Raw genomic sequence first — 56,225 nt, forward strand, 5'->3', positions numbered from 1 at the left:
CTTTCCGGCTGCCGCACTAGGGTCAGTGCGTGAGCAATCTGACGCGACTGACGGCCGGCGACGCCGAACTGACCATCGACCCGGACCACGGCTGCCGCATCGAGAGCCTGCGCCTCGGGGACACCGAACTGCTGGTGAGCGGCGAGCACTTCGGCTCCTTCGTGATGGTGCCCTGGGCGGGCCGGACCGAGAACGGCCGGTTCCGCGACGGCGCCGCCGTCCACCAGCTGCCCGTCCACGGGCACGCGGCGCCGCACGCCATCCACGGCACCGTCCGCGACCAGCACTGGAAGACGGCGCGGGCGACGGCCACCACGGCCGCCTTCACCACCGAACTCGGGGACCCCTGGCCGTACGCCGGAAAGGTCACCCAGACCGTGGAGCTGACCGAGGACTCGCTCACCCTCCAGCTCGGTGTCGAGGCCGCCGACGACTCCTTCCCGGCGCAGGCCGGCTGGCACCCCTGGTTCCGCCGCTCGCTGGACGGCGGCCCGGACGTCGAGATCGGCTTCCAGCCGGCCTGGCAGGAGGAGCGCGGCACGAACCACCTGCCCACCGGCCGCCGGATCGACCCGCTCCCCGGCCCCTGGGACGACTGCTTCGGCATGCCGGACGGGGTCGACGTCACCCTCACCTGGCCGGAGCGGCTGGAGCTGCGGATCACCAGCCGCGCCGAGTGGGTGGTGGTCTACGACGAGCCCGCCGACTCGGTCTGCGTCGAGCCGCAGTCCGGCCCGCCCAACGGCCTCAACACCCACCCGCGTCTCGTCACCCCGATCGACCCGCTGGAGATCGCGACGACCTGGCGCTGGCGGAGGCTCTGACCGGCTGCCGAGAGGCACGCCGGGCAGGCCCCAGGAGACAGGCCCTAAGCTCGTGAGCATGACTGACGTACGTGCTGAGCTGCTCCAGCAGATCAAGGACAAGGCCGTGGTGCACGGCAAGGTGACCCTCTCCTCGGGTCTTGAGGCCGACTACTACGTGGACCTTCGCCGGATCACGCTCGACGGTGCCGCGGCGCCGCTGGTCGGTCAGGTCATGCGCGAGCTGACCAAGGATCTGGAGTTCGACGCGGTCGGCGGTCTGACCCTGGGCGCCGACCCGGTCGCCACCTCGATGCTGCACGCCGCCGCCGCGCACGGCGAGCGCCTGGACGCCTTCGTGGTCCGCAAGGCCGCCAAGGCGCACGGTATGCAGCGTCAGGTCGAGGGTCCGGACATCAAGGGCCGCCGCGTCCTGGTGGTCGAGGACACCTCGACCACCGGTGGTTCGCCGCTGACCGCCGTCGAGGCGGCCCGCGCGGCGGGCGCCGAGGTCGTCGCCGTCGCCACGATCGTCGACCGCGCGACGGGCGCGGGCGAGAAGATCAGCACCACGGCCGGCGTCCCCTACCTCTACGCGTACGCGCTGGACGAGCTGGGCCTCGCCTGATCGGACCGCATGCCGAGACGCCGGCACATCGGGCCCCAGGGCCCGCAGGCGTCCGGTGAAGCGGGTCTGACCTGCTGTTTTGTCGAGGGGTGGAGTGTTTCACGTGAAACACTCCACCCCTTGGCGTATGCGGGGGCCGTGGGACCCGGTGCGAGAGTCTGCGAGGATAGGGGCGACGATGACGTCGCCCCAGGTCAGGGACAGCAACGCACATACCCGCACATCACAAGGAGCGGACGCATGCCCATCGCAACTCCCGAGGTCTACAACCAGATGCTCGACCGGGCGAAGTCAGGCAAGTTCGCCTACCCGGCCATCAACGTCACCTCGTCCCAGACCCTGCACGCCGCCCTGCGCGGTTTCGCGGAGGCCGAGAGCGACGGCATCATCCAGATCTCGACCGGTGGCGCCGAGTTCCTGGGCGGCCAGCACAAGAAGGACATGGTCACGGGCGCGGTCGCCCTGGCCGAGTTCGCGCACATCGTCGCCGCGAAGTACGACGTCAACATCGCGCTGCACACCGACCACTGCCCCAAGGACAAGCTCGACGGCTACGTCCGCCCGTTGATCGCCCTCTCCGAGGAGCGCGTCAAGGCCGGTGGCAACCCGCTCTTCCAGTCGCACATGTGGGACGGCTCCGCCGAGACCCTCGCCGACAACCTGGCGATCGCCCAGGAGCTGCTGCCCCGCGCCGCCGCCGCCAAGATCATCCTTGAGGTCGAGATCACCCCGACCGGCGGCGAGGAGGACGGCGTCACCCACGAGATCAACGACGAGCTGTACACCTCCGTCGAGGACGCCATCCGCACCGCCGAGGCCCTCGGCCTGGGTGAGAAGGGCCGCTACCTGCTGGCCGCCTCGTTCGGCAACGTCCACGGCGTGTACAAGCCGGGCAACGTCGTGCTCCGTCCCGAGCTGCTCAAGGATCTCCAGGCGGGCGTCGCCGAGAAGTTCGGCACCACCTCCCCGTTCGACTTCGTCTTCCACGGCGGCTCCGGCTCCACCGCCGAGGAGATCGCCATCGCCATCGAGAACGGCGTGGTGAAGATGAACCTCGACACCGACACCCAGTACGCCTTCACGCGTCCGGTGGCGGACCACATGTTCAAGAACTACGACGGTGTCCTGAAGGTCGACGGCGAGGTCGGCAAGAAGTCCACCTACGACCCGCGCACCTGGGGCAAGCTCGCCGAGGCCGGCATGGCCACGCGCGTGACCGAGGCGTGCGTCGCGCTGCGCTCGGCCGGCAACAAGATGAAGTGACGAAGCGGGGGGCGGTTCGCCTCCGCGTCCGAGGGCCCGGCACCATCACGGTGGTGCCGGGCCCTCGGCGTATCCGGGGCGGCCGGGTCATCCTTGAGGTCCGTAACGGGAAGTGAGGCATGGTGGCCGAGTTGTCTGAGTTTGATCTCGACCGGGAGATAGACCGGCGGGGGACCTGGTCCGTCCAGTGGGACGGCACAGCCGACCGCTTCGGCGTCTCCGACCTGCTGCCGTTCACCATCTCCGACATGGACTTCGCGTCCCCGCCCGCCGTCCTCGACGCGCTGCGCGACCGGGTCGGCCACGGCGTCTTCGGCTACACCGACTGGCGGCTCGGGGACTTCCGCACGGCGGTACGGGACTGGTACGCGACCCGGTACGGCGCCGACGTCGACCCCGAGGCCATGGTCTACGCGCCCTCCGTGCTCAACCAGCTGTCCCAGCTTCTGCGCATGTGGACCGAGCCCGGCGACGGCATCGTCGTCCACACCCCCACCTACGACGGCTTCCGCAAGGCCGTCACCGGCCTCGGCCGCGAGCTGCGCGGCGTCCCGGTCGGCGACCCGGAGGCCCTGGAGCGCGAGCTGGCCCGGCCCGGCAGCCGGATGCTGCTGCTCTGCTCCCCGCACAACCCGACCGGCCGGGTGTGGACGAAGGCCGAGCTGACCGGGTTCGCCCGGCTGGCCGAGCGGTACGGCGTCGCCGTCGTCAGCGACGAGATCCACGCCGACATGACCGGTGCCGGTCACCGTCACGTGCCGTGGACCGAGATCGCACCAGCGGGTCCGGGCCGGCGCTGGGCGCTGATCACCTCCGGCACCAAGGCGTTCAACTTCCCCGCGCTCTCCGGCTCGTACGGCTTCCTCGGTGACCCGGCCGACCGCGCCGCGTTCGTCCAGCGGATGGAGACCGGCGAGGGCCTGGCCTCCCCGGCGGTCCTCTCCCTCACCGCCCACATTGCCGCCTACCGGCACGGCGCGCCCTGGCTGGACGCGCTGCGCGCCTACGTCGCCGGGACGATGGAGCTGGTCCGGGGGCGCCTCGCCGACGGGCTGCCCGAGCTGGGCTGGACCCCGCCGCAGGCCGGCTACCTGGCCTGGATCGACCTGCGCCCGCTGGGCATCGACAGCCCCGAGCGGGAGGCCGCGCTCCAGGAGGAGCTGGTGACCCGGGAGAAGGTCGCGATCATGCCGGGCGGCACGTACGGCACCCCGGGCTTCGTCCGTCTGAACCTCGGCTGCCCGCGGGCCAAGGCCGAGCGGGGCGTGGACGCGCTGGTCCGGGCGGCCAACCGGCTGCGGGGCTGACGGCCCCGGCCCCTCCGCGAACGCCCCCGGCCGAGTCCGGGAGGCGGTCGCCCGGCTGCGAATCCGGGCCCGCCAGGGGAGCATGCAGGCATGGCCAACGGCGACGGCGCGGGAGCAGCGGGTACGGGGGCGGTGCCGGGCCCGGGCGGCCGCGGCGGCGCGGGCGGTGTCCGGCTCTCCTCCGGGACCGGGCGGTGGATCGTGGTCACCACGGTCCTCGGCTCGGGCATGGCGATGCTCGACTCCACCGTCGTCAACGTCGCCCTGCCCCACATCGGCGAGTCCCTGGGCGCCGACCTGGCCGCCCTCCAGTGGACCGTCAACGCCTACATGGTCACCCTCGCCGGCCTGATCCTGCTGGGCGGTTCGCTCGGCGACCGCTACGGGCGGCGGCGGGTGTTCGTCATCGGGGTGGTGTGGTTCGCGGCGGCCTCGCTGCTGTGCGGCATCGCCCCGACCTCCGGCATCCTCATCGCGGCCCGCGCCCTGCAGGGCGTCGGCGGGGCGCTGCTCACGCCGGGCTCGCTCGCGCTGATCCAGGCCAGCTTCCACGCGGACGACCGGGCCCGGGCGGTCGGCCTGTGGTCCGGGTTCGGCGGGGTGGCCGGGGCGATCGGGCCGTTCGTCGGCGGCTGGCTGGTCGACGGACCCGGCTGGCGCTGGGTGTTCTTCCTGAACATCCCGCTCGCGCTGATCTGCGTGCCCGTCGCGCTGCGGCACGTCCCCGAGTCCCACGACGGGACCGCGCACGGCCGGTTCGACGTGTCCGGCGCGGTCCTCGGCGCGTCGGCGCTCGCGCTCGTGACGTACGCGCTGATCGCCCGGGTCTGGTGGGCGGGAGCGGCCGGGATCCTGGTCGGCGCCTGGTTCGTGCTGGTGGAGCGGCGGCGCGGCGAGACCGCGATGGTGCCGCCGTCGATCTTCCGCTCCCGGACGTTCACCGCGATCAACCTGGTGACGCTGTGCGTGTACGCGGCGTTCAGCGGCTTCTTCTTCCTGGCCGCGCTCCAGCTCCAGGTCGTGTCCGGCTACTCGGCCCTCGGCGCCGGGACCGCCCTGCTGCCGACGACGGTCCTGATGCTGCTGCTGTCGGCGAAGTCCGGCGAGCTGGGCGAGAAGACCGGGCCCCGGCTGCCGCTGACGATCGGGCCGCTGCTGTGCGCGGCGGGCATGCTGCTGATGCTGCGGGTCGGCCCGAACGCCGCGTATCTGACGGACGTCCTGCCCGCGCTGCTGGTCCTCGGCCTGGGCATGGTCACGCTGGTGGCGCCGCTGACGGCGACCGTCCTCGCCTCCGTGGACGTCTCCCGGGCGGGCCTGGCCAGCGGCATCAACAACGCGGCGGCCCGGGCGGCGGGCCTGATCGCGGTGGCCGCGCTGCCGCTGCTCGCGGGCATGGGCCCGGAGGCGTACCGCTCGGCGGTCCAGTTCGACGCGGCGTTCGGGCGGGCGATGACGATCTGCGCGGGCGTCCTGGTGGCGGGCTCGCTGCTCGCCTGGTTCACCCTGCGCACCCCGTCGAAGACGGAGCTGCGGCCTGAATGCCAGGTGCACTGCGGGGTCGGCGCCCCGCCGCTGGACCCGGGCGAGGTGACGGGGGCGGGAAGGGCCCCGGGCCCGGCCTGAGCGGTGTGCCCGGCCGGACCGGGGCCGTTCCCGGGAGCGCTGGTCGGGAGGGTCCTCAGCCGTGCAGCTCGGTGTACGCCTCGTCGCTGCTGTCCTTCAGGAACTGCCAGCAGCGCTCGTGCTCGTCCGTCTCGCCGATGTCGCCGGCGGCGCGGGCCAGCGCGGCGAGGCAGCGCAGGAAGCCGCGGTTGGGGACGTGGCTCCACGGCACCGGGCCGTGGCCCTTCCAGCCGGAGCGGCGCAGGGCGTCGAGACCGCGGTGGTAGCCGGTACGGGCGTACGCGTACGACTCGATCACGCGTCCGCCCGCGTAGGCGTCGTCGGCCAGCGTGGCCCAGGCGAGCGAGAAGGTGGGGTACCGGGCGGCCACGTCGGCGGCGGTCGCGGAGCCCTCGTTCAGCAGCCGGGTGGCGTCCGTGTACTCGGCGTTCTCCGGCAGCAGGGTGGGGTCCGGGCCGCCGAGCAGGTTCTTGTGCGAAGGGGTCGTCATGGGGGAAGTCTGCCACCGGGCCGAGGGGTCCCGGGCCGGCCACGAGCACGTCACCCCGCCCCTCGTACCCCGCCCGTCTCGCCGTCCGCCGGAACCCTGCACCGCCGGAGCCCGTCCTTCCCCCACAGGGGACGGATGTTCGAGCGTGTTCGAGCGGCGGATAGCATCCCCGGGACCGCGAGTCAGGGGGGAATCCGTCGTGGGAACCAGAGGGCGGGGCCGTCAACCAGGACGGAACGCCACAAATCGCAGAGCCGGAACGGAAGCCAGGGCGGGAGGCAGGGCCGGAGCCAGGGCGGGGAGCGGGGCAGGGCGGCGAGCCGGAGCGCGGGCCGGACGCAAGGGCGGGCGCGTGCGCGTCGGCCGGCTGCTGTCCGTGGTCGGCCTGGCCGTCGTCGCGCTCGGCGGCGGCGTCGGGCTCGCCCACTACCAGTCACAGCGCACGGACACGGCCGCGGCCGCGACGCGGACCACCGCGCCCGAGACCGATGCGCCGACCCCGGAGAAGACCACGGCGAAGCCGACCCCGACGAAGACCGTGAAGCCCACGCCGACGAAGACGGTCAAGCCGCCCCCGAAGAAGACCGAGGTGCCGCTGTCCGGCCCCGGCACCTTCACCACGGCCCAGGCGTCCGGCGCGGTCGTCGGCACCGGGGGCACCCTGCGCCGCTACCGCGTCCAGGTCGAGGACGGCGTCGACGTGTCCGCGCACCAGGCCGCCCAGGAGATCCAGGCGATCCTGGCGCACCCGCGCGGCTGGGCGGCGCACGGCCGCGGCCGGTTCCAGCTGGTCTCCTCGAACGCCGACTTCGTCATCCGGATCGCCACGCCCGCCACCGCCGACAAGCTCTGCCTCGCCAACGGCATGGACACGCACGGCGAGCTGAACTGCGAGACCACCTCGGGTGTCGTGGTCAACCTCAAGCGCTGGATGACCGGCTCGCCGACCTTCGCGGGCCCGCCCTCCGAGTACCGGCACCTGATCATCAACCACGAGGTCGGGCACGAGATCGGCCTGCGGACGCACATGAGCTGCCCGGGTCCGGGCAAGCCCGCGCCGGTCATGATGCAGCAGATCAAGGGGCTGCACGGCTGCGTCTCGAACGCGTATCCGTATACCGAAGGGGGGAGCTACATCACTGGTCCGCTCGTGTCATGATGCGCGTGGGAGCACGTGCGACGACGCACGCCTCCTGAGGGGACCGGGGCTCCCGAGCCGGACGTCACGGACGGTCCGGACGAGGGGAGCGGACCGCTACCCGGTAGTTCGTATCGAGGAGACAGAAATGTCAGCCTTCCCAGGTTCCCCCGATCACTCCGGAGCCGGTGCGGTCGCCGCAGCCGACGCGCCGAACCTCGACTTCGCGGGCACGACGCCCTACGAGGACTACGTCCAGGCCGACGTCCTCACCCACCTCCAGCACCTGCGCTCCGACGACCCGGGCGAGATGGTCTTCCTGGTCACCACCCAGGTCATGGAGCTGTGGTTCACCGTGATCGTGCACGAGTGGGAGACCGCGAGCCGCGCTCTGCGCGGCGACGACGTCCCCGTCGCGATGGACGCGCTGAAGCGCTCCGTACGCGAACTGGAGGCGCTGAACCACTCCTGGCGGCCGCTCGCCCACCTCACCCCCGCCCAGTTCAACTCCTACCGCGGCGCGCTCGGCGAGGGCTCCGGCTTCCAGTCGGCGATGTACCGGCGCATGGAGTTCCTGCTCGGCGAGAAGTCGGCGTCCATGCTGGTGCCGCACCGCGGCGCCCCGCGCGTGCACGCCGAGCTGGAGAAGGCCATCCAGGAACCGAGCCTGTACGACGAGACGCTGCGGCTGCTCGCCCGGCGCGGCCTGCCGGTGCCCGCCGAGGTCCTGGAGCGCGACCCGGCGCAGCGCTACGAGCCGTCCGCCGAGGTCGAGCGGGTCTGGGCCGGCATCTACGCCGACCCCGACCAGAACGCCGAACTCGTCCGCCTCGGCGAGGCGTTGAGCGACGTCGCCGAACTCGTCTGGCGCTGGCGCAACGACCACCTGGTGGCCACCCGGCGTGCCATGGGCGCGAAGACCGGGACCGGCGGCTCGGCGGGCGTAGCCTGGCTCGAAAAGCGGGCGCAGAAGAATGTGTTCCCCGAGTTGTGGACGGCGCGCAGTCATGTCTGAGACCAGGACGACCGAGACCACCGACATCCCCGAGACCGGCGGAACGTCCGGGACTTCGGGGCTCCTCGATTCCCCTTCCTCGCTTGAAGAGAAGGCCGCCGGGCTTGACGCGGCCGACGAACTCGCCAAGCACCGCGAGAAGTTCGTCCTCGACGACACCGTCTACCTCGACGGCAACTCGCTCGGCGCGCTGCCCGCGCACGTCCCCGCCCGGGTGGCCGACGTCGTCGCCCGCCAGTGGGGCGACCTGCGCATCCGTTCCTGGGGCGAGTCGGGCTGGTGGACCGCGCCGGAGCGGATCGGCGACCGGATCGCCCCGATCGTCGGCGCCGGCGAGGGCCGGATCGTGGTCGGCGACTCGACCAGCGTGAACGTCTTCAAGGCCGTCGTCGCGGGCACCCGCCTGGCCGGCGAGGGCCGGGACGAGATCCTGGCCGACGCGACGACGTTCCCGACGGACGGCTACATCGCCGAGTCCGCCGCCCGTCTCACCGGCCACCGGATCACGTTCCTCGACCCGGACGAGATCCCTGCCGCCGTGTCCGAGCGGACCGCCCTCGCGCTGGTCAACCACGTCGACTACCGCAGCGGCCGGCTCCGCGACCTGCCCGGTCTGACCGCCGCGCTGCACGCGGCGGGCGCGCTCGCCGTCTGGGACCTGTGCCACAGCGCGGGCGCGCTGCCGGTCGGCCTCGACGAGCACGGTGTGGACCTCGCGGTCGGCTGCACGTACAAGTACCTGAACGGCGGCCCCGGTTCGCCCGCGTACCTGTACGTCGCCGAGCGCCACCAGGACCGGTTCGACTCGCCGCTGCCGGGCTGGAACTCGCACGCCGACCCGTTCGGCATGACCCCCGCCTACGAGGCGGCCGAGGGCGCGGTGCGTGGCCGCGTCGGCACCCCCGACATCCTGTCCATGCTGGCCCTGGAGGCCGCCCTGGACGTGTGGGACGGGGTGCGGATCGAGGACGTACGGGCCAAGTCCCTGGCCCTGACGGACTTCTTCCTGGAGTGCGTACGGGCCTACGCCCCCGTCGGCCGGGTCGCGTCGGCGACCCCCGAGGCGCACGAGGAGCGCGGCAGCCAGGTCGCGCTGCGCTGCGCCGAGGCGCCCGCCGTCATGGACGAGCTGATCCGGCGCGGGGTGGTGGGCGATCTGCGCCGCCCCGACGTCCTGCGGTTCGGATTCACGCCGCTGTACGTGGGATTCGCGGACGTGGAGCGCGCGGCGCGGGTGCTCGGCGAGGTACTTCGGGATATTCCTGCGGCATAGTCCGATTCCTCGCGCGATCCCCTGATCACGGGGGCGGTACGCCTGATACCGTCCCCGCTGATCGGGCCGATCGGCCCCGCCCGAGGAGAGGTTGGAAGCTGATGGACCCCGCCGCGCGCGACGCAGCCGAAGAGGCTTCCGCCCTCTCCCATCCGGCCGTCGCGCCGGACGCCACCGGCGCGTACGGCCCGCATCCCGACCAGGTCGTCGACTTCTTCGCCCCGCGCGACGGCCGGACCTCCGCACCGCTCGTCGTCGCCCTGCACGGCGGCGTCTGGCGGACCCCGTACGACCGGCACCACCTCACCCCCTTCACCGACTTCCTCGCCCGCCGCGGCTTCGCCGTGGCCAACGTCGAGTACCGGCGCGGCAGCGACCTCCCGCGCCAGGGCGGCGCCGCCCCGGTCGCCGGGCGCTGGCCCGAGACCTTCGACGACATCGCCACCGTGATGGACGCGCTCCCCGAACTCGCCGCCGCCCACCTGCCGCAGGCCGATCCGCGCCGCATCGTGCTGACCGGGCACTCGGCCGGCGGCCACCTCGCCCTGTGGGCCGCCGCCCGGCACGTCCTGCCGGCCGGCTCCGCCTGGCGGCTGCCCGCGCCGCCCGAACTGCGCGGCGTCGTCGCCCTCGCCCCGATCGCCCACTTCGGCCGCGCGGTGGAGCTGGACATCTGCGGCGGCGGAGTGACCGAATTCCTCGGCGGTACGGAGCAGTCGGAGGCCCGCGCGCCCTTCGCCGACCCGGCCGTCCTGCTGCCGACCGGCATCGCCACCACCGTCGTCCAGGGCCGCGAGGACAGCGTCGTCCCGGTCGCCGTCTCCGAGGCGTACGTGACGGCCGCGGCCGCGGCGGGGGAGACGGTCGGCTTCACGCTCCTGGAGGACGTCGGCCACTTCCCGCTGATCGACCCGGCGGCGGACGCGTGCGCGGTGGTCGCGGAGGAGATCGCGCAACTGGCCTGGTAGCCGGCGTGCCCGGTGGTCGCGGGACGGGGGCGCCCGGTGGCCTCGGGACGGGGGCGGGTAGTCCTCAAGGGGGAGGCCGTGGAATCCGTACACAGCCGGACGACCCCGGCGCGCGGCCTCCGTACCGTGGACGTGTGACTTCGACCCGGACCACCCCGTCCCCCACCCTCGTCGACCGCAGCCCCGAGGTGCGGATGACGCTCGACGCGTTCGGCGGTCTGCGCGCCGATCTCTTCCAGAACGCCTTCGCCTACCGGCCGTTGCCCCGCATGAGGCCGGCAGGCGGCGCGGCCCGCCTGCTGTCCGAGCGGACCCGGATACACCTGGGCCTGTTCCCGCATGCCGTCGTCATGGTCCTCGCCGTGATCGTCTTCGGTATCGGGTACGGCGTCGCCGGCAACGCCGGCCCGCTCGCCCTCTTCGTCTCCTGCGCGCCCGCCGGGATCGTGCTGCTCACCCTCGTGCGGCCGGTCATGGCCTTCTGGGCCTCGCTCCTCACCGCGCCGTTCATCGGGTTCTTCACCGGCTGGGACGGCTGGCCCTGGTCGCGGAACGCCTTCGCCGCCCATCTGGTCGTTCTGGCCGTGGTCGCCGCCCGCACCCGGCCCCGGGCGGCCTGGTGGATGTGGGCGGCGACGGCGGTCTGCACGCTGTTCATGGAGATGTTCCTCGGGGTCGGGACCGGCTCCGACTCGGTGCCGTTGCTGTTCGTCTCGGCGCTGGCCCTGCTCGCCGTCTCCGTCATCCAGATCCGCCGCGACGCCAAGCGCCAGGTCACCGCCGAGAAGACCGTCACCGCCGTCGAACGCTCCAAGCGCACCGTCCTCGAAGAGCGCACGACCATCGCCCGCGAGCTGCACGACGTCGTCGCCCACCACATGTCGGTGGTCGCGATCCAGGCCGAGGCCGCCCCGTACCGGGTCGAGAACCCGCCGCCGGAGCTGGAGGCCGCCTTCGTCACCATCCGCGAGAACGCCGTCGCCGCCCTCTCCGAACTGCGCCGCATCCTCGGCGTCGTCCGGGCCGAGGACTACGAGGCCCCCGACGCGCCGCAGCCCACCCTCGCCGACCTCGACGACCTGATCGCCAACGTGCGCGAGGCCGGCCTCGAAGTGACCCGGACGGTGACCGGCGCGCGCCGCGAACTGCCGCAGGGCGTCGAGCTGTCCGCGTACCGGATCGTGCAGGAGGCGCTGTCGAACGTGCTGCGCCACGCGCCCGGCGCCGCCGCCACCGTGGAGGTGTCGTACGTGCTCGGCGGCCTCGGCCTGCGGATCGCCAACGGCCCCGCGCGCGGCCTGACGAAGCCCTCGCCGAGCACGGCCGGCGCGGGCCACGGCATCACCGGGATGCGGGAGCGGGTCGCCATGCTCGGCGGGGAGATGACCGCCGGGGAGTCCGAGGACGGCGGCTACGAGATCGCGGTCTTCGTGCCCGTGGCGCGTGCGGAACAGCGCGACGACGAGGGCGCGCACGAGGCAGAGGAGTCCCGGCCGTGATCCGTGTCCTGATCGTCGACGACCAGATCATGGTCCGCGAGGGTTTCTCCGTCCTGCTCGGCGCCATGCCGGACATCGAGGTGGTCGGCGAGGCCGTCAACGGCCGCGAGGCCGTCGAGCGGGTCACCGCCCTCCACCCCGACATCGTCCTCATGGACATCCGCATGCCGGAGATGAACGGCATCGACGCCACCCGCGAGATCGTCGCCGCCGACGAGGACGCCAAGGTGCTGGTCCTGACGACGTACGACCTGGACGAGTACGTGTACCAGGCGCTGCGCGCCGGCGCCTCCGGCTTCCTGCTCAAGGACGCCTCGGCCCGGCAGCTCGCGGACGGCGTCCGGGTGGTCGCGGCCGGCGAGGCGCTGCTCGCGCCGACCGTCACGAAGCGGCTGATCACCGAGTTCGCCCGGTCGGCGGCGGGCGGGCCGCGCCCGCCCGCGACGGCCCGGATCGGCGAACTGACCGAGCGCGAGACGGAGGTCCTCGTGCTCATCGCGCAGGGCCTGTCGAACGCCGAGATCGCCGACCATCTCGTCGTCGCCGAGTCCACCATCAAGACGCACGTCAGCCGCGTCCTGGTGAAGCTGGGCCTGCGCGACCGGACGCAGGCGGCGGTCTTCGCGTACGAGGCACGGCTGGTGCGCGTGGGGGAGTGACCCGCGCGTTCGCGTCCGTAGAGCCGCAGACGGGCCGGCATCAGTGAAGGCCCGGGCCGGGGGATCTCCACCCCTGGTCCGGGCCTTCACCGGTGCCGGCACCGGATGCCGTAACAGCGCCGGTCCCAGGCTCAGTTCCGGATGTCCCGGCGACGCAGTCCCACCAGGCCCGCCGTGACCAGCGCCGCCGCGAGGGCCGTCAGGGCGAGGACCGGCGTCCAGGCCATCTCCGGGCCCGGCACCTTCGGCAGGTGCCCGTACGGGGAGAGGTCGAGGACCACCTGGGGCAGGTTGAGCGCGGGGCCGACCCAGCCGAGCGCCAGGAACAGCCCGGCGACGCCCCACCCGGCGGCCGCGGCCTTCGGGAACGCTCCCCACAGCAGCACCGCGAGCCCGGCGAGCGTCCAGATCGCCGGCAGCTGGACGAGCGCGGCGCCGAGGATCGGGCCGAAGTCCTTCCCGTACGTCGTGGCGAGGCCGAGCCCGCCGAGCAGCATGATCAGCGCCGAGCCGCCGAACGCGATCACCAGGTGCCCGGCCGCCCAGCGCAGCCGGCCGACGGGCCCGGCGAGCAGGGGTTCGGCCCGCCCGGAGGTCTCCTCGCCGTGCAGCCGCAGGACGGAACCGACCGCGAACAGCGACGCGACCATGCCGAGCATCCCGACCATCGTCGCCAGGAAGGCGTCGGTGAGGGCGCTCTGCCCGCCCATCCGCTCGAAGATCTCGCGGGCCTGCTCGTTGTCGCCGACGATGTCCACGGCGCCGCCGACGATCCCGCCGAAGACCAGTCCGGCGACGAGGAAGCCGGCCGACCAGCCGAAGAGAGTGCCGCGCTGGAGGCGCCAGGCGAGCGCGCCGGTGGTGGCGAGCCTGCCCTCGGCCGGGCCGGGACGGGTGGGCAGGAAGCTCATGCCGACGTCGCGGCGGGCGGTCAGCCCGTACGCCACCGCTGTCTGGACGACGACGGCGGCGGCGATGAGCAGCAGCACCCACCACCGTTCGCCGGCGAACGCGCGGACGTGCTGGGCCCAGCCGATGGGGGAGAGCCAGGTCAGGACGGAGTCGCCGGAGGCGGAGCCGGCGTCGCCGGCCGCGCGGAGCACGAAGGCGAGGCCGAGCAGTCCGCCGGTCGCGCCCTTGGCGAGCCGGGCGCTCTCGGTGAGCTGGGCGACGATCGCGGCCATGCTCGCGAACACCATGCCGGTGCCGCCGATGGCGAGGCCGAGCGCGAGCGCGCCGGCGAGGCCCTGGCCGGCGAGACCGGCGGTGACGAGGAGCGCGACGGCGGCGTTCGCGGTGAGCGCGGTGAGGAGGGCGGCGGTCAGCGGGGCGCGGCGGCCGACGGCGCAGGCCGAGAGCATCTCCTGACGGCCCGACTCCTCCTCGTCGCGGGTGTGCCGGACGACGATGAGCAGGCTCATCACGGCGGCGAGGACGGCGGCGAAGGTGCCGAAGCGCCAGGCGACGAGGCCGCCGAGGGAGTCGTCGAGGACCGGGCCGTAGAGCGAACGCATCGAGCTGTTCGCGGTCATGGAGGCGGAGAGTTCGGCGCGCTGCGCGGCCGTCCCGTACAGACTGCCGAGGGAGCCCGGCCCGCTGGCCACCAGGCCGCCGGTGATCAGGACCCAGAGCGGGATCATCAGCCGGTCGCGGCGGAGCGCGAGCCGGGTGAGGGGGCTGGTGCCGGTGAGGGTCGGGCTGCCGCTGGTGGCGCTCATGACGCGGGCACCTCTTCCCCGTCCGTGTCTGTGTCCGCGTAATGGCGGAGGAAGAGTTCCTCCAGGGTGGGCGGGGTGCTGACGAGGCTGCGGACGCCGGACTCGGTGAGCGAGCGCAGGACGGCGTCGATCTTGTCGGTGTCGACCTGGAGGCGGACGCGGTGGCCCTGGACGTCGAGGTCGTGGACGCCGGGGAGGCGGGTGAGGCCGTTGGGCGGGCCGGCGAGTTCGGCGACGACGCTGGTGCGGGTGAGATGACGCAGCTCGGCCAGCGAACCGGACTCGACGGTGACGCCCTTGCGGATGATGCTGACCCGGTCGCAGAGGGTCTCGACCTCGCTGAGGATGTGGCTGGACAGCAGGACGGTGACGCCGCGCTCGCGCGCCTCGTCGACGCAGTCCTGGAAGACCTCCTCCATGAGGGGGTCGAGGCCGGAGGTGGGTTCGTCGAGGACGAGCAGGTCGACGTCGGCGGCGAAGGCGGCGACGAGGGCGACCTTCTGGCGGTTGCCCTTGGAGTAGGTGCGGCCCTTCTTGGTGGGGTCGAGCTCGAAGCGCTCGATCAGCGCGGCGCGCCGGGCCGGATCGAGGGGGCCGCGCAGCCGGCCGTACAGGTCGATGACCTCGCCGCCGGTGAGGTTGCGCCAGAGGGTGACGTCGCCGGGGACGTAGGCGAGGCGGCGGTGCAGCTCGACGGCGTCGGTCCAGGGGTCCTTGCCGAGGAGGCGGACCGTGCCGGAGTCGGCGCGCAGGAGCCCGAGGAGGACGCGGATGGTGGTGGACTTCCCGGAGCCGTTGGGGCCGAGGAAGCCGTGGACCTCGCCGGTCTCGACGTGGAGATCGAGGCCGTCCAGTGCCTTGGTGCGGCCGAACGCCTTGTGGAGTCCGGCGACGCTGATTGCCTTCGTCATGTTTCTGAACGTACGCTTGTTTCACAAACTTGTGAAGTTAAGGAAGCATAAAAAGTGGGTGAGATAGTGGAAGGCATGACTGACCGCATAGAGGACCGGGACCGGGACCATGACCGCGACGCTGCGCCCCAGGCCGACGCCGAGAGCGCGCGCTTCGTGGAGCGGTTCGCGTCCGAACTGACCCAGGCCGGCATGCAGCGCATGGCGTCCCGCGTCTTCGCGGCCCTGCTCGTCTCCGAGGAGGGGGCGATGACCTCGGCGGAGCTGTCGGAGCGGCTGCGGATCAGCCCGGCCGCCGTCTCCGGGGCGATCCGCTACCTGTCCCAGGTCGACCTGGTCGGCCGGGAGCACGTACCGGGCTCGCGCCGCGACCGGTACGTGCTCCACAACCACATCTGGTACGAGTCGTTCATGCGCCGCGACCAGCTGCTCACCCGCTGGGGGACCATGATGCGGGACGGCGCCCAGATCATCGGCCCGGACACGGCGGCGGGCCGCCGGGTCGCGGAGACGGCGGAGTTCTTCGACTTCCTGCACGACGAGCTGATGAGCATCCTGGACCGCTGGCAGGCCAAGAAGGAAGCGCAGCGGACGGCGGCTACCGGAGCGGAGTGACGGGCGGGACCGGGGAGTCCGGCGGGGTCGGGGAGTCCGGCGGGGCGGACGGGGCCGATGGGGCCGACGGCGGGGCCAGCCGCTCCAGGAGCGCGTTGAATCCGGGCGTGCCCGCTTCGAGATACAGGTCCATGGGCCACAGCGCGCGGCCGTCCGCCCGGGCCATGACGACCGGACTCCCGTCGACGGCCAGGTCGAGCCAGCCGCGCAGCTCCAGCGAACCGGTCGGCGCGTCCGGCAGGTTGTACGGCAGGAGTCGGAGCAGTCCCTCGGGCCGGTCGCCGGGCCCGCCGTGCGCGGGGAAGACGGCGAGGAACGGCGCGCTGCTGCCTTGGTGGCCGAGGAGGACGTAGCGCTTCGGTACGGGGACGGGCGCGGCGGCCGCGCGGGCGAAGAGGCGGACGGCCGGACGGCCGGAGCGCACGAACCGGATGCCGTTGACGACGGTCCCGATCAGGACGAACGCACAGCCGAGCCGTATCTGGAAGCCCTCTTCGAACCAGGCCGCCGCCACCATGAAGGGCGCTGCGACCAGGCCTATCAGGAAGGCGGACAGCCCGGAGGCGCGGCGCAGGGTGGGCACCCGCCACCACGGGACGCCCTGCCGGAAGTCCGGCTCGGGGCGGCGCGGCCGGCGGGGGCGCTTGCCGGTCCAGACCCGGGAGGCGAGGAGGGCGTACGTGACCTCGGGGGCGGGCGCGGGCGTGTGTCCCGCCGGAGCCGCGAGTGGTACCGGTCCGAGCGGCACCGGCCCGAGCCGCCGCAACCGCCGGCGCCGGACGAAGCTCACGGTGCCGCCGACAAGCCCGACGAGCAGCGCGAGCATCCCGCCGAGCTCCATCATGACGACGCTGTCCTCGGCGTCCGATATGTAGTCTCCCCGCTCGACCACGGGGTAGATCTCGCCCTTCCACGGCCCGTACGAGACGACGAAGGCGCTGTCCCACCGGTAGGCGTCCGGGTCCGCGTCGTCGGCGCACCGGAACGGGCCGGTCCGCGTCACTCCGTCGAAGGGGTCCTGCCAGGTGACCGTGCAGCTGTGGTCGGGCCGCACGCTGCGGATCGTGACATCGACAGCCGGATCGTTCCGGGCGGCCTGCTCGAACCAGATGCCGGTGCCGAGGACGGCCGCGCTCAGCAGGACGACCCAGCGCCACACCCCTGTGCGCCGTCGCCGTGATGCCGTTGGAGGTGCGGCCTTCCGCAGGGACACGCCCGGCGGGAGGGAGCCGGCCTGCGGCTGGACCGGTACCGGACGGCCGAGCAGACCCCCTTCGGTCGCCCAGCCGACCGTCAGCCGCCGGGCACGCGCGCCGCGTACGGGCGCCGTCCAGACCAGCGAACCGCCGCCCGGCTGGGACAGCACGCCGCCCCGGAGCGGATCGCCGCACCACCACATCACGCCGCTCGCGTCGGGCTGGGCGAGGTCGTAGCGCTGCTGGATCGTACGGATGACCAGGGGGAAGGTGCTCCCGGTCGCCGGGTCGCCCAGCACGATCTTCGCCGCGAACGTCCCGCGCGGGACGATGAGGGCGGGATACGCGATCCACGGCCCGGCGTCGAGGGCGTGCCGCATCCGCCGGGCGGCCGCCAGGGAGAAGAGCCCCAGCACGATCGCGAGCACGCCGACCATGACACAGCCGGTGGCGACGTCCCCGCCGAGCCCGTCGTCGCCCAGGGTGGCGAACAGGACCGCCCCGGCGATGACCGAGAGCGCCCCGCCGCCGGCCGACTGCCGGGCCCGCGCCTGGTAGGCGGCGAGCGCGGCCTTCGTCTCCGGCAGGTCGAGCGCTGTCGCTCTGTGCGTGTCGCCGGTGCTTTCCGAACCTTCCGACATCAAGACCCCCCACGGCCTCACGGGGCCAGTGGGAAGGAGGCCCCCCTGGGGCGGAGCCTACGGAGGGGCCACACTCGGACAGAGGGCGGGCCACACCAGAAACCCACCCGACACGCCCACCCCAAGGACCCCGCTCTACCCCGCCCCCGTCACCCCGACTCCGCGACCGCCCTCTCCTCTGCTCCCTCCGCTCCCTCAAGTCCGTCCAGCAACCCCCGCTCCGTCGCCTCCTGGACCATGAACTGCCGGACCGCCGGGCGGCGTACCGGCGTCGTCCAGATCGGCCGGTCGCCGCTCGACCGGGCCAGGACTCCGCCCCGTAGCGGATCACCGCACCACCCCATCACGCCGTCGGCGGCCGGCTTCGCCAGATGCGGACGCTGCGTCCTGACGTACAGCGGCAACGTCTCCCCGGTGGCCGGGTCGCCCAGCACGACGACCACGTTGCGCACCCCGCTCGTCAAGAGAACCGCCGGATACGCGTTCCACGGCCCCGCCGCCAGGACGCGCCGCATCCGGCGTGCCATGACCAGCCCACCGAGCCCCCTCAAGGTGGCGATCCCGCCGAGCAGGATGAGCGGGATCGGCAGATCCGACCCCGGGCCGTACGAGGTGCCGTACCGCAGCCACTCGCCGAGCGCCCACACGGCCGCGCCGGCCACCGCCGACGCGTACGCCCGCGCCCGGTACCGGGCCAACGCGCGCGCCGTCTCCGGCCGGCCGAGCGCCACCCCTCGCGTCCCGTCGTCCCGCGCCCCGTCCCCGTACGCCTCGTCCGTCACGATCCCCACCCCACCTCGCACACCCCACCCCACACACCGCAACCCACACACAGCCACACCCCGTACGTCCGCCGGCCGGACCCCCGGCCCGGCCCTGGGCCCCGGCTACCGGCTCCCCACCGGCCCCGCCGCCCCCACCGGCACCGTCAGCCCCCACGCCGCCTCCCGTACCGCCCAGGTCCGCCGGGTCACCGGCCCCGACACCGTCGCGTCGGCGCGGTAGCGGAAGTCCGGGCCCGCGACCGAGAGCGTCCGGACGGCGGTGTGGACCGCCGGGGCGTCCGCCGGGACCAGCGTCAGCGCCGCGAGCCCGCCCTCAAGCCCCGTCGCGCTCAGCCCCTCCACCGGCGTGTCCAGGTCGCAGAGCACCACCCCGTCCGCCTCGATCCGCAGCCGGTGCGTCCGTACCGCGAGCCCGGCCGGCACCGGCGGCCGCACCAGCGTCCGTACCAGCGAGCGACAGGTGTCCCACATCGTCGGCTGGGCCGGTACGAGCGTCCGCGCCGCCGGTACGTCGAGCCGCGTCAGGACCACGCCCCCGCCGTCGTCCACCAGCAGGTCCAGCCGCCGCACCACTCCGTCGAGCACCGCCCGGGCCGCCCCCACCGCCCCCTGCGGGACCCCGAGCGCCCGGGTCGTCTCCAGCCCCTCCGGCGCTCCGATCGGGACCACCGAAACGGTCGTCCCGCCGTCCTCCCCGCTGTCCGCTCCGGCGGCTCCCTCATCCCCCGGCGCGGCCATCGGCGCGACCGCCATCGGGGTGGAGTCCCGCCCGTCCCGTTCGCGCTGGAGCAGCGTCACGACGCGCAGCAGCGCGCGGTCGTCGCCGAGCACGACGGGCCGCCGATGACCCCGCCGGGCCAGTGCGCGGGCGAATTCCTGGGGCCCTTCCGGCAGGCAGATCTTCGCGTCCGCGCCCGCTGACAGCACGTCTTTCGCGATCCGTACGGACTCGCCGTCCAAACGGCGGGCGACCGGGTCGACGAGGACCAGCAGCTGGTCGTGATCCGACACCTCGGTCCTTCCTCGGGTAGTCTCTTTGTGCAAGAGCCCCTTGCGCTATTGCGCCAGGGGCTTCGTCTATTCCGGGGCACACCGGGTGAGGCGGCGTTCGGCCCCCGACCTTGGACATGCCCCGCCCGGAAGGGGTGTACGCCTGTGCCCGCACTTGTGCTGCTCGGTGCTCAGTGGGGTGACGAGGGCAAGGGAAAGGCCACCGACCTGCTCGGTGGGTCCGTTGACTATGTAGTGCGCTACCAGGGCGGCAACAATGCCGGCCACACGGTCGTCGTCGGCGACCAGAAGTACGCGCTGCACCTTCTCCCGTCCGGAATCCTCTCTCCGGGATGTACCCCGGTCATCGGAAACGGCGTCGTCGTCGACCCGGCGGTCCTGCTCTCCGAGCTGAGCGGACTGAACGAGCGCGGCGTCGACACCTCCAAGCTCCTGATCAGCGGAAACGCTCACCTGATCACGCCGTACAACGTCACCGTCGACAAGGTGACGGAACGGTTCCTCGGCAAGCGCAAGATCGGCACCACCGGCCGTGGCATCGGCCCGACGTACGCCGACAAGATCAACCGCGTCGGCATCCGGGTCCAGGACCTCTACGACGAGTCGATCCTGATCCAGAAGGTCGAGGCGGCGCTGGAGAGCAAGAACCAGCTGCTCGCCAAGCTCTACAACCGCCGCGCGATCGAGGCGGAGCAGATCGTCGAGGAGATGCTGGGCTACGCCGAGCAGATCAAGCCCTTCGTGGCCGACACCACCCTGATCCTCAACAACGCGCTCGACGAGAACAAGGTCGTGCTCTTCGAGGGCGGCCAGGGCACCCTGCTCGACGTCGACCACGGCACGTACCCCTTCGTCACCTCCTCGAACCCGACCGCCGGCGGTGCCTGCACGGGCGCCGGTGTGGGTCCGACGAAGATCAGCCGCGTCATCGGCATCCTCAAGGCGTACACCACCCGCGTCGGCGCCGGTCCGTTCCCGACCGAGCTGTTCGACGAGGACGGCGAGGCGCTGCGCCGCATCGGTGGCGAGCGCGGTGTGACCACCGGCCGTGACCGCCGCTGCGGCTGGTTCGACGCGGTCATCGCCCGCTACGCGACCCGCGTGAACGGCCTGACCGACTTCTTCCTGACCAAGCTCGACGTGCTGACCGGCTGGGAGCAGATCCCGGTCTGCGTCGCGTACGAGATCGACGGCAAGCGCGTCGAGGAGCTGCCCTACTCGCAGACCGACTTCCACCACGCGAAGCCGGTCTACGAGATGCTGCCGGGCTGGTCCGAGGACATCACCAAGGCCAAGACCTTCGGCGAGCTGCCGAAGAACGCCCAGGCGTACGTCAAGGCCCTGGAGGAGATGTCCGGCGCCCCGATCTCCGCGATCGGCGTGGGCCCGGGCCGGGACGAGACGATCGAGATCAACTCGTTCCTGTAGGACACCCGCGAGGACTCCCGCGAGAACTCCCGTGAGGGCCCGCGTCCCGGCTTCGGCCGGGGCGCGGGCCCTTTCGTCTGCGTTCGCACGCGCGTGCGCGGTGGGAAATCGGCTTGTTCACCGCTTGCGTACGGTCGGATACTTTCGCTTCTCTTCTCGTCCCGAACTCTCGTGGCCACAGGGGGACATGATGACCACACCCGAGAAGCCGTCCGTACCACCGCAGTTACAGCCACCGCAGTTACAGCCACCGACAACGCCACCGACAACGCCACCGACAACGCCGCCACCGGCGTCCGCGCCCACTCCACCTGCCTCCGCTCCACCCGCGTCCGCACCGGCCGCCCCCGGGTTCGCGCCACCCGCGGGTCCGCCTCCCGCGGGCGTGCCAGTCGCTCACCGCGTGGATCTGATCATCAGCAAGCGGCTGCTGTGGATCGCCGGGGCGGCGTACCCGCTGCACAACATCGCCCGCGTCTACACGTTCCTGTTGCGCCCGGCCAAGGCGAAGGCCGTACGGCGTTTCGTGAAGTACGCGAGCTTCACCTTCGCCGCGACCATCGCCCTCACGATCATCGCCGGGCTGTCCGCCGTCGGGGTGCAGCAGGACCCGAGCAGCCTCATCGCCTTCGTCTGGGTGCTCGCCTTCGGCGTCGGCGTCTGGCTGCTCGTGGAGATGTTCAAGGTCGTGGGAGCTCCGTCCCACCACGTCCTCGCGGTCGAGTCGAACGGCCAGTCCACCGCCCTGGTCACCGCACCGGACCCCGCCACCCTCAACCACCTCGTCGGCTCGATCGCCTACGCGATCGAGCACCCGGACGTCGAACTCCAGGTGCGCGTCGAGCGGTTGCTGATCTCCAGACCCAGCAACTACTACTACGGCGATACGGTCAACATGTACGGCGGTGCCGGAAACGTGGGGATGGCGAAGTGAGCGGCGACAGCGGAAGCAACTACTTCTACGGCAACACCGTGAACATGCACGGCGGGACCGGCAACACCGGCATGGTGTTCAACGCGCAGGGCGCCGGCTCGGGGCAGGACTCGGCCGAGCTGACCCGCGCCGTCGGCGAACTCGTCCGGCTGCTCGCGGAGTTGCGGCCCCAGCTGTCCGCGCAGGACGCCGAGGTGGTCGACGCCAGCCTGCCGGCGATCACCGGCGAGGAGGAGGCCGAGCCGACCCGGCGCCGGCAGGCGCTGATGACGGTCCTCGGGATCGCCTCGCTCGCCGAGACGCTCGGTCCGCCGGTCGTCGCCGCGATCCGCGGCGTCCTGGGCCTGCTCGGCGGCTGACCCGCGGGGCGGGCCGGCACCGGGGGCCGCCCGTCCTACGGGACGAGCGGGAGGAGCTCGCCGGACACGCGGGGCGCCGGGAGGAGGCCGCCGGTGTGGCGGGTCGCCGGGAGGGTGGCGAAGGGATTCCCGGGGCCCATCGGCGTCATCAGGCCCGTCCGCGGGTCGGCGACGAATCCGTGCTGCCAGAGCGGCAGCGGGATCGGCTGCCCGCCGTTCGGGGCGGCGAACCCGACGACCTCGGCGCTCCCCGTCGCGGGGTCCATGGCGTAGACGAGACCCCAGCCGGGCGACGCGGCCTCGGCGCCGGCCGTACGCTCCGGGGACGTGGCGGGGGCGGGGCCGCCCGCGGAGACCAGTGCCCATAACGCGGCGGCCGAGGCCACCACCACTCCGTACTTCAAGACCTTCATCTGAACCTCTGGTCGGCTTCGGATGCGGAAAAGATCCTCAAGCATAGGCATAGGCATGGGCAAGGCAGTCGGCCTGTCCTTCCTGACCATGGCAGTCAGGGCCGTCAGGGGCGTCAGGGCCTTCAGGCGTCCAGGCGGGTGTCCCGGCCGGCCTTCTCCCACGCCGCGAGGTCGTCCCGCACCTGGTCCAGGTGCAGCCGGATGGTGTCGATGGAGTCGTCGCCGAGCGCGAGCCGCAGCGGCGGCTCGTCGGCGTCGAGGGCGGCCAGGACCGCCGCCGCGGCCTTCGCCGGGTCGCCCGGCTGGGCGCCGCCGCCGGTCTCGACGAAGGCGCGGGTCGCGCCGGCCGTCTCGGCGTAGTCGGCGATGCCGTCCGCGCTGAGGCTGTGGTTGCCGAACAGGCCGGTGCGGAAGGCGCCGGGTTCGACGATCAGGACGCGGATGCCGAGCGGGTTCACCTCGGCGGCCAGCGCCTCCGACAGGCCCTCCAGGGCGAACTTCGTCGCGCTGTACGCGCCGAAGCCCGCCATCGACATCTGCCCGCCCACGCTGCTGAGCTGCACGATCGCGCCCGAGCGCCGGGCCCGCATGTACGGCAGGACGGCACGGGTGAGGGCCGCCGGGGCGAAGACGTGCAGGTCGAAGAGCGAGCGCAGCTCGGCGTCCCCGGTCTCCTCGACCGAACCGACGTGTGTCCGGCCCGCGTTGTTGACCAGGACGTCGATCCGCCCGTGCCGTTCGGCGACCTCGCGCACCACCCGGTCGACGGCGGCGGTGTCGGTGACGTCGAGGGTGACGGCCTGCACCTGGTCGGGGTGCGCGGCCACCAGGTCGTCCAGGGTGCCCGCCCGGCGGGCGGCGGCCACCACGACGTCCCCGGCCGCGACGGCGGCCTCGGTGAAGGCGCGTCCGAAGCCGCTGTTGGCGCCGGTGATCAGCCAGACCTTGTTCATGCGCGTGTCCTCTTCGTCGGATCGGCGGGCGTCCTGTCGGCGCTCTTCAACAAGACTGCGGGGAAAGCCTGTTGGCCGTCCAAGACCTGCCGTGATAACCGTTGGCTATGGATGTCCACGGACGCGAACTCCGCTACTTTCTGACCGTCGCCGAAGAACTCCACTTCACCCGGGCCGCCGAGCGCCTGTACGTCTCGCAGCCCGCGCTCAGCAAGCAGATACGGGCCCTGGAGCGGCAGCTCGGCGCCCCGCTCTTCGTCCGCGACCGCAGTGGCGTCCGCCTCACCGAGGTCGGTACGGCCCTGCTGCCGCACGCCCGTGCCGTGCTCGCCGCGTGGGCCGGGGCGGAGGAGGCGGTACGGGCCGCGCGGGCCGACGCCGAGGCCACCCTGGTCATCGGCATGGCCACCAGCCCCGGCCGGGGCGGGCTGCTGCCCGCGATCCGTTCCCGCTTCACCGAGGCCCACCCGGACGTACGGCTCCGGCTGCGCCAGGTCGGCTGGGACGACGCCAGCGCCGGGCTCGCCGACGGCTCCAGCGACCTGGCCTTCGTCTGGCTCCCGCTGCCCGGGGCCGTCGCCGCGCGCTACGACTGGCTCGTCGTCGCCACCGAGCCCCGCCTGGCCGCCCTGCCCGCGCACCATCCGCTGGCGGCCCGCGACCGGATCGCCTTCGCCGACCTCCTCGACGAGCCCTTTCTCGCCCTGCCCGGCACCATCCCCGAGCTGCGCGACGACTGGCTGGCCCTGGACGAGCGGGGCGGCCGGCCGGCCCGTATCGGCGCGGAGATCGGCTCCAGCGACGAGACGTACGAGGCGCTGGTCGGCGGCCTCGGCATCTGCCTGGTCGCCGCCGGGAACGCCCCGCTGCTCGCCCGCGACGGCGTCGTCACCCGCCCCGTCGACGGCGTCTCCCCGTCCCGCTTCGCCCTCGCCTGGCGCGCCGACGACCACCGCCCGGTCGTCCGGGACTACGCGCGGGCGGCGGCCGCCGTGGCGGGCCATGTGTGAGTCACGTGAGTCACGTGAGTCACGTGAGCCAGGTAAGGGAGGTGCGAGTCAGCGGGGCCGGAGCGGGTCGAGGGTGAACTCCCACTGGTGGCGGCTCTTGTCGATCACGAGCAGCTGCGGGCCCGCCGGGATCCGGACCTTCTCCTTCACCCGGCGGCCGTTCCACGCGTAGACGAGCTCGTCGGCGGGGCGGCGCAGCTCGTGCGGGGTGGCACCCTCGTGGCGGTTCACCTGGAACCAGCCGTTGTGCTTGTCCCGCGCCCGGACCGTCAGTTCGGCCGCGGAGCCCGTGTGGACGAAGACCTCGCGCCCGCTTCCCTCGATCGTCCCGGGCCCGATCGGGCGGGCCGCCGACAGGGGCAGGACGGTGAGCTCCCAGCGGCCGGAATGGCTCACCTTCAGCTTCACCGGGCCGCCCTTGCGCGGCGGGACGAGCAGGGCGCGGCCGTGGTGGTCGGGCAGGTCGTCGCAGAAGACGTCGTCCTCGCGGCCGGGGATCTGGACGACGAGGAAGTTGTACTCCCTCCCGACCCGCGCCTCCAGGATCACCGGTTCCGCGTTCGGCGGGAACGGTAGATCGACCGTGATCTTCTTGTCCTCCTTGCCGCTGAAGACGCGCGGCTCGAAGTCGAAGAGGCCGGCGGCCCAGGACGGGGCCGCCGCCGAGAAGGGCGCGGTTGCCGAGACGGGTGCGGTCACGGTGCCGTACGCCGCGAGGGCCGGCCCCGTCTTGGACACGCCCCGCACCGCCATCGGTACGGGTGCGGCGATGGGCAGGGGTACGGGTGTGGGCGCGGGCGCCGGCGCGGACACCGGCACCGGCGCGGGCGGTGGCGGCACCGGGAGGGGCGCCGGCGCGGCCTCGGCCACCACGACGCCGAAGTCCGTGGCGAGACCGGCGAGCCCGGAGTCGTACCCCTGCCCCACCGCCCGGAACTTCCACGCCCCGTCGCGCCGGTAGAACTCCCCGAGGACGAAGGACGTCTCGCTCGTCGCGTCCGTCACCTCGTAGTGCGCCGCCACCGCGCCGCCGGCCCCGACCACCTGCGCGTACAGGCCGGGGACCTGCCCGAACACCCCGCTGTCGACGGACCCGACGACCAGCACCCGCTGGACGGCCGGTTCGACCCGCGGCAGGTCCAGCTCCAGCCACTCGGCGAGCTGCCCGCCGCCCGTGCCCGAGCCCACGTGCCGCACGGCGCCGGACGGGTGCGCGGGCTGGCCGTGGAAGACGATGTCGGCGTCGCCGCGTACCTTGCCGGTGACGTCGAGCAGCAGGGCGGCGGCGTCCACCGCCGGCACTCCCGGCAGCTGCCGGCGGCCCACGGCGATCCTCAACGCTTCCGTCGGGACAGGGGTGTTGGCCCCCTTGGGGATGTGCGTCATGGGGCACATGGTGGCAGTGAAGACGATGTGAAGAACAGGCGATGGGGGAACCGAGTCGAGTCCGCGTCGAGCGCCGCGCCGAGGTCCTAGTCCAGGGACGCGCGGGTGAAGTGCCGTACGCGCAAGGGCTCGGCGAGGTACTCCTCCTCGCCCGGCAGCACCACCGGCTGGTCGCGCCAGCCCTCGCCCGCGTACGCGGCCAGCGCCTTCTCGTCGCGCCAACGGCTCACGTACAGCACCGAGTCGGGCGGCGCGAGCAGCACCTCGTGGTCCAGCAGCCCCGGGTGGAGGGCCGGGAACTCGCGTACCGCGGAGACGAGCATGGCGTGGAACGCCTCGAATCGGCCGGGACGAACGCGCGCTTCACTCACCCTGGTGATCACCTCGTCAGGGTGTCACGCGGGTGCGCGGCAGCCAACGGGTCGTGCGTGGTGAGGAGTGGACATCCCGGGCTGCGTCGGTGACGGTCGTCGCCGGACGACGAGGGAGCATGGGTGAGAGCGTGAGCGCCCCGGCCGCCGCGGAGTCCACCGTGGCGGCCGGGGCTCACCCGGTGAGGGAGACGCGGCCCGTCAGAGGCGAGCCGTCAGGAGGCGAGCGTCAGGAGGCGAGCGTCAGGAGTACACGATCTTGGTCTTCGTGCAGTGCGACGTGACGCCGCCCTTCGTCAGGCAGGCCCACATGACGTACTGGTGGTTCTCGGGCAGGTTGCCGCTCTTCCATACGGTGTAAGGCGAGTTGTGGCCGGCGGTGCTGACCACACGTTCGGCGATGCTGCCGTCGGGCGCGCTCAGATGGGCGACGATGCCATATCCGTCGGCGGTGGCGTCGTAGGCGCCGAGAGAGTCCCCCAGCACGCCACAGCCGGGGTTCGCGCTCCACATGGCGGAGCCGGCGTACTGGCCGGCGCCGTTGTAGACATCGACGGACGGGTACCCGCAGACCTCGTCGGCCGCGGCGGAAGCCGAGCCGGATGTCGCGGTGACGAGGCCCCCGGCCATGACGAGACTGGTCAGCGCGACGCCTGCTTTGTGTGCAATACGCATGTGTGCCCCCAAGATTCCGCCAGAACCTCCGGCGGTGGCACTCAGTATGGGATGCGGGGCGGAGCGGGGCAATGATCTTTCCGGCGGTGGATCAATGCCGGACAGGCCCAGGTGCACCCGCCCCGTCACGCCCGCGCCGAGGCGGCCGAGCAGCCTGAACGGTGCGATGGGGAACGGGACTTGTGCGCTCGGAGGATCCACGTCGGAAGCGCGTGCCAGGGGGCGGCCGCCGCACTCGTTCGATCCTTCGACTCCTCAGCCCGCGCCGCAGATGCGCAGGCCCTTGGGGGTCGCGCAGGGCAGGTGGCCGTGGGTGCCGATGACGGCCTGGCCGCCGCCCCGGGTGAGGTAGGTGAGGAAGCCGGAGGCGAGCGAGTCGGCGGGCGGCTGACCGTACGTGTAGACGTACTCGATCTCCACATACGGATAAGGGGAGTTGCCGATCTCGTCGACGTTCGGGCGGTGGCCGTTGATCGCGATGCGGTGCAGGCCCTTCAGGCTGGTGCCGGAACGCAGTTCGGTGTAGCCGATGGCGCCGGGCAGGTTGGCCACGGTCGTCAACACCTGCTCGGTGCTGTCGAGTTCGCAGCGCAGCGCCTTCGCCTCGGGGTCGTCCTTGGTCGCGCAGTTCTGGGAAGAGTTGGCAGGTTCGTTGCGTTCGAGGACGCGGCGCTGGAACACCTCGCGCGTACCGGAGTTGGCGCCCCGGCTGACGATCCGCACGGGCAGATTCGGCCCGCCCAGCACCTTCCAGTTGGTGATCTCCCCGCGGTAGACACGGCGGAGGTCGCCGAGCGTGATGTCGTCCAAGGCCACGTCGTCGTTGAGGACGACCGTGTAGAGGGAGACGGCGACCGGCTCCTCGCGCAGCTGCGGATACCCCTCGGGCTTCTTGCCGTCGGACAGGGCGAGGAGCGCGGGGGAACCCTGCGTGGTCTTGGCGCCCTGCTCGGCGAGCTGCCGGATGCCGGCCGTGGAACCGTGCGGGTCGACGACGACCTTCGCCCCCTCGCAGTCCTTCTCGTACTGCTGGGCCAGGTCGCGCACCACGGGCGCGAAGGCCGTGGAGCCGGTGACCGTGAGCGTGCCGCGGGCGCAGCCCATCGGCGGCGGCGAGTCGTCGCGCGTCACGATGATCGACGCGAGGACGATCACACAGGCCGTGAGGGTGACGACCACCGCGCGGGCGGCCCGGCCGAAGAGAGGCGGCTTGTCGTCGAAGGTCGTGCTGTGGTTCGGGTGGATGTCGCCGTCGCGTATCTCGCCGGTGACCTCGATGGGGCTGCCCACCGTCCCGCCCGTGAGCAGCACGAGCAGCTTGAAGTACTGCCCCCGGTTCAGCGCCACCCTCGGCAGCCGCACCTCGCCGCCGCTGTGCTCGACCGCCGCCGCGCTGAACGGCGCGTGGGTGAGGGCGACCGCCCGTACCGTCCGCGGAGTGAAGTCGACGGCCAGCCCGTGGGTGTCGAGGTTGTAGTCCTCCCGGCCGATCGACACGGCGCCGTCGTTCTCGATGCGGAGGAGGACGAGGGTGGCGTCGGTCATGTTCGGCTGCTCGTTGAACAGCCCGAGCCGCGCGTCGTCCCGCTCGCCCACCGTGGTGTCCAGCTGGACGCGGTGCCCGATCCGCTTGCGGCGCGGCACCCGGCGTTCGATCAGGAGGACGGCGAAGGTCACGCCCACGCCGAGCAGCGCGGTGACGACGGCGATGACGTTCTCGGGGCTGATCCAGTCCACGGGCGCCACCGTACGGACGCGTGTGCGGTTTCCGGGGCGGGGTCGCGAGCCCGCCGTCCGGTGTTCGCCGTTCCGTCACCCGGGGCGGCGCGGAGGGGGTGACCGAGGGCCGTCACCCCGCGCTTCCACCTGGTGCCAGCATCTGTTGCCGGGGTCGGCGGGCGTGGGTGTAATGGCCCCGAGGGGGCTTCCGTAGGAGGAGATCACCCATGCGCGTCGTCGAAGTGACCACCTACGGCGGACCCGAGGTCCTCGACATGGTCCGCCGTCCCGAGCCCGTCGCCGGGGAGCGGCCCGGCCGGGTGCGGGTACGGCTGCACGCCGCCGGTGTGACCATCACCGACCTGCGGATCCGGGCCGGTCTGTACGCCGACGAGCTGAGCCCGCTGAAGCCTCCCTTCGTCCTCGGCGCGGACTTCGCGGGCAAGCTGCTCGACCCCGCGCCCGGCCCGGAGGGCGAGCTGTCCGTCGGCACCCGGGTGGCGGGCTTCGTGCCCTGGTACACGGAACGGTCCGGCGAGGGCACGTACGCGGAGATCGTCCAGGTCGAACCGGGCTGGCTCGCCCCCGTCCCCGACGACGTCGGGTTCACCCAGGCGGCCTCGGTCCCGCTGGCCGCGATCACCGCCCACCAGGGCCTCGAACGCCTCGGGCTGCCTGCCGGCTCGTCCCTGCTCGTGACGGGGGCCAGCGGTGTCGTGGGGCGCTTCGCCGTCCAGTTCGCGGCAGCGGCCGGGCTGGAGGTGATGGCCGTCTCCTACGAGGGCGACGAGAGCGAACTGAAGGTCCTCGGCGCGAAGCACTGCGTCCGGCGCGGGGACGGCGCCGAGATCCTGGCGGCGGCCCGCGAGGTCGCCCCCGACGGCTTCGACGGCCTCTTCGACGGCGCGCTGATCGGCGAGACGGCGCTGCCCGCCGTGAAGAACGGCGGCGCCTTCGTCGCCCTGGCGGAAGACCGCGCGCCCCTGTCCGTACGCGACATCCGCGTCGAGACGGTGCTCGGGAAGCCGGACGCCGTATTGCTCACGAAGCTGCTGAAGCAGGTCGAGGCCCGCGAGCTGATCACCCGGGTGGCCGACGTGATGCCTCTGGAGGAGGCGTCCGAGGCCCACCGCCGGGCGGAGGCGGGCCACCGGCCCGGACGCGTCATCCTGATGATCTGACGACGGTCTTCGTCCGGGCCGTCCGGTGGGGATCCTGGATCCTGGGTTCGCTCAGCCCTGCCAGGAGAGGAACGCGCCCCAGGCGGCGGGGGCGACGGCGAAGGTGGGGCCCTCCTGCACCTTGGAGTCGCGGAGGTGGACGGAGTGGGCGCAGGCGGCGATTTCGACGCAGTCACCACCACTGCCGTCGCTGTACGAGGACTTGTGCCAGTCGAACGCGACCTCGACGCAGTTCCCGCCGCTGCTGTCGCTGTAGGAGGACTTGAACCAGCTCAGCGTGGTCCCGCTCATGTTCCTTCTCCCGCCAACCGCTTGATGAACGCCAGCGATTCAGCGGCGCTCAGGGCCTGTGACCGGATCCTCCCATAGCGCTGGGTGTAGGTGGTCACCTTGGAGGGCTCGGAGATGAGCAGACTTTCGTCCTGTACGTCGAGGTAGACGAGTCGGTCGTGCTCGGGCGTCTCGACGATGTTCAGCTCACCTCGGTCGCCCGCGAACTCGCCGCAGAGGGCGGTGTCCAGGGGCAGGACGAAGATGCTGACATTGCGGCGGAGGGCGCATTCCGCCAGGTACTCCAGCTGTTCGCGCATGATCTCCCTGCTGCCGAACGGGCGGCGCAGTGCCGCCTCGTCGATCACCAGCTCGATCTGGCATGCGGGCTTCCGGTCGAACAGCGCCTTGCGGTCCATGCGCATCTGGACCAGCTCCTCGACCCTTTCCTCGGCCTTCTCCGGAAAGCCTCCCGCGATCACCGCCCGGGCGTACCGCTCCGTCTGGAACAGGCCGTGGATGAGGTAGTTCGCGTAGAGGAAGAGGCTCAACGCCTTCTGCTCGATGGGCAGGTAGCCCTGGAACTTCTTCGGCAGCTTCTCCATCCGCACCAGCACACGCAGCTCGTCGAAGATGCCGGTGCCGTCGCCCAACACCTCCTCAAGCTTGATCAGCATCTCATCGCTCACCGGCTGCACCAGACGCTCCATCGCGCTCACGGCGGCACCGGTGTACCCCATGAGTGCCCCCAACTGTTCCTGAGTGAGCCCCTTTCGAAGGCGCATTCGCTTGGCGATCGCGGCTGCCATGCGAGCCGCCGTTCCGATGGGTTCGGTCTTCTTTGGTCGAGCCATCGCGGTCCCCTTTCGGACTCAATCGAACTCAAATGAACTCAATTGCATTCCTTTGAATTCAACTGCATGCAAGGCATGTTGACGCAGGTCGAAGGCTTTCCGAGGTGCCTCCGCAGTCGTGGAAAACGCTATCCCTGGTACGGGACGATGCGCCAGTGACCCAAGCAAACACCCAGCGAAACGCGGGCTCTTGTGATTGGATTCCGCCTCACGGTTTTCATCTCCGCAAGGCGGGCGTGCAATTCGACGCGATTCGCGTCGACGGAGACGACGGCCGGCGCCTCACCGACTGGATGGCCACCCTGACGGGCGGCGATCCCGGGCCCGTCGTCATCGAGGAGAACGGGCGGCGCGGGGTCTACTTCCTCGTCGCGCCCGGCTCCACGGCGAACCGGTCGTGGCCGCCGGGCGTGACCCGGTTCAACCAGACCCCCGGGAACATCAGCTACATCCCCGTGCCCGCCCTCACCGGCAACACCTGGCCCCTGGCCTGGTGCTTCCCGCCGACGGTCCCCGGCCGCTTCGTGCACACCCTGCTCCTGCGCTGCGCGGTGACGGAGATGCTGTCGTGACGGGTGGCGGCCCCGACGAGGCCATACCCGGCGAGGCCATAGGAGAGAGGAAGGGGGCCTGGGTCCCCGCCCCGGCCGCTGGCCTGGCGTTTTACGCCCGTACCCCGCCGTCGTCCGGCACTCTGTCTCGTCCGCCGGGTTCTCGGTGGACAAGATGGTGATGGCCGTCCGTACTCCGGTGTCCCTACCCTCTGCCGCATGACCCCTCACGTCGAACCCGACCCCCAGGCCGGTGCGGCCGTCAAGGCCGCCGACCGCGCGCACGTGTTCCACTCCTGGTCCGCCCAGGGCCTGATCGACCCGCTCGCCGTCGCCGGCGCCGAGGGCTCGTACTTCTGGGACTACGACGGCAACCGCTACCTCGACTTCACCAGCGGTCTCGTCTACACCAACATCGGCTACCAGCACCCCAAGGTGGTCGCCGCGATCCAGGAGCAGGCCGGGAAGCTGGCGACGTTCGCGCCCGCGTTCGCCATCGACGTACGGTCCGAGGCCGCGCGGCTGATCGCCGAGCGCACCCCGGGCGACCTGGACAAGATCTTCTTCACCAACGGCGGCGCCGAGGCCGTCGAGAACGCCGTCCGGATGGCCCGGCTGCACACCGGCCGCCCGAAGGTGCTCTCCGCGTACCGCTCGTACCACGGCGCCACCTCCACCGCGATCAACCTGACCGGCGACCCGCGCCGCTGGCCGTCCGACACGGCCGCCGCCGGTGTCGTGCACTTCTGGGCGCCGTACCTCTACCGTTCCGCCTTCTACGCCACCACCGAGGCGGAGGAGACCGAGCGCGCGCTGGCCCACCTGGAGTCCACGATCGCGTTCGAGGGCCCGCAGACGATCGCCGCGATCATCCTGGAGACCGTCCCCGGCACCGCCGGCATCATGACGCCGCCGCCCGGCTACCTCACCGGGGTGCGCGAGCTGTGCGACAAGTACGGCATCGTGTTCATCCTGGACGAGGTCATGGCGGGCTTCGGCCGGACCGGAAAGTGGTTCGCCGCCGAGCACTTCGACGTCGTGCCCGACCTGATGACCTTCGCGAAGGGCGTCAACTCCGGTTACGTGCCGCTCGGCGGTGTCGCGATCAGCGAGAAGATCGCCGCGACCTTCGACACCCGTCCGTACCCCGGCGGTCTCACCTACTCCGGCCACCCGCTGGCCTGCGCCGCCGCCGTCGCCACCATCCACGTGATGGAGGACGAGAAGGTCGTCGAGCACGCCGCCCACCTCGGCGAGCACGTCCTCGGCCCCGGTCTGCGCGACCTGGCCGAGCGCCACCCCTCCGTGGGCGAGGTGCGCGGCATGGGCGCGTTCTGGGCGCTCGACCTGGTCAAGAACAAGGAGACGCGCGAGCCGCTCGTCCCGTACAACGCGGCCGGCGAGGCCAACGCGCCGATGGCCGCCTTCGGCGCCGCGGCGAAGAAGAACGGTCTGTGGCCGTTCATCAACATGAACCGCACCCACGCCGTCCCCGCCTGCAACATCAGCGAGGCCGAGGCCAAGGAGGGTCTGGCGGCCCTCGACGCCGCCCTGAGCGTCGCCGACGAACACACTGTGTGATCGCCGCATCGCACACCGGCGCCCCCGGCCGCGCGCCGCACCCGCGACGCGCGGCCGGGAATCACGGCTAGATGATCATGGTCGGCCCTTGTCTGGTCTAGGGTGTCCGGGAAACCCGGACGGAGGGGGGCCGACCATGCCCGTGGGTGGAGCTGTCACCCGCAACACCCTCCGCCGCCAGATCGCGGATGCGCTCCGTGACGAAGCGCTCGCGGGGCGTCTCCGCCCCGGCGAGGAATTCACGGTCAAACAGATCGCCGAGCAGTACGGGGTGTCCGCGACCCCCGTCCGCGAGGCGCTCGTCGACCTCTGCGCCCAGGGGCTCCTCGATTCCGACCAGCACCGCGGCTTCCGCGTCCACGAGTACTCGGTCGACGACTACCGGGGCATGGTCAGCGCCCGGATGCTCGTCGTGGACGGCATCTTCCGCAGCCGGAGCCCCTACACCCCGCCCGCCGAACCCGACCTGTCGTACGGGGTCGCGCTGGTGTCGATCCGTCGCCGCGGCGAGGCGGCCGCCCGCGCGGCGCGTGCCGGGGACCTGGACGTCCTCATCGGCTACGACATCCGCTACTGGCACGAACTGGGCCGGCTCGTCGCCGACAACGACTACATCGCCGCCTTCCTGCACCGGCTGCGCGTGCAGGCGTGGGTGTTCTCCGTGCCGTACCTGCGGTCCGCCCGCCACCCCGAAGGCCACCCCGAGGGCTGGCTGTGGAGCGGGCACGTCGGGCTCGTCGACGCGGTGACCCGCGGCGACGCGGACTCCGCGGTGGCGATCGTCCGGGACTACAACGCGCGTTCGCTGGACTGGGCCGACCGGCTCGACCGGCTTCCCAAGCCCGGCAGGGACTGAGGGGAACCCGGAAGGGGCCCGACGGGAACGCGGAAGGGGCCTGCCGAACCCGGCGGAACTCGGCGGAACCCGGCGGGGACCCGGCGGGGACCCGGCGCGGACCTGACGGAGCCGACCGGGCTACCGGCGCCACGGGTTGAGGCGGGGCTTCCCCGGGCAGGCACCCAAGGCACCCCTCGGGCGTGCGGGGCGCGTGAGGCCCGCACTACCCTGGCCGTTCCGCACGAACCCATACGGGAGTCCGTACGGGGGGGCGTACGGGAGTCCGTACGGCACCTCGTACAGCGCTTCGTACGGGACCTCGTACCGGAGCCGTACGGGAACTCCGTACCGACTCACCGACCGACTCCTCCAACTGACGGAGAGCGAGCCTCCCTTGGCCTGTGACCTGTGGCTGGTCCCCCTCGTCGACGTGCTGTGCCACAGCCCCGACAACCCCTTCAGCGAGGAACTGGCCGTCTACGACCGGGCCCTGACCGCGGCCGGCCTGCCGACCGTGCCCGTCTACGCGTACATGCCCGGCCTGTCCGGCGACGTTGCCCCGGTCGCGGGCTTCGACTACGAGGCCCTGCACTTCCTGCGCCGCGCGTACCTGCTCCAGATGTGCGGGCTGCCCGTCGAGCCGGTCGGCGAGCTGGGCGGCGACTACGAGCAGCTCCTGGAGATGTTCGAGGCGACGGCCCAGCAGTCGCACCTGGTGTGGCACTTCGACCACGCGGGCGCGTACGTGCCGGTCGACTTCCCCGTACCCCTGTCGTCCGACGAGCTGCTCGAAGGCGGCGGGCCGCTCGGCTCCTCGCACGGGCTGCTGCGCGAGCTGGAGTTCGTCGCGCCCGCGATCGGGATCGACCCGGCGAACCCGCCCGCCGCGCCGCTGCCGCCGGACCGGCCCACCACCCTGGAGGAGCCCGCCGCCCCCGCCCCGTACCTCGACGCCAGTCCGTTCGCGCGCGAGCGGCACGTCTGGCTCGGGCTGCACGCGGCGGCGACGCGGAGCCTGGCCCAGGGGTCGATGATCGTGCTCAGCTAGGGCCTTTCCGGGCCTGGTTATGCTCGCCCCTTCTGAACAGCACGTATGTGGGGGAAGCATGACGCAGCAGATCGCCGACCCGATCGCCGGGCCGATCACCGACCGGCTGGGGCGGGTCGTGGTGCTGGAGGGGATCTCGGAGGACAACTGGCGTGCCGTCGCCGACGTGGCCCCCGCCGACGACCAGCGCCGGTTCGTGGCCGCCCTCGCGGCGCGCTACCTCCTGCTGTCGCTGAACGGCGGGGTCTGGACGTCGGTCGGGGTGCGCGCCGGGGACACCATCGCGGGCCACCTCATGTGGGCGTACGACGCCGAGGACGGCACGCACTGGGTCGGCGGCATGGTGGTGTCCGCCCCCGAACAGGGCCGGGGTGTGGGGCGCGCCGCCCTGCGCGCCGTGATCCAGCGCCTGTCGGCGCTGCCCGAGTGCCGGGAGATCCGTCTCTCCTGCCACCCGGACAACACCGCCGCCGCCCGTCTGTACGCCTCGCTCGGCTTCCGGGCCACGGGGGAGTACGAGGACGAGGAGGCCGTCATGGCGCTTCCGGTCCGGGTTCCCGCCGTCTGACCGGCGGGCCGGCGGGCCGGCGGGCCGGCGGACCGTCTGACCGGCGGACCGTCTGACCGGAAGCGGTCCGTACGGTTCCGGCCGCTGTCGGCGCGGATCAGTACGGATCAGCGCGGATCCGGAGGGCGCTGGCGCGGCATGTTCGGGCGGGTGCCCGGCGGGAGCGGGAAGCGGCCGGGCGGCTGGCCGGCGTCGGCGGTACGGGCCGGCGGCGGGCCCGCGATCCGTACGGCCAGCGGGGTCGGGCCGGTCCGGAACTCCACCATCCAGTCCGACGTCTCGGCCCGCACCAGCTCCGTCACGTCCTCCTCGAACCGGCGCAGCACCCCGAGGCAGCGTTCCGCCGCCTCGCTCGCCGTCCCCTCGGCCGGCCCGAGCACCTCGCGCACGCTCTCCGAGGCCCAGTCGAACTGGAGCGTCTGGAGCCGGCGCTGCACCGCCTGCGCGGTGGCCACGCTCCGCATCCAGCCCGAGGTGAGCCCGAAGTAGCGGTCGCAGCCGAAGCAGGCCGCGCCCAGGAGCAGCGCGAGATAGCCCCAGCGGATGGTGCCGGAGGCCGCCCCCGCCACGTCGAGCAGCGGCAGCGCGGCGCCCGTGATCACCCCGGCGGCGGTGCCGATGCGCAGGGCGCGGGCGGCCCGGCGCTTCCAGACCCGGTCGGTGAGGTACCACTCGGCGGTGCGCAGCGCGTGCGACTCGACCCAGCGGTACAGCTCGTCGAGACACCCGGCGGGGGAGGCCCAGTCGCCCACCGGGAAGGGCTCCCCGGTCAGATCGGGTCTCGCGGCCGGACCGTATGGCCTGCCGGGGCTCCCCGGCTGAGGCTGCGGCGGCATGTCCGGCTGCTGACTCACCGGGGGACTCCTCTGTTGTGCTTTGTGCTGATGTGTTCAGCTTGTGCGCTGTCGCTGTGAGGTCCGGCGCGGCTCTGTCCGGCTCAGAGCCCGCCGTCGGTGCGCCCTTCCTACCGCCGAATGGTGGGCCGCGGTTCCCGAAACCGGGGTTTTCCGCCCGCACGGGGGTGTTGATCAGGTGGAGAGCCCCGTCTTTCTCACTCGAAAGAGTTGCTCGGCGGCACAGTCGCGAACCACGTAGGCTCGGGATACCGGCGACCGTCGCATCGGCCGCCCGGGACATCAGGCTCCCGAGCCTTCGTGTTTTCCGAGACAGCAGGAGTGAGTGACCGTGATCCCCGGTGGTGGCCAGCCCAACATGCAGCAGCTTCTCCAGCAGGCCCAGAAGATGCAGCAGGACCTCGCCCGCGCCCAGCAGGAGCTGGCGGCGACCGAGGTCGACGGGCAGGCGGGCGGCGGCCTGGTGAAGGCCACCGTGACGGGCTCCGGCGAGCTGCGCGCCCTCGTGATCGACCCGAAGGCGGTCGACCCCGAGGACACCGAGACCCTGGCCGACCTGGTCGTGGCCGCGGTGAAGGCCGCCAACGACAACGCCCAGCAGCTCCAGCAGGCCAAGCTCGGCCCGCTCGCGCAGGGCCTCGGCGGCGGCATGCCGGGCCTCGGTTTCTGACCCGGATCCGGTCCGCGGCCGGGTCGGGTTCGATCCGGCGGGCCGCCGCGTCTTCTGCGGCCGGTTTCCAGCCACTACCGTAAGAATCAAGTACCTCAGGGAAGGCGCCGAGCGTGTACGAAGGCGTGGTTCAGGACCTCATCGACGAACTGGGCAGACTGCCCGGCGTCGGTCCCAAGAGCGCCCAGCGCATCGCCTTCCACATCCTCCAGGCCGAGCCGACCGACGTGCGGCGGCTCGCGCAGGCGTTGCTGGAGGTCAAGGAGAAGGTCCGGTTCTGCGCGGTCTGCGGCAACGTGGCGCAGCAGGAGCAGTGCAACATCTGCCGTGACCCGCGCCGGGACCTGGCCGTGATCTGCGTCGTCGAGGAACCGAAGGACGTCGTGGCGATCGAGCGGACCCGCGAGTTCCGCGGCCGCTACCACGTGCTCGGCGGCGCGATCAGCCCGATCGAGGGCGTCGGCCCCGACGACCTGCGGATCCGCGAGCTGCTCACGCGCCTCGCGGACGGCACCGTCACCGAGCTGATCCTGGCCACCGACCCCAACCTGGAGGGCGAGGCCACGGCGACGTACCTGGCGCGGATGATCAAGCCCATGGGGCTGAAGGTCACGCGCCTCGCGAGCGGTCTGCCGGTCGGCGGCGACCTGGAGTACGCCGACGAAGTCACCCTCGGGCGTGCCTTCGAGGGGCGGCGCCTGCTAGATGTATGACGACCGGGTTCGTGCGCACGACGGCGCGCTCTCAGGGAGGCACCTCGATGTCTGACGCCACGCTGCACTCCATCACACAGGACCCCGACGACTTCGCGGTGCAGATCGCGGACTCGATCGAGAGCTTCATCGTCGCCACGGCCGAGGTCGCCAAGGGCGACGAGCCGGACAGCGCGGTGCCCTTCCTGCTCCTGGAGCTCTCCCAGCTGCTGCTGGCCGGCGGGCGGCTCGGCGCGCACGCCGACATCGTCCCGGAGGAGCGCTACGAGCCGGACACGGGGCCCGATCTGGACGTGGACGAGCTGCGCGAGCGGTTCGCCCGGATGCTGGACCCGGTGGACGTGTTCTCGGAGGTCTTCGACCCGTACGAGCCGCGCACGGCGCCCGTCCCGGCCCGGATCTCCGACAACCTCGCCGACATCGTCACCGACCTGCGGCACGGGCTCGCCCACTACCGGGCGGGGCGGACCACCGAGGCGCTGTGGTGGTGGCAGTTCTCGTACTTCTCGAACTGGGGCCCCACCGCCTCCGCCACCCTGCGCGCCCTCCAGTCGCTCGTCGCGCACGTCCGCCTCGACCAGCCGCTCGCGGACCTGGCCGGGCTGGACACGGACGAGGGGCTCGCGGACGAGGCCCTGGCCGAGGAGGCCGGGCGCGTGATGATCGAGGAGATCGCCGGGCCACTGGGGCTGGGACGCGGCGACCTGACGCCCGCGCCGGAGGCGGACGTCCAGAGCTGACGCGACTCGACACGACTCGACGCGGCACGACGCGGCACGACACGGCGCGACACGTACGACGATGACGGTGGCCACCGCGGAGTGGCCGCCGTTTCGCGTGTCCGGGGACTCCGGGCGCGCGTGTCCGGGGGCCCGTACGGTGTCCGGCTCAGGGGCCGTACGGCGTCCGGCCCGGCCTCCGTACGGCGTGCTTTCGGCGTGTCCGCGGCAGGGCTCCGGCGGGGTTCCGGCGCCCCTTCCGGGTACCTCCGACGCCCCTCTGAAACGACCGTGACCGGCCCGTTCCTGCCTCCCACCTGGCTCCGACCTGCTGAATGATCACTCTGCGATCCCGAAATCTCAGGATGTGATATCGCCGGGGTGATTTTCCGACGCTCGTTAAACTGAGCCGACCGCCGCAGCGCCAGCTGTGGTGAAGACCGAGCGAGGAGCGCACGTGGGCCTTGTCGTGCAGAAGTACGGAGGCTCCTCCGTTGCCGATGCCGAAGGCATCAAGCGCGTCGCCAAGCGAATCGTGGAAGCCAAGAAGAACGGCCACCAAGTGGTCGTCGTGGTCTCCGCGATGGGCGACACGACGGACGAGCTGATCGATCTCGCCGCGCAGGTATCCCCGATGCCGGCCGGCCGCGAGTTCGACATGCTGCTGACCGCCGGAGAGCGGATCTCCATGGCCCTGCTGGCCATGGCGATCAAAAACCTGGGCCACGAGGCCCAGTCGTTCACTGGCAGTCAAGCGGGTGTCATCACCGACTCGGTCCACAACAAAGCGCGCATCATCGATGTCACGCCGGGCCGCATCCGTACCGCCCTCGACGAGGGCAACATCGCCATCGTCGCCGGCTTCCAGGGCGTGTCCGCCGACAAGAAGGACATCACCACCCTGGGCCGCGGCGGCTCCGACACGACCGCCGTCGCCCTGGCCGCCGCGCTGGACGCCGAGGTCTGCGAGATCTACACGGACGTCGACGGCGTCTTCACCGCCGACCCCCGCGTGGTGAAGAAGGCGAAGAAGATCGAGTGGATCTCCTTCGAGGACATGCTGGAGCTCGCCGCCTCCGGCTCCAAGGTGCTGCTGCACCGCTGCGTCGAGTACGCGCGCCGCTACAACATCCCGATCCACGTCCGGTCGTCCTTCTCGGGCCTCCAGGGCACCTGGGTCAGCAACGAACGCCCTGTCGAACAAGGAGCCCAGAAGGTGGAGCAGGCCATCATCTCCGGTGTCGCCCACGACACCTCCGAGGCGAAGATCACGGTCGTCGGCGTGCCCGACAAGCCGGGTGAGGCCGCGGCCATCTTCCGCGCCATCGCGGACGCCGGGATCAACATCGACATGATCGTGCAGAACGTGTCCGCCGCGGCCACCGGCCTCACGGACATCTCCTTCACGCTCCCCAAGGCCGAGGGCCGCAAGGCCATCGACGCCCTGGAGAAGGGGCGCGGCACGATCGGCTTCGACTCGCTGCGCTACGACGACCAGATCGGCAAGATCTCGCTCGTCGGCGCCGGCATGAAGACCAACCCCGGCGTCACCGCGGACTTCTTCCGCGCGCTGTCCGACTCGGGCGTCAACATCGAGCTGATCTCCACCTCCGAGATCCGCATCTCGGTCGTGACCCGCGCCGACGACGTGAACGAGGCCGTCCGCGCCGTCCACACCGCCTTCGGTCTGGACAGCGACTCGGACGAGGCCGTCGTCTACGGCGGCACCGGCCGCTAGCTCGCCCACGCGGTCCGTTTTCAGGACGCACCGTCACATTCCCTCGCGCCGTACGGCTTTGGCCGTACGGCGCTGTGGCATACCCCGGCACTCCGTCGCTCATTGCACGGGAATCCGCACGCGCATCCGCACGGGCATCGGCAGGGGATATGACAGACACGCGTCCGTTCAACTTTGTAGGATCTGTGAACGCCTTGTGAGCAAGTCGGCTCCGGACGCCTCTTGATCAGGTCAGATGTCCTGGACGACGATGCTCATCCCTCCTCACCGCAACCGGCGGTAGGTCGGGAGCGTCTACGCGTGCGCCCGAACCCATGCGACGTGGAGCACGTGCGAGAGCGGGCCATTGGGGGAGAACGGGTGCGCATGAGGACAAACGACGCACCGCCAAAAACGGTGGCGTACGCGTACAACCCTGGCGGGGGGCAGCGTGTCCAACAGGCGTGGCAGAGGTACTCGACATGGCGGCGTTCATCCCGCTGCACGGCACGGGGGTGCGATCGCTCGGGCGGGCGCGCCCGGCCGGCGGCATGCCGGTGATCGCGCCCGTGCCCATCCGAACCCGGCAGGCCCGGGAATCCCGGTCGTCACGGCCCCCGGCCGTGAACGGCATCCCGACGCCCCGCGAGGGCGCTGACGACGCGATGGCTGCCGGTACGACGGTCGACCACCTCACGGAGACCTACCGCGCGCACTACCGTTCCCTGCTCGGTCTCGCGGCGCTGCTCCTCGACGACACCGCTTCCTGCGAGGACGTCGTGCAGGAGGCGTTCATCCGGGTGCACTCCGCGCGCAACCGGGTGCGGGACCCCGAGAAGACTCTGGCCTATCTGCGGCAGACGGTCGTCAATCTGTCGCGGTCGGCGCTGCGCCGCCGCATCCTCGGGCTCAAGCTGCTCTCGAAGCCGATGCCCGACATGGCGAGCGCCGAGGAGGGCGCGTACGACCAGCTGGAGCGCGACGCGCTGATCAAGGCGATGCGCGGACTCCAGCGACGCCAGCGTGAAGTCCTCGTCCTGCGATACTTCGCCGACATGACGGAGGCACAGGTCGCGGAGACCCTCGGCATCTCGCTCGGGTCGGTCAAGGCGTACGGTTCGCGGGGCATCGCGGCGCTGCGTGTCGCGATGGAGGCCACCTCATGAGCGGGCACGGCCGCCTGGACGGCGGCGTCGGCACCGGCGGTGCCGACGGGCCGGAGGAGTACGAGGAACACGAGCACGCCGCCGCGCCCTTGAAGCGTGCGCGGCACGGCGCGGACGACCGACACGACGAGCAGGACCGGCGAGATCAGCACCACCGGCAAGACCAGCAAGACCAGCAAGACCAGCAAGAGCAGCAAGACCAGCAAGACCTGTGGGACCGGCAGGACCAGTCGAACGGGCACGACCCGCGCGGCCAGCACAGTGACCGGGACGACGTGAGTGGACACGGGATGGTGAACGAAGCACCGGAGGACGGCCTGCCCGACGAGTTGGCGCTGCGGCGGCTGCTCCAGGGCGCGGTGTCCGGTCTCGAACCCGCTCCGGGGGTCCTCGACCACCTGCGCCAGGCGGTCCCCGCCCGCAGAGCCCGTAAGCGGCAGGCCATCGTCGGCCTGGCCGCCGCGGTCGTCCTCGTGGGCACCGCCGTACCCGCCCTGGTGCACGTCGCCTCGTCGGGCGGCCTCAGCGCCTCCGACCAGGCGGTCAACGCGGGACACGGCGAGCAGGCCCAGGGCGGCACCGGCAGCGAGACCGGCGTCGAGGGCGGCAGCAAGCAGCCCGGCGCCGGCCCCGGCGCCGGGGCGAGCGCGCCGCCCGACGGCGGCACCAAGGGCGGCGGCGAGCCCGACACCCCGGCGGACGGCAAGACCGGCGGCGCCGGCGCCGCGGCCAGCCCCTCCCCGCCCCCGGACGGCGTGGCGGGCTGCCAGGCCGCCCAGCTCGGCGTCACCTCGGCCCGGGCCGACGCGCCCGACGCGGCCGGGAAGGTCTACGGCAGCTTCCGTATCGCCAACGTCTCCGGCCGCGAGTGCGTGGTCGAGGGCGCGGGCACGGTCGACTTCCAGGCGCGGGGCGCGGCCGACAAGAAGAAGATCGCCGTCGTGGAGCACATCTCGGGAGACGCGGCCGGCGGGCTGCCCGACCCCTCCACGGAGTCGCCGAAGCTGCTGCTGCCCCCGGACAACGCGTACGAGGTGCGGTTCGCCTGGGTGCCCAGCGACACCTGTGTCCCGAGCCCCGGCGGCGCCGGCGGTGTCCCGGCGACCCCGTCCCCGACCCCGACCACCGACAGCGGCGCGTCGACGGGCGGCGATGCCGGCGGTGCCACGGGTACGAGCGGACAGGTCCCGTCCGACGGCGGGTCCGCGCCCCAGCTCGGCACGGTCGACGGCGCCCCGGCGGACGGCAGCGTCGCGGTGTCGCACACGGCGGACCCGGGCGGCCCGGTCGCCGAGACCACCATCCCCAACGCCTGTGCGGGCACCATCTACCGGACCGGAGTCATCGGCTCCTCCTGACCCCCCCCCGTACACAAAGGCCCGGGCCCGACGGTGTCCACCGTCGGGCCCGGGCCTTTCGTATGTCGTCCCAGCGTCCTACAGCCCGAGGGCCGCGTCCCGGGAGGCCTCCCGCTCGCGGCGCAGCAGCCGGAACCACATGAAGACCACGAAGCCGGCGAACACGAACCACTCGGCGGTGTAGCCCAGGTTCTGGAACGCCTTCAGGTCGAGGCTGGTGCCCTCCGGCGCCGTCGCCGGCACCGGGGTGAGCCCGGCGGGGGAGTCGGTCAGGGTGATCCAGGCGTCGTACACGTCGTCCGTGACCACGTTGACGAGCGCGGCGGCGCTGATCATGCCGAGCTGCCCCTCGGGCAGCCCGCCGGCGGTCCGGACGCCCTTGGAACCCGGGCTCTCGGAGACCTGCAGCGCGCCGTCGACGGTGACCTCGCCGGACGGCGGGGCCGGCGCCTTCGCACCGGCCGGCAGCCAGCCCCGGACCACCGGCAGCGCGCGGCCGCCGTCGGTCTTCAGCAGGGTGAGGACGTACGCGCCGGTGCGGCCGTCCAGCTCCCGGTCGGGGACCAGGAACTGCTGCTCGTACCGCCCGCTGGCCCGCGCGATCCGGCCCGAGGTCTCGGTGTCCACGGGCAGCAGCGAGTCCAGCGGCTCGGCCCGTGGGGCCGGCCGGTCGGCCCGCTGCTCGGCCTGCTGATGGGAGGCGACCTTGTCCTCGAATCTGCCCAGCTGCCACATCCCCATGAACACGCAGAACGGGATGGCGAGGAGGACGAAGACGTTGATCCCCCACCAGCGGGGCGTTCTCAGGAACTGGTACACGCCTCCACGGTACGGGGGCCCGCCCGCCTCCCGGCGGCCCGGGTCCCCTGTCCGGCTCCCGTGTCCCCTTCCGTGTCCCGCCCGTGTCCCTCCGTGCGTTCGCGCCTACTTCGCGGAGCCCGGCGTCCCCAGGTGCCGGGCCGCGAAGTCGAGGTCCAGGCGCAGCTGCTTGATCCGCTCCTCGACCACCAGCGAGCCGTGCCCCGCGTCGTACCGGTACACCTCGTGCACCGCGCCGCGGGCGGCCAGCCGGTCGACGTAGTTGTCGATCTGGCGGATCGGGCAGCGCGGGTCGTTGACGCCGGCCACGATGTGCACCGGGGCCTTGACCCGGTCCACGTACGTCAGCGGCGACGAGGCCGCGAACCGCTCCGGGACCTCCTCGGGCGAGCCGCCGAGCAGCGTGCGGTCCAGCGCCTTCAGGGCCTCCATCTCGTCCTCGTACGCCGTCACGTAGTCGGCGACGGGCACGGCCGCGAGGCCCACAGCCCAGACGTCCGGCTGGGTGCCGAGGCCGAGCAGGGTGAGGTAGCCGCCCCAGGAGCCGCCCGACAGGACCAGCTTCGCCGGGTCGGCCAGGCCGCTCGTGACCGCCCATTCGCGGACCGCCGCGATGTCCTCCAGCTCGATCAGGCCGACGCGGTGCTTGAGCGCGTCCGTCCACTCCCGGCCGTAGCCGGTGGAGCCGCGGTAGTTGACCCGCACCACCGCGTACCCGTGGTCGAGCCAGGCCGCCGGGGCGGACGCGAAGGCGTCGCTGTCGTGCCAGGTCGGGCCGCCGTGCACCTCGAACACCGTCGGGAACGGGCCCTCGCCCGCCGCCGGGCGCTGCACCAGCGCGTGCACCCGGCCGCCGGGGCCGTCCACCCACACGTCCTCCACGGCGATCGAGGCCGGCGCCTTCGGGCCGGGCGGGTCGAGCACGACGGAGCCGTCCGTGGACCGCACCACCGGCGGCACCGCGGCCGACGACCACAGGTACTCCACCGTGCCGTCCGGGCGCGCCGTCGCGTCCGAGACCGTGCCGGCCGGGGTCTCCACCCGGACCAGGGCGCCGGTGGCGATGTCGTACCGCCACAGCTCGGTCCGGGCCTCGTAGCCGTGCTCGATCAGCAGGCCGGAGCCGTCCGGGTACCACTCCGCCGACACGTCGCCGGGCAGGTCGAGCCGCAGATCGGTCTCCGTGCCCGTGGCCACGTCCCACAGCATCGGCTCCCAGCGGCCGCGCCGCTGGTGCCCGACCAGCAGCCGGGTGTCCCCGGCCCGCGGCGCGAAGCCGAGGACGCTCAGGCCCAGCTCCTCCGTACCGCCCTTGGTGTCGTCGAGCTCGGCCACCACCGGGACGCCGCCCGAGTCACCGCCCGAGTCACCGCCCGAGTCACCGCCCGAGGTGCCGTCCGAGACGCTGTCCGCACGTACGACGCGGATCGCCGAGTGCATCGCGTCGCCGTGCTCGGTGTGCTCGATCGCGATCAGGGAGCCGTCCCGGGACAGGTCGCCGACACCGGCCGACTCGCGGTGCCGGTAGATCTCCACCGGCGCCTCGGCGCCCGGCCGCAGCAGGTGCACGGTCGAGCCGTCCTCGTCCGTGGACCGGCCCACCACGACCGTGCCGTCCCGGCCGAGGGCGAGCCCGGCGGAGTAGGAGGCGTCGAGTCCCGGCACGGCCGGCTCGTCCGCGCCGCCCTCGAAGGGCTGGCGCATCCACACGCCGAACTCGTCGCCGTCGGAGTCCGCGAACCACCAGATCGCGGTGCCGTCCGGGCTCAGCGTGCCGTCCGTCGTCCCGTTCGGCCGGTCGGTGACCTGCCGCTGCCCGCCGGTCGCCCGGTCCCACGCGTACAGCTCGAAGGTCCCCGTCGCGTTCGACACGAACAGTGAGCGGTCCGGGGCGTCCTCCGCCCACTCCGGCAGGGAGACCCGCGGCGCGCGGAACCGCTGCTCCCAGGCCGGGGCCTCGGCGAAGTCCTTGTTGCTCGTGCTGCTGTCGGTGGCGTCGGTGCTCTGGGTGCTCTCGGTCATGAAGCCATGATGCTCTGCCCGGCGGACAAATTGTTCGCCCGATCCCCAACCTGTGGATAACCTCGCGGGCATGTATGGACCGACACCGGAAGACTGGTACGCAGCCAACCGCGCCCTGTGGGACGAGCGGGTGCCGATCCACGCCGCCAGCGACTACTACGGCCTCGACCGCTTCCGGGCCGGCGAGGACCCGCTGCGCGCCTTCGAACGGGAGGAGGTCGGCGACGTCACCGGCCGCTCCCTCCTGCACCTCCAGTGCCACTTCGGCCTCGACACCCTCTCCTGGGCCCGGCACGGCGCCGCGCACGTCGTCGGCCTCGACTTCTCCGAACCGGCCGTCGAGACCGCCCGCGCCCTCGCCGCCGACCTCGGGCTGACCCCGGACCGGGCCGCGTTCGTCGCCGCCGACGTGTACGACGCCGCCGAGGCCGTGCCGGACTCCTCGTACGACATCGTCTACACCGGCGGCGGCGCGCTGTGCTGGATGCCGGACCTCGACCGCTGGGCGGAGACGGTCGCCGCCCTGGTCGCCCCCGGCGGCTTCCTCTACGTCGCCGAGTTCCATCCGTTCGCCGACTCCTTCGACGACGAGACCGGGACCCGGCTCGTCCACGACTACTTCGTGCGCGACCCGTGGGTGGACACCACCTCCACCGGGACGTACGCGGACCGGGACGCCGCCACCGTCCACAACCGCAGCGTGGAGTGGGTGCACCCGGTCGGCGCGGTCGTCACGGCCATCGCCCGGGCCGGACTGCGCATCGAGTTCCTGCACGAGCACGACATGACGCTGCACGCGCGCTACGAGAACCTCCAGCGGCAGGACGACGGCTCGTACCGCTTCCCGGCCGGGCACCCCCGGATCCCGCTGATGTACTCGATCAAGGCGACCAAGCCCGCGTCGTAGCCCTCGGTCAGGCCGAGGAGAGGAGCCGGGCTTCCGGACGGACGCAGTCCCTGCGGCGTCCGTCCGGGCCGAGGACCTGCGCGCCCGTCTTGTGGATCCGCAGGGACAGCGAGGTGGCCGCGATCCGGATCGACGGCGTCGTCCGCTCGATCGCCGTGGTGAGCTCGTACAGCTCGTCGACCGACCGCAGCCAGCCGCCGATGGCCAGGTTGTGGGGGCCCGTCACGGAGGTCACCAGGCAGTTCTGCCGAAGCCGGGCGAGGGCCGTCACCGCCGCCGGCGTCCCGAGCGGGGGCACCTCCGCCTTGATCATCGCCCACATGGGCCGGCCCGAGAAGCGCGGCGCCGGGGAGCAGTGGTGGATCAGCGCGCCGCCGTTCACCAGGACGTCCAGCCGGCGCCGTACGGTCGATTCGCTGACCTCGCAGATACGCGCCAGCTCCGCGGCGGTGCGCCGGGCGTCGCCGGCCAGCTCCAGGACCAGCGCCACGTCCAGCTCGCTCAGCCGGGCCGCCGGCCGACGCGCGCGTGACCTGACGGATCCGGGGCCGGAACCGCGGCCGGAACCCGGCGTGACGGACCCGGACGCGGACGCGGGACGGGTGCCGGTCGCGGGCCCGGAGAGTTCGGCGAGCTGCCGCCGCTGGCGCGGGGTGAGCTGGTCCAGCTCCCACAGGTCGCGGTTGCTGTGGATGCCGGTGATCACCTGGGTCTGCGTCGCCGCCACGCCGGGCAGCCGCCGGACCCGCCCCACCAGGTAGTCGTCGAGTCCGTCGAGCCCCGGGCACATCACCAGGAGCAGGAGATCGGTGTCGCCGGTCACCCGGCTCACGATCAGAGTGTCCGGGTCGCCGGACAGTTCGATCGCGGCCGCCTCGGAGAAGCCGGGCGTGCAGGTGACCTCCACCCAGGCGCACACCAGGGCGCCGGTGTTCGGCGGCTGGGCCAGGAAGCCGGCCCAGGCGTAGCCGCCCGCCGTCAGATGCTCCCAGCGGCGGGCGAGGGTGTCGGGGCTCGCGCCGAGGACGGCGGAGAGCTGGGTCCAGCTGGCGCGCGGTGCGATCTGGAGCGCGTGGATCAGCGCCAGATCCATCTCCCCCAGGACGGATTCCCCGGTCTGCATTGCCCTCCTTGGCCGATTTACGGCAAATCGCAGGCCGATTCGAATCGGTACCTCAGGATAAGGAAACCGACGACACAGCGGGGTGACCGGGACATATGACGGAAATCGAAGCCAGGGATCCGCGGCGCGGAGAGGGCCGCGAGAGGGTCCCCGTACGGCCCGGCGGGGCGGGGCCCGGTCCCGTGGACGCGGCGGGGCCGGACCAGCCCTCCGAGCCCTCCGAGCCCTCCGAGCCCTCCGCGGCGGTGATCGCCGCCGCCGAACGCGCCTACGCGCGCTGCGCCTTCCTCGAACAGCTCCTGTGGGAACGGCTGTCCGTCTTCGAGGGCTCCTTCGGCCGGGAAGCCGTCCGTGAGGTCTGTGTGTCCGGGGTGCTGCCCCGCGAGGCCGTCCCCGGCGTCCTGGACCGGCTCGCCCCGCTCGTCCTGCTGCCGGCGGCCGACGGGGAGCCCGGCGAGATCCGGTACGCGATGCCCGCCGCGGTACGGACGGTCGGCGCCCGCCGGCTCACCGCCCGCGGCGAGCGCGCCGCCGTCGTCCGGCTGCACCGCGGGTGGTGCCTGAGGCTCGCGCGGCGGGCCGCCGACTGGTGGCACGGCGGCCGCCAGCTCGACGCCCGCGCCTTGGCGCTGCGCGAACTGCCCGATCTGACTGTGGCGATGGACCCGGACCTGGAGGTCACGCCGCCGTTGACCGACTCCGCCGAGGCGGCGGTGGAGGCCTCCCAGGCGGCGGAGATGGATACGGCGGCGGGCCGGGCGGACGCGGTGTCCCCCGACCTCACCGGCCGCACCGACCTCACCGGCGGCCCGGACGTCACCGGCCCCGCGGACCCGCCGGGCGCCCCGCCCGCCCCGCCCGCCCCGGCCCCCGCCCCGGCCCCCGCCCCGGCCCCCGCCCCGGCCCCCGACCGGGCCGAGTCCGCGGTCGAGATCGTCGTCTCCCTCTGGTTCCTGTGGATCGCCTGCGGCCGGGTCCCTGAAGGCCACGCCCGGCTCCGGCGCGCGCTCGCCGCCCACCCCGGCCCCCTCCCCGCCCGCGCCCTGTGGCTCGCCGCGCACCTGGAACTGGAGTCCGGCCGTCCCGAGGCCGCCGATCCCCTGCTCGTCCAGGCGTGGGCGGCGGCGGTGCGCGAGGACGACAAGCGGTGTCTGGGCCTGCTGGCCTATCTGCGCGGGCTGATGGCCCACTACCAGGGGCGTACGGCGGCCGCCGAGGCCGAACTGCGCGACGCGGTGACGCTGGTCGGCACCTGCCCGGACGCCGGCCCCACCCAGCAGCTGTGCCGGGCCGCCCTCGCCCTCGTCCTCACCCGGGCCGACCCCGAGGCCGCCCAGGAGGTCCTCGACCGTTCCAGTCCGCCCAGTTGGGCCGAACGCGACCTCTGGGCCGACGCCTGGTTCGAGTACTCCCGGGCCGAACTCGCCTGCTGGGAGGGCGAGGTGGTCCGCGCCGCCGGCCACGCGCTGCGCGCCGTATGGGGCCATCTGCGGTTCGGCGGGGTCACCGGAACGGCCTGCTCCGCCGAACTCCTCGCGCGCGTACGTCTCCAGAGCGGCCGCCCGCTCGACGCCGCCCGTCTCCTCGGCGCCACCGACGCCCTGCGGGTCGCCGCCTTCCAGGACGACTACCGGCCCGCGAACTTCGCCTCGCCGGTGCGGGGCCCGCTCGACGACGCCCTGCGCGCGACCTACTCCGCGGCCGAACTGCGCCAGGCGTACGCGGAGGGCGCGCGGCGCGGCCTGCGTTCCCTGGTGGCTCTTCTCTGACTTCGCGCGCGTAGGCCACGCAATTCGGCGAGAGGGCGAAGGGGATACGTACGATGATCGACATGGTCGCCTTCGTCGTCGCAGCCGTCTTCCTCCTCCTCTTCGGCATCGGCGTTCTGCGCGACCGGCGCCGGTTCAGCAACGCCGTGTACCTCGGCCTCTCCGTCACCTTCCTCGGCGTCGGGCTGCTCGCCAGTCTCAAGGACGCGCCGCGCGGCGTCGCCGGAGTGGTGCTGATCGTGCTGCTGCTCGTGGTCGCCCTCGGGCCGGTCACGCTCGCCACGCTGCTGTGCTCCAACGGCGTGAAGATGCTCCGCAAGGAGGGCCGGCGCCCGGCCAACCTGCTCGCGCTGCTCGCCGGGCTCGGCATATACGGCGTGATGGCCCTGATGGTCGTCGCCGTGTTCACCCAGTCGGCGGTGCTCGGCGCCGCCGTCCTCACCCTCCTGCTCGTCCTCGGATACGTCTCCTTCCTCTTCCTCTGCTTCATCGGCTACGCCGCCCTCTACGGCCGGCTGAGCATCCGCCGCGACGCCGACTACGTCGTCGTCCTCGGCTCCGGACTGATCGGCGACCGCGTGCCGCCGCTGCTCGCGAGCCGCCTGGAGCGGGGCCGCCAGGTGTACGAGAAGCTGGCCGAGCGGCGCGGAGCCGAGGGCACGGAGGAGGCCCGGACGCCGCTGCTCGTCGTCTCCGGCGGCCAAGGCTCCGACGAGGCGGTGCCCGAATCGCACGCGATGGCCGACTACCTGGTGGAACGCGGCTTCCCGGCGGACCGGATCATCCGCGAGGACCGCTCGCGGACGACCGAGGAGAACCTGCTCTTCACCAAGGCGCTGATGGACGTCGAACGGCCGGACGCCGAGTGCGTGATCGTCACCAACAACTTCCACGCCTTCCGCGCCGCCCTGCTGGCCCGGGAGGTGGGCGTGAACGGCCAGGTGGTCGGCTCGCCGACCGCCGCGTACTTCTGGCCGAGCGCCACCATCCGCGAGTTCGCGGCGGTGTTCCTCACCTACAAGAAGGTCAACCTGGGGATCTGCGGCGGGCTGATCCTGCTCGGCGGCCTGGCGGTTCTCGCCGCGCTCTGAGGACCGGCCGCGCGCCGAGATCGGCTGGGCTCACGGGGTGACGACGGGGAAGCTCGGGTCCGGAGTCGTCACGTACGACAGCAGCCGCGCCAGCAGCTCCGGATCGCCCTCCACCCCGACCCCCAGATCGCCCGTGTCCTGCCCCGCGAGCAGCCCGAGCAGCTGCGTCCGGTCGAGCGTGAGGGTCAGCCCCGCGGGCGAGCGCGGCGGTCCGGTGAGCGCCCGGTGGGTCAGCGCCCCGTGGCGCAGCGTCAGCCGCCGGGCCTGGTCCGGGGCGGCCAGGCGCAGGTCGATGGTGAGGTCGTCGTCCCAGGCGCGCGGCCCGTCGACGCGGATGGCGATCGAGTCGACGAGCATCGACGCGGTCATGGCCCGTGCCATCTCGGGGTTGGTCATGTCGACCAGCCGCGGCGGCTCGCCGCCGCGCAGCTCCCAGGCGGCGGTGAGGTAGATGTTGCGCCAGGTGCCGTTCTCGGCGCCGCGCCCCAGCCGCGTGTAGACCTCGGCGAGCGCCTCCTTCGCCTCCTCGTGCCCCGGATCGGCGAAGACCACATGGGCGAGCAGCGTCGCCGCGAACCGCGGGTCGCCGTCCTCCGCGTACGCCCGCGCCTTCGCGACGGCCTCGGCCGGGCCGCCGGCCACGTCCACGTACCGGCGCGCGAGTTCCGCCGGCGGGTGCTCCCACAGATGCGCCGGGTTGCCGTCGTACCAGCCGAGATAGCGCTGGTAGACGGCCTTGGCGTTGTGGCTGAGCGAGCCGTAGTAGCCGCGCGCGTGCCAGACCCGCTCCAGGGCGGGCGGCAGCCGCAGCAGTTCGGCGATCTCGGGGCCGGTGTGCCCCTCGTTGAGCAGCCGCAGCGACTGGTCGTGCAGATACGCGTAGAGGTCGCGCTGCTCGGACAGGAACCGCACCACGTGCTCGTGGCCCCAGGTGGGCCAGTGGTGGGAGGCGAAGCCGACGTCGAAACGGCCGTGGAAGAACTCGATGGCCTCGTCCAGGTAGTGCGCCCAGGCGCGGGCGTCGCGGACCACCGCGCCGCGCAGGGTGAGCACGTTGTGCAGGGTGTGGGTGGCGTTCTCGGCCAGGCACAGCGCGCGCGGGCCGGTCAGCAGGAGGTTCATCTCGGCCGGGGCCTCGGTGCCCGGGGTGAGCTGGAAGAGCATCCGTACGCCGTCGACGGTCACCTCCTGCCCGGTCCGGGTGATGGCCACGGTCGGCGGGACCAGGCTGATGGTGCCGGTGGACACCGCGTTGGCGAGACCGAAGCCGATCGCCCCGTCAGGCCCCGGCGGCATGCCGCCGTACATGAAGAGACCGCGGCGGACCATGGCGTTGCCCGCGTACACGTTCTCGCTGATCGCGTGCTCCAGGAAACCGGCCGGGGCGAGGACCGGGACGCCGCCCTCGGCGCCGTGCGGCAGGACGCCGCGGGCGCCGCCGAAGTGGTCGCCGTGCGAGTGCGTGTAGACCAGGCCGGTGACGGGCCGCTCGCCGCGGTGCGCGCGGTAGAGGGCGAGGGCCGCGGCGGCCGTCTCGACGCTGACCAGCGGGTCGATGACGACGACACCGCGGTCGCCCTCGACGAGCGTCATGTTGGAGACGTCGAGGCCGCGTACCTGGTAGACGCCCTCGGTGACCTCGTACAGGCCGTGGCGCGCGCACAGCTGCGACTGGCGCCACAGGCTGGGGTGGGCGGTGTCGGGGCAGTCGCCGTCGAGGAAGGCGTACGCGTCGCCGTCCCAGACCACCCGGCCGTCGGCGTCCCGGACGACGCAGGGATCGAGGGCGGCCATGAAGCCGCGGTCGGCGTCGGCGAAGTCGGTGGTGTCCTCGAAGGAGGGCAGTCGGGTCATGCCGGCACTCACTCCGTTGTCCGGGGATGCGGGATACGGGCTCTGGCTGCGAGGTTCGGGCGCGTACGAGGGTGTACGAGGTGTACGGGCGCGCTACGCGTGCGTACGAGCGGGGACGGCCTCACGCACGCGTACGGCGGTGACGTACCGAACCATCGGAACACCGGGGACGTACTACCGCATGTCGGATGTACCGGTCCGTCCTACGCTGGAGTGAGCGGCCCGGACACGGCGGCCCCGGAAGGGGCGCGGACCCGGACCCGGACCCGGACGCGGACGCGGCGGAGGCGACGGCATGCGAGCACGGCACCACTTCCACATCGAGTACCTGGGGCACTCGATCAGCGCCACCGTCCAGACCGGTGACCCCGGGGCGGTCGAGGTCCTCGTGGACGGCAAGGAGACGGGGAACGTCACGACACACGAGGACCGTACGGTCCTCGTGCGCACCGAACTGCCGACCGAGCCGCCGGTTCCGGTGACGGTCCGCGCGACGCCGGGCCCGGGGGTGCCGCGCTGTCTGCTGCTGGGGCCGGACGAGACGGAGCCGCATGTGATGGCGCCGCGGATCTTCTGAGGGGCCGGGAGCGCCACTGGCCCCGGCCCGGCCCGGCCCGGCCCGCGCCCGGCTCAGCTGAGCCAGGCCATCCCGATGAGCAGGCATATGACGAAAGCGATGGCCCCGGCTACCGCCGCCGTCCGGCGCGGCCGCCGGATGGACAGCTCGGTGAGGGCGTTCTCGGTGGACTGCTGAGCCCGGCGCGAGCCCCGGGGCCCCGGCACGGCCATGGACGGGGGCGTGTGGGCCGGGGGCAGGTGCGCCGGGGGTACGTGCGCGGGCCCGGGCGGCGGAGTGTGCGGGTGCAGGGGCGGCGCTGGCGGCCGCATCACCGGGGGAGCGTGCTGCGCGTGCGGGGGATGCTGCGGGTGCTGCCCGTGCGGAGCGTAGGGCTGATGCTGCGGCTGGTCCCGCCAGGCGCCGGAGGAGAACCAGTCGGCGATGGCCTGCGCCTGCGGCCGGTGCTCGGGCTGCTTGGCGAGCAGCGAGAGCAGGAACGACTCGAACGCGGCCGGCAGCGGCACCCCGAGCTGGCGCGGCGGCGCGGGCGGCGTGTCGATGTGCTGGTAGAGCAGCGCGGTCGAGCTGTCGGCGCGGAACGGCGGCTGGCCGGTGAGGAGTTGGTACAGCACACAGCCCAGCGAGTACACGTCCGAGGCGGGTGACGCCGGCTGCCCGAGCGCCCGCTCCGGCGCCAGGTACAGGCCCGTGCCCACGATCTGCCCGGCGGTGGTGAGCGCGGCCGACGGGTCGTCCACGAACCGCGCGATGCCGAAGTCGGCCAGTTTCACGGTGCCTTCGGAGTCCATCAGCAGGTTGCCCGGCTTGATGTCGCGGTGCACCACGCCCTGCCGGTGCGCCGCCGCGAGCCCGGCCGCCGCGTGCGCGGCCACGGTCGCCACCTGCTCGGCCGAGTAGACCGTCGACTGGTCGCCGGCCAGGCTGTCCCCGTCCACCAGCTCCATGACGAGGAACAGCTTCCCGTCCCACGTACCGAAGTCGAAGACGCCGACCACATGCGGGTGGCTGAGCCGCGCCGCCGTCTGCGCCTCCATCCGGAACCGGTCGGCGGCGGACGGGTCGTGCTCGTGACCGAGCATCAGCTTCACGGCCACATCGCGCCCGAGCACCTCGTCGGTGGCCCGCCACACCTCGCCCATGCCGCCACGCCCGACACACATCTGCAGCCGATATCGGTCCGCGACCAGCACCTGAGCCACCCTTCTCCTGGACGACTCATCGTAGAGCGGCTCCCAACTCCCGCTTCCCCCGCACCCACCACGGCCGGTCCGGCGGTCGCAGCCGCACCGGCCCCCGGGAGCGGCCTCGGCTCCTATGACGGCACCGAGAGGGTTCGCCGAGGTGTAGCCTCACTGCCCCGGTCTGCCCTTGCCGGCGGGCGTGCGTGGCTATAGTGACGGAATTCGAGAATCGGGAGATGCTCCAGTGTCGTCGCAGGAAGAGTCCCGGACCGAGGCGATGAAGGCGGCCCGGCGGATCCCCGGCTTGCGGCACGAGTCGAGCCGCATGAGACGAGCCAGGACGATCACGGGCTCGGCCGCGGCTTGTGCCGCGCTTGGCTGACATGGCCCCTCTGGACAGCGCGCCGCACCGTCGTTCGCGCCGGATGCCGTTCTGGTCGCTGCTCGACGACGACAGCAGGAACGAACTGCTCGGCATCGGGAGCATGGTGACCTTTCCGCTCAGGGATACCCTGCTGCGGCAGTACGACCTCACGGACCATCTGCTCGTCGTCCGGCGCGGTTGTGTCAAGGTCGTCGCCAACTCCGCCGCGGGCTACCAGGCCGTACTTGCCATCCGTAATGCCGGAGACCTGCTGGGCGAGCAAGCCGCGCTGGACGGTGGACCACGCTCCGCCACGCTCACCGCCTTGACCCGCGTCGAGGCCCTGATGATTCCCTCGCCCACGTTCCGTGCCGCCGTCCGGTCCGCGCCCGTCATCGCGTTCGCGCTGCAGCAGGTCCTCTCCGAACGTCTACGCGAGGCGGACGGCTTCCGGGCCGCCGCCGGCTCGGAAGCCGTCCAGGCACGGCTTGCCGCACTGCTGCTGGAACTGGGCGCGGAGTACGGGCGCCCCGTGGGTGACGGCTCCGTACTCATCACCCTGCCCCTGTCCCAGGACGACTTCGCCGGTCTCGTGCTCAGCTCGCGGCGGACGGTCAGCCGTGTTTTCGAGCAGTGGCGCGGGCGAGGCTGGGTCACGACGGGGCGCAACAAGCTGACCATCGACCGGCCGGACGAACTGAAAAGGCTGAGCAGCAGCGGGCATTAGCGCCGTCCGAGGGAAGCGAGCCGGCCGGTGCGGGTCACACCGCGTCCCAGGACAGCGTGCTCAGCCCGTGCTCCTCGGCCAGTGCGTTCCAGTCGGACACGAAGTCCTTCTTCGCGCGCGTAGCCCGCGTATTGGCATCGGCCGCCTCCTGCCACTGCGACGAGGACATCACGGCCTCTGGCGTGCAGTCATCCGCCATCTGCTCGGCCAAGTGAGCGTAGGCGCGGTCGGCGGCGGCCGACGCCTCCCATCCGGATTGGAGGCTGCCCGTCATGGAAGAGGACAGCAGATTCGTGTCGAGCGCTTCCAGATCCCGTAGAAGATCGTCACGCGCGGTTGCCGCCTCCTCGAAGACGTCCTTGGTCTCCTGAAGGCCGGAATATCCCGGGCAGGAGGACATCCGGCGGACGGCCTCGCCGACGCTGCCGCGGTTGCCCTCGTTCCTCGCCAGCAGGCCGCTCAGGGCACGCGCCTGTTCTTCCTCGGAGTCCGAGGCGGACGGGCTGGAGCCACCGGATCCGTAGCCTTGGCCCGACGGCCCGGAGTCGCTGGACGAGGACGTCTCCGTCATCTTCTCGTAGACGTCGGGACCGTAGAAGATCGCCAGGAGGATCAGCGCGATCGCGAAGAGCCACCTGCCGGCGCTGGAATCGTTCGACGGGGGTGGCGTTCCGGGAATCGGTGGAGGTGGAGGTGGAGGTGGCGGCGGTGGTGGTGCTGTCTCGCCAGTGTTCTGTGGCGTGAAGGCGGGGGCCGGGGCAGCCTGCGGGAGCGTCGCGGGCGCTGCGTTCACCGCCTCGGTCAGGGCCGGCAGCCACTGCTCCGGCGTCGGACGCCGGGCGGGGTCGGCGAGCAGGCTCTGCTCCGCCAGCTGCCCCACGGCCGGGGCGGTGGCGGTCAGCACGC

At 72.5% G+C, this 56,225-nt stretch carries 54 protein-coding genes (1 of these 54 cut by a window edge); 33 read left to right on the plus strand and 21 right to left on the minus strand.

Going from position 1 to position 56,225, the window contains the following annotated elements:
- The first annotated feature begins 29 nt into the window (after positions 1–29).
- From ABZ693_RS05705 to ABZ693_RS05725, 5 genes are all read left to right on the plus strand, one after another.
- Entirely contained in the window at positions 30–824 is a 795-nt protein-coding gene (locus ABZ693_RS05705; RefSeq protein ID WP_359873723.1) for an aldose epimerase family protein, read from the plus strand.
- Positions 825–882: 58 nt separating this feature from the next.
- Positions 883–1,431: an orotate phosphoribosyltransferase gene (pyrE, locus tag ABZ693_RS05710; protein WP_359873725.1), complete on the plus strand. Its 549-nt coding sequence runs from the start codon at positions 883–885 to the stop codon at positions 1,429–1,431.
- A 240-nt stretch (positions 1,432–1,671) separates the two neighbouring features.
- Entirely contained in the window at positions 1,672–2,694 is a 1,023-nt protein-coding gene (gene fbaA, locus ABZ693_RS05715) for a class II fructose-bisphosphate aldolase (protein WP_359873727.1), read from the plus strand.
- A 131-nt stretch (positions 2,695–2,825) separates the two neighbouring features.
- Entirely contained in the window at positions 2,826–4,001 is a 1,176-nt protein-coding gene (locus ABZ693_RS05720) for a MalY/PatB family protein (RefSeq protein ID WP_435842352.1), read from the plus strand.
- 90 nt (positions 4,002–4,091) lie between these two features.
- Positions 4,092–5,627 carry an MFS transporter gene (locus ABZ693_RS05725; protein WP_359873731.1) on the plus strand — a complete coding sequence of 512 codons (1,536 nt, stop codon included), beginning with the start codon at positions 4,092–4,094 and terminating at the stop codon, positions 5,625–5,627.
- A 55-nt stretch (positions 5,628–5,682) separates the two neighbouring features.
- On the opposite strand, the gene ABZ693_RS05730 is transcribed toward ABZ693_RS05725, so the two are convergent.
- Positions 5,683–6,117, minus strand: coding sequence for a DUF3151 domain-containing protein (locus ABZ693_RS05730; protein WP_359873733.1), 435 nt, complete (start codon positions 6,115–6,117; stop codon positions 5,683–5,685).
- A 352-nt stretch (positions 6,118–6,469) separates the two neighbouring features.
- Here ABZ693_RS05730 and ABZ693_RS05735 point away from each other — a divergent pair, with 352 nt between their 5' ends.
- The 6 genes from ABZ693_RS05735 to ABZ693_RS05760 all read left to right on the plus strand — a co-directional run bounded on the left by ABZ693_RS05735 (position 6,470) and on the right by ABZ693_RS05760 (position 12,669).
- Positions 6,470–7,276 (plus strand): DUF3152 domain-containing protein, encoded by an 807-nt coding sequence (locus tag ABZ693_RS05735; protein WP_359873735.1) that lies wholly within the window; start codon positions 6,470–6,472, stop codon positions 7,274–7,276.
- Between the two features lie 127 nt (positions 7,277–7,403).
- On the plus strand, positions 7,404–8,270 hold the full coding sequence (locus ABZ693_RS05740; protein WP_359873737.1) for a tryptophan 2,3-dioxygenase: 867 nt from the start codon (positions 7,404–7,406) through the stop codon (positions 8,268–8,270).
- A complete protein-coding gene (kynU, locus tag ABZ693_RS05745; RefSeq protein WP_359873739.1) occupies positions 8,263–9,543 on the plus strand; it encodes a kynureninase in 1,281 nt (426 codons plus the stop codon). Before ABZ693_RS05740 ends, kynU begins: the two co-directional genes overlap by 8 nt.
- A gap of 98 nt (positions 9,544–9,641) precedes the next feature.
- Positions 9,642–10,511, plus strand: coding sequence for an alpha/beta hydrolase (locus ABZ693_RS05750; RefSeq protein WP_359873961.1), 870 nt, complete (start codon positions 9,642–9,644; stop codon positions 10,509–10,511).
- A 134-nt stretch (positions 10,512–10,645) separates the two neighbouring features.
- A complete protein-coding gene (locus ABZ693_RS05755) occupies positions 10,646–12,010 on the plus strand; it encodes a sensor histidine kinase (RefSeq protein ID WP_435842353.1) in 1,365 nt (454 codons plus the stop codon).
- Positions 12,007–12,669 carry a response regulator gene (locus ABZ693_RS05760; RefSeq protein ID WP_359873741.1) on the plus strand — a complete coding sequence of 221 codons (663 nt, stop codon included), beginning with the start codon at positions 12,007–12,009 and terminating at the stop codon, positions 12,667–12,669. Before ABZ693_RS05755 ends, ABZ693_RS05760 begins: the two co-directional genes overlap by 4 nt.
- Before the next feature lie 131 nt (positions 12,670–12,800).
- On the opposite strand, the gene ABZ693_RS05765 is transcribed toward ABZ693_RS05760, so the two are convergent.
- Together ABZ693_RS05765 and ABZ693_RS05770 are read right to left on the minus strand one after the other, a co-directional pair.
- The gene (locus tag ABZ693_RS05765) at positions 12,801–14,387 is read right to left on the minus strand and encodes an ABC transporter permease (RefSeq protein ID WP_359873743.1); all 1,587 of its coding nucleotides are present in this window, start codon (positions 14,385–14,387) and stop codon (positions 12,801–12,803) included.
- Positions 14,384–15,298 carry an ABC transporter ATP-binding protein gene (locus ABZ693_RS05770; protein WP_359873745.1) on the minus strand — a complete coding sequence of 305 codons (915 nt, stop codon included), beginning with the start codon at positions 15,296–15,298 and terminating at the stop codon, positions 14,384–14,386. The genes ABZ693_RS05765 and ABZ693_RS05770 overlap by 4 nt, the downstream gene beginning before the upstream one ends.
- Positions 15,299–15,373: 75 nt before the next feature.
- On the opposite strand from ABZ693_RS05770, the gene ABZ693_RS05775 reads away from it, so the two are divergent.
- Positions 15,374–15,913, plus strand: coding sequence for a GbsR/MarR family transcriptional regulator (locus ABZ693_RS05775; RefSeq protein ID WP_359873747.1), 540 nt, complete (start codon positions 15,374–15,376; stop codon positions 15,911–15,913).
- On the opposite strand, the gene ABZ693_RS05780 is transcribed toward ABZ693_RS05775, so the two are convergent.
- From ABZ693_RS05780 to ABZ693_RS05790, 3 genes are all read right to left on the minus strand, one after another.
- A complete protein-coding gene (locus tag ABZ693_RS05780; RefSeq protein WP_359873749.1) occupies positions 15,897–17,750 on the minus strand; it encodes a hypothetical protein in 1,854 nt (617 codons plus the stop codon). The two genes, ABZ693_RS05775 and ABZ693_RS05780, sit on opposite strands and share 17 nt — an antisense overlap.
- A gap of 149 nt (positions 17,751–17,899) precedes the next feature.
- Entirely contained in the window at positions 17,900–18,532 is a 633-nt protein-coding gene (locus ABZ693_RS05785; protein ID WP_359873751.1) for a hypothetical protein, read from the minus strand.
- 105 nt (positions 18,533–18,637) lie between these two features.
- Positions 18,638–19,546 carry a diacylglycerol kinase gene (locus ABZ693_RS05790; protein ID WP_359873753.1) on the minus strand — a complete coding sequence of 303 codons (909 nt, stop codon included), beginning with the start codon at positions 19,544–19,546 and terminating at the stop codon, positions 18,638–18,640.
- 144 nt (positions 19,547–19,690) lie between these two features.
- Here ABZ693_RS05790 and ABZ693_RS05795 point away from each other — a divergent pair, with 144 nt between their 5' ends.
- The 3 genes from ABZ693_RS05795 to ABZ693_RS05805 all read left to right on the plus strand — a co-directional run bounded on the left by ABZ693_RS05795 (position 19,691) and on the right by ABZ693_RS05805 (position 22,267).
- Positions 19,691–20,974 carry an adenylosuccinate synthase gene (locus ABZ693_RS05795; protein ID WP_359873754.1) on the plus strand — a complete coding sequence of 428 codons (1,284 nt, stop codon included), beginning with the start codon at positions 19,691–19,693 and terminating at the stop codon, positions 20,972–20,974.
- A 403-nt stretch (positions 20,975–21,377) separates the two neighbouring features.
- Complete coding sequence (locus ABZ693_RS05800) at positions 21,378–21,908, plus strand: DUF6232 family protein (RefSeq protein ID WP_359873756.1); 531 nt, start codon at positions 21,378–21,380, stop codon at positions 21,906–21,908.
- Positions 21,905–22,267 carry a hypothetical protein gene (locus tag ABZ693_RS05805; protein ID WP_359873758.1) on the plus strand — a complete coding sequence of 121 codons (363 nt, stop codon included), beginning with the start codon at positions 21,905–21,907 and terminating at the stop codon, positions 22,265–22,267. Before ABZ693_RS05800 ends, ABZ693_RS05805 begins: the two co-directional genes overlap by 4 nt.
- Before the next feature lie 35 nt (positions 22,268–22,302).
- Here ABZ693_RS05805 and ABZ693_RS05810 read toward each other — a convergent pair whose 3' ends face one another.
- Together ABZ693_RS05810 and ABZ693_RS05815 are read right to left on the minus strand one after the other, a co-directional pair.
- Positions 22,303–22,680 carry a hypothetical protein gene (locus ABZ693_RS05810; protein WP_359873760.1) on the minus strand — a complete coding sequence of 126 codons (378 nt, stop codon included), beginning with the start codon at positions 22,678–22,680 and terminating at the stop codon, positions 22,303–22,305.
- Between the two features lie 122 nt (positions 22,681–22,802).
- A complete protein-coding gene (locus tag ABZ693_RS05815; protein ID WP_359873762.1) occupies positions 22,803–23,633 on the minus strand; it encodes an oxidoreductase in 831 nt (276 codons plus the stop codon).
- Positions 23,634–23,740: 107 nt separating this feature from the next.
- Here ABZ693_RS05815 and ABZ693_RS05820 point away from each other — a divergent pair, with 107 nt between their 5' ends.
- Positions 23,741–24,643 (plus strand): LysR family transcriptional regulator, encoded by a 903-nt coding sequence (locus ABZ693_RS05820; protein WP_359873764.1) that lies wholly within the window; start codon positions 23,741–23,743, stop codon positions 24,641–24,643.
- A 48-nt stretch (positions 24,644–24,691) separates the two neighbouring features.
- Here the strand turns inward: ABZ693_RS05820 and ABZ693_RS05825 are convergent, their stop codons facing one another.
- The 4 genes from ABZ693_RS05825 to ABZ693_RS05840 form a co-directional block, all read right to left on the minus strand.
- On the minus strand, positions 24,692–26,029 hold the full coding sequence (locus ABZ693_RS05825) for a TerD family protein (RefSeq protein ID WP_359873766.1): 1,338 nt from the start codon (positions 26,027–26,029) through the stop codon (positions 24,692–24,694).
- A gap of 86 nt (positions 26,030–26,115) precedes the next feature.
- Complete coding sequence (locus tag ABZ693_RS05830; protein WP_359873768.1) at positions 26,116–26,400, minus strand: antibiotic biosynthesis monooxygenase; 285 nt, start codon at positions 26,398–26,400, stop codon at positions 26,116–26,118.
- A 243-nt stretch (positions 26,401–26,643) separates the two neighbouring features.
- Positions 26,644–27,075: a hypothetical protein gene (locus ABZ693_RS05835; protein ID WP_359873770.1), complete on the minus strand. Its 432-nt coding sequence runs from the start codon at positions 27,073–27,075 to the stop codon at positions 26,644–26,646.
- Between the two features lie 255 nt (positions 27,076–27,330).
- On the minus strand, positions 27,331–28,812 hold the full coding sequence (locus tag ABZ693_RS05840; protein ID WP_359873772.1) for a substrate-binding domain-containing protein: 1,482 nt from the start codon (positions 28,810–28,812) through the stop codon (positions 27,331–27,333).
- Between the two features lie 209 nt (positions 28,813–29,021).
- On the opposite strand from ABZ693_RS05840, the gene ABZ693_RS05845 reads away from it, so the two are divergent.
- The gene (locus tag ABZ693_RS05845) at positions 29,022–29,975 is read left to right on the plus strand and encodes an NADP-dependent oxidoreductase (RefSeq protein ID WP_359873774.1); all 954 of its coding nucleotides are present in this window, start codon (positions 29,022–29,024) and stop codon (positions 29,973–29,975) included.
- Positions 29,976–30,026: 51 nt separating this feature from the next.
- Here ABZ693_RS05845 and ABZ693_RS05850 read toward each other — a convergent pair whose 3' ends face one another.
- Together ABZ693_RS05850 and ABZ693_RS05855 are read right to left on the minus strand one after the other, a co-directional pair.
- Positions 30,027–30,266 (minus strand): DUF397 domain-containing protein, encoded by a 240-nt coding sequence (locus ABZ693_RS05850; RefSeq protein WP_359873776.1) that lies wholly within the window; start codon positions 30,264–30,266, stop codon positions 30,027–30,029.
- Positions 30,263–31,099 (minus strand): helix-turn-helix domain-containing protein, encoded by an 837-nt coding sequence (locus ABZ693_RS05855; protein WP_435842354.1) that lies wholly within the window; start codon positions 31,097–31,099, stop codon positions 30,263–30,265. The genes ABZ693_RS05850 and ABZ693_RS05855 overlap by 4 nt, the downstream gene beginning before the upstream one ends.
- A gap of 236 nt (positions 31,100–31,335) precedes the next feature.
- Between ABZ693_RS05855 and ABZ693_RS05860 the strand changes: the two genes are divergently transcribed.
- From ABZ693_RS05860 to ABZ693_RS05880, 5 genes are all read left to right on the plus strand, one after another.
- Positions 31,336–31,671 carry a hypothetical protein gene (locus tag ABZ693_RS05860; RefSeq protein WP_359873780.1) on the plus strand — a complete coding sequence of 112 codons (336 nt, stop codon included), beginning with the start codon at positions 31,336–31,338 and terminating at the stop codon, positions 31,669–31,671.
- A gap of 198 nt (positions 31,672–31,869) precedes the next feature.
- Positions 31,870–33,231 (plus strand): aspartate aminotransferase family protein, encoded by a 1,362-nt coding sequence (locus tag ABZ693_RS05865; RefSeq protein ID WP_359873782.1) that lies wholly within the window; start codon positions 31,870–31,872, stop codon positions 33,229–33,231.
- A 136-nt stretch (positions 33,232–33,367) separates the two neighbouring features.
- Positions 33,368–34,087, plus strand: a complete 720-nt coding sequence (locus ABZ693_RS05870) for a GntR family transcriptional regulator (protein WP_359873783.1) — start codon at positions 33,368–33,370, stop codon at positions 34,085–34,087.
- Positions 34,088–34,463: 376 nt separating this feature from the next.
- The gene (locus tag ABZ693_RS05875; protein WP_359873785.1) at positions 34,464–35,117 is read left to right on the plus strand and encodes a putative DNA-mimic protein; all 654 of its coding nucleotides are present in this window, start codon (positions 34,464–34,466) and stop codon (positions 35,115–35,117) included.
- A 58-nt stretch (positions 35,118–35,175) separates the two neighbouring features.
- A complete protein-coding gene (locus ABZ693_RS05880) occupies positions 35,176–35,685 on the plus strand; it encodes a GNAT family N-acetyltransferase (protein ID WP_359873787.1) in 510 nt (169 codons plus the stop codon).
- A gap of 107 nt (positions 35,686–35,792) precedes the next feature.
- Here ABZ693_RS05880 and ABZ693_RS05885 read toward each other — a convergent pair whose 3' ends face one another.
- A complete protein-coding gene (locus tag ABZ693_RS05885; RefSeq protein WP_359873965.1) occupies positions 35,793–36,521 on the minus strand; it encodes an SLATT domain-containing protein in 729 nt (242 codons plus the stop codon).
- A 349-nt stretch (positions 36,522–36,870) separates the two neighbouring features.
- On the opposite strand from ABZ693_RS05885, the gene ABZ693_RS05890 reads away from it, so the two are divergent.
- From ABZ693_RS05890 to ABZ693_RS05915, 6 genes are all read left to right on the plus strand, one after another.
- Positions 36,871–37,209: a YbaB/EbfC family nucleoid-associated protein gene (locus ABZ693_RS05890; protein ID WP_359873967.1), complete on the plus strand. Its 339-nt coding sequence runs from the start codon at positions 36,871–36,873 to the stop codon at positions 37,207–37,209.
- A 113-nt stretch (positions 37,210–37,322) separates the two neighbouring features.
- Positions 37,323–37,922 (plus strand): recombination mediator RecR, encoded by a 600-nt coding sequence (recR, locus tag ABZ693_RS05895; protein WP_359873789.1) that lies wholly within the window; start codon positions 37,323–37,325, stop codon positions 37,920–37,922.
- Between the two features lie 47 nt (positions 37,923–37,969).
- Positions 37,970–38,662 (plus strand): DUF5063 domain-containing protein, encoded by a 693-nt coding sequence (locus ABZ693_RS05900; protein WP_359873791.1) that lies wholly within the window; start codon positions 37,970–37,972, stop codon positions 38,660–38,662.
- A gap of 436 nt (positions 38,663–39,098) precedes the next feature.
- The gene (locus tag ABZ693_RS05905; RefSeq protein WP_359873793.1) at positions 39,099–40,379 is read left to right on the plus strand and encodes an aspartate kinase; all 1,281 of its coding nucleotides are present in this window, start codon (positions 39,099–39,101) and stop codon (positions 40,377–40,379) included.
- Positions 40,380–40,909: 530 nt separating this feature from the next.
- Complete coding sequence (locus ABZ693_RS05910) at positions 40,910–41,524, plus strand: SigE family RNA polymerase sigma factor (RefSeq protein ID WP_359873969.1); 615 nt, start codon at positions 40,910–40,912, stop codon at positions 41,522–41,524.
- Positions 41,521–42,882 (plus strand): hypothetical protein, encoded by a 1,362-nt coding sequence (locus tag ABZ693_RS05915; RefSeq protein WP_359873795.1) that lies wholly within the window; start codon positions 41,521–41,523, stop codon positions 42,880–42,882. Before ABZ693_RS05910 ends, ABZ693_RS05915 begins: the two co-directional genes overlap by 4 nt.
- Positions 42,883–42,960: 78 nt before the next feature.
- Here the strand turns inward: ABZ693_RS05915 and ABZ693_RS05920 are convergent, their stop codons facing one another.
- A complete protein-coding gene (locus ABZ693_RS05920; protein WP_359873797.1) occupies positions 42,961–43,701 on the minus strand; it encodes an SURF1 family protein in 741 nt (246 codons plus the stop codon).
- A 105-nt stretch (positions 43,702–43,806) separates the two neighbouring features.
- Complete coding sequence (locus ABZ693_RS05925) at positions 43,807–45,723, minus strand: S9 family peptidase (protein ID WP_359873799.1); 1,917 nt, start codon at positions 45,721–45,723, stop codon at positions 43,807–43,809.
- Positions 45,724–45,793: 70 nt separating this feature from the next.
- On the opposite strand from ABZ693_RS05925, the gene ABZ693_RS05930 reads away from it, so the two are divergent.
- A complete protein-coding gene (locus ABZ693_RS05930) occupies positions 45,794–46,630 on the plus strand; it encodes a class I SAM-dependent methyltransferase (protein ID WP_359873801.1) in 837 nt (278 codons plus the stop codon).
- Between the two features lie 7 nt (positions 46,631–46,637).
- On the opposite strand, the gene ABZ693_RS05935 is transcribed toward ABZ693_RS05930, so the two are convergent.
- Positions 46,638–47,753, minus strand: coding sequence for an Lrp/AsnC family transcriptional regulator (locus ABZ693_RS05935; RefSeq protein WP_359873803.1), 1,116 nt, complete (start codon positions 47,751–47,753; stop codon positions 46,638–46,640).
- A 95-nt stretch (positions 47,754–47,848) separates the two neighbouring features.
- Here ABZ693_RS05935 and ABZ693_RS05940 point away from each other — a divergent pair, with 95 nt between their 5' ends.
- Both ABZ693_RS05940 and ABZ693_RS05945 read left to right on the plus strand, forming a co-directional pair.
- A complete protein-coding gene (locus ABZ693_RS05940; RefSeq protein WP_359873805.1) occupies positions 47,849–49,522 on the plus strand; it encodes a tetratricopeptide repeat protein in 1,674 nt (557 codons plus the stop codon).
- A gap of 62 nt (positions 49,523–49,584) precedes the next feature.
- On the plus strand, positions 49,585–50,613 hold the full coding sequence (locus tag ABZ693_RS05945) for a YdcF family protein (RefSeq protein ID WP_359873971.1): 1,029 nt from the start codon (positions 49,585–49,587) through the stop codon (positions 50,611–50,613).
- 30 nt (positions 50,614–50,643) lie between these two features.
- Here ABZ693_RS05945 and ABZ693_RS05950 read toward each other — a convergent pair whose 3' ends face one another.
- Entirely contained in the window at positions 50,644–52,467 is a 1,824-nt protein-coding gene (locus ABZ693_RS05950) for an alkyl/aryl-sulfatase (RefSeq protein WP_359873807.1), read from the minus strand.
- Positions 52,468–52,762: 295 nt separating this feature from the next.
- Between ABZ693_RS05950 and ABZ693_RS05955 the strand changes: the two genes are divergently transcribed.
- Positions 52,763–53,044, plus strand: coding sequence for a hypothetical protein (locus ABZ693_RS05955; RefSeq protein ID WP_359873809.1), 282 nt, complete (start codon positions 52,763–52,765; stop codon positions 53,042–53,044).
- A 53-nt stretch (positions 53,045–53,097) separates the two neighbouring features.
- Here the strand turns inward: ABZ693_RS05955 and ABZ693_RS05960 are convergent, their stop codons facing one another.
- Positions 53,098–54,237 carry a serine/threonine-protein kinase gene (locus tag ABZ693_RS05960; RefSeq protein WP_359873972.1) on the minus strand — a complete coding sequence of 380 codons (1,140 nt, stop codon included), beginning with the start codon at positions 54,235–54,237 and terminating at the stop codon, positions 53,098–53,100.
- Between the two features lie 374 nt (positions 54,238–54,611).
- Between ABZ693_RS05960 and ABZ693_RS05965 the strand changes: the two genes are divergently transcribed.
- Positions 54,612–55,319 (plus strand): Crp/Fnr family transcriptional regulator, encoded by a 708-nt coding sequence (locus tag ABZ693_RS05965; RefSeq protein WP_359873811.1) that lies wholly within the window; start codon positions 54,612–54,614, stop codon positions 55,317–55,319.
- 34 nt (positions 55,320–55,353) lie between these two features.
- On the opposite strand, the gene ABZ693_RS05970 is transcribed toward ABZ693_RS05965, so the two are convergent.
- Positions 55,354–56,225 carry the 3' portion of a hypothetical protein gene (locus ABZ693_RS05970; protein WP_359873813.1) on the minus strand. It continues 730 nt past the right edge of the window, so 872 of the gene's 1,602 nt are visible here — the last part of the coding sequence; its start codon lies beyond the right edge, outside the window; the stop codon is at positions 55,354–55,356.

This window comes from Streptomyces laurentii, from assembly GCF_040635425.1.
GTDB lineage: Bacteria > Actinomycetota > Actinomycetes > Streptomycetales > Streptomycetaceae > Streptomyces > Streptomyces laurentii.

What these genes read in the sequence shown, in the direction of transcription:
- pyrE (WP_359873725.1), top strand. Translation starts at nt 883, where the DNA reads ATGACTGACGTACGTGCTGAGCTGCTCCAGCAGATCAAGGACAAGGCC.
- fbaA (WP_359873727.1), top strand. Translation starts at nt 1,672, where the DNA reads ATGCCCATCGCAACTCCCGAGGTCTACAACCAGATGCTCGACCGGGCG.
- ABZ693_RS05725 (WP_359873731.1), top strand. Translation starts at nt 4,092, where the DNA reads ATGGCCAACGGCGACGGCGCGGGAGCAGCGGGTACGGGGGCGGTGCCG.
- ABZ693_RS05730 (WP_359873733.1), bottom strand. Translation starts at nt 6,117, where the DNA reads ATGACGACCCCTTCGCACAAGAACCTGCTCGGCGGCCCGGACCCCACC.
- ABZ693_RS05740 (WP_359873737.1), top strand. Translation starts at nt 7,404, where the DNA reads ATGTCAGCCTTCCCAGGTTCCCCCGATCACTCCGGAGCCGGTGCGGTC.
- kynU (WP_359873739.1), top strand. Translation starts at nt 8,263, where the DNA reads ATGTCTGAGACCAGGACGACCGAGACCACCGACATCCCCGAGACCGGC.
- ABZ693_RS05765 (WP_359873743.1), bottom strand. Translation starts at nt 14,387, where the DNA reads ATGAGCGCCACCAGCGGCAGCCCGACCCTCACCGGCACCAGCCCCCTC.
- ABZ693_RS05770 (WP_359873745.1), bottom strand. Translation starts at nt 15,298, where the DNA reads ATGACGAAGGCAATCAGCGTCGCCGGACTCCACAAGGCGTTCGGCCGC.
- ABZ693_RS05775 (WP_359873747.1), top strand. Translation starts at nt 15,374, where the DNA reads ATGACTGACCGCATAGAGGACCGGGACCGGGACCATGACCGCGACGCT.
- ABZ693_RS05780 (WP_359873749.1), bottom strand. Translation starts at nt 17,750, where the DNA reads ATGTCGGAAGGTTCGGAAAGCACCGGCGACACGCACAGAGCGACAGCG.
- ABZ693_RS05810 (WP_359873760.1), bottom strand. Translation starts at nt 22,680, where the DNA reads ATGAAGGTCTTGAAGTACGGAGTGGTGGTGGCCTCGGCCGCCGCGTTA.
- ABZ693_RS05815 (WP_359873762.1), bottom strand. Translation starts at nt 23,633, where the DNA reads ATGAACAAGGTCTGGCTGATCACCGGCGCCAACAGCGGCTTCGGACGC.
- ABZ693_RS05820 (WP_359873764.1), top strand. Translation starts at nt 23,741, where the DNA reads ATGGATGTCCACGGACGCGAACTCCGCTACTTTCTGACCGTCGCCGAA.
- ABZ693_RS05825 (WP_359873766.1), bottom strand. Translation starts at nt 26,029, where the DNA reads ATGACGCACATCCCCAAGGGGGCCAACACCCCTGTCCCGACGGAAGCG.
- ABZ693_RS05835 (WP_359873770.1), bottom strand. Translation starts at nt 27,075, where the DNA reads ATGCGTATTGCACACAAAGCAGGCGTCGCGCTGACCAGTCTCGTCATG.
- ABZ693_RS05845 (WP_359873774.1), top strand. Translation starts at nt 29,022, where the DNA reads ATGCGCGTCGTCGAAGTGACCACCTACGGCGGACCCGAGGTCCTCGAC.
- ABZ693_RS05850 (WP_359873776.1), bottom strand. Translation starts at nt 30,266, where the DNA reads ATGAGCGGGACCACGCTGAGCTGGTTCAAGTCCTCCTACAGCGACAGC.
- ABZ693_RS05855 (WP_435842354.1), bottom strand. Translation starts at nt 31,099, where the DNA reads ATGGCTCGACCAAAGAAGACCGAACCCATCGGAACGGCGGCTCGCATG.
- ABZ693_RS05865 (WP_359873782.1), top strand. Translation starts at nt 31,870, where the DNA reads ATGACCCCTCACGTCGAACCCGACCCCCAGGCCGGTGCGGCCGTCAAG.
- ABZ693_RS05870 (WP_359873783.1), top strand. Translation starts at nt 33,368, where the DNA reads ATGCCCGTGGGTGGAGCTGTCACCCGCAACACCCTCCGCCGCCAGATC.
- ABZ693_RS05880 (WP_359873787.1), top strand. Translation starts at nt 35,176, where the DNA reads ATGACGCAGCAGATCGCCGACCCGATCGCCGGGCCGATCACCGACCGG.
- ABZ693_RS05885 (WP_359873965.1), bottom strand. Translation starts at nt 36,521, where the DNA reads ATGCCGCCGCAGCCTCAGCCGGGGAGCCCCGGCAGGCCATACGGTCCG.
- ABZ693_RS05900 (WP_359873791.1), top strand. Translation starts at nt 37,970, where the DNA reads ATGTCTGACGCCACGCTGCACTCCATCACACAGGACCCCGACGACTTC.
- ABZ693_RS05910 (WP_359873969.1), top strand. Translation starts at nt 40,910, where the DNA reads ATGCCGGTGATCGCGCCCGTGCCCATCCGAACCCGGCAGGCCCGGGAA.
- ABZ693_RS05915 (WP_359873795.1), top strand. Translation starts at nt 41,521, where the DNA reads ATGAGCGGGCACGGCCGCCTGGACGGCGGCGTCGGCACCGGCGGTGCC.
- ABZ693_RS05925 (WP_359873799.1), bottom strand. Translation starts at nt 45,723, where the DNA reads ATGACCGAGAGCACCCAGAGCACCGACGCCACCGACAGCAGCACGAGC.
- ABZ693_RS05930 (WP_359873801.1), top strand. Translation starts at nt 45,794, where the DNA reads ATGTATGGACCGACACCGGAAGACTGGTACGCAGCCAACCGCGCCCTG.
- ABZ693_RS05935 (WP_359873803.1), bottom strand. Translation starts at nt 47,753, where the DNA reads ATGCAGACCGGGGAATCCGTCCTGGGGGAGATGGATCTGGCGCTGATC.
- ABZ693_RS05940 (WP_359873805.1), top strand. Translation starts at nt 47,849, where the DNA reads ATGACGGAAATCGAAGCCAGGGATCCGCGGCGCGGAGAGGGCCGCGAG.
- ABZ693_RS05945 (WP_359873971.1), top strand. Translation starts at nt 49,585, where the DNA reads ATGGTCGCCTTCGTCGTCGCAGCCGTCTTCCTCCTCCTCTTCGGCATC.
- ABZ693_RS05950 (WP_359873807.1), bottom strand. Translation starts at nt 52,467, where the DNA reads ATGACCCGACTGCCCTCCTTCGAGGACACCACCGACTTCGCCGACGCC.
- ABZ693_RS05955 (WP_359873809.1), top strand. Translation starts at nt 52,763, where the DNA reads ATGCGAGCACGGCACCACTTCCACATCGAGTACCTGGGGCACTCGATC.
- ABZ693_RS05965 (WP_359873811.1), top strand. Translation starts at nt 54,612, where the DNA reads ATGGCCCCTCTGGACAGCGCGCCGCACCGTCGTTCGCGCCGGATGCCG.